The organism is Candidatus Eisenbacteria bacterium (assembly GCA_035712145.1).
GTDB lineage: Bacteria > Eisenbacteria > RBG-16-71-46 > RBG-16-71-46 > RBG-16-71-46 > DASTBI01.
This window is the reverse complement of record DASTBI010000252.1, coordinates 1-57,671: the sequence shown is the minus strand read 5'-3', so window position 1 is coordinate 57,671 and position 57,671 is coordinate 1. Positions and strand designations below refer to the sequence as shown.

The window sequence follows — 57,671 nt, the reverse complement described above, 5'->3', positions numbered from 1 at the left end:
AAGGACGTCGAGAGCGCCAGCATTCAAGGCGAAGGCGACGTCATTCACGAGATCCACGTCCTCACTCGCTCGAATCGGCCGCCCAAGCAGATCGTTCGCGACGTGCAGGCGGTTCTCCACAATCGTTTCAAGCGATCGATCGATTACCGCGTGGTCTCCGTCGCCTACCTGTCGAGCGATGCGACCAAGCCCGATCATACCGCCGGCAACGGAACCGCTTCTGCCCCGGCCGCCGAGCCTGCGAAGCCGGCTCCCGTCGAGGCCCAGCGTCCGGCGGTGGCGAAAGTGGTCGAAGCGGCGCCGGCGCCCGCCTCGCGTCCCGCGCCTCTCGAGGAACGCATCCGCTTCGGCGGCGTCAACCTGTACGTCTCCGGGCCGCGCACGCAGGCTCAGGTCGAGCTCTTGTGGCGGAACTTGCCGCGGATGGGAACGGCGGCAGGCTGGAGCACGCGCTCCGGTGCGCACCGGCTGGTGGCCCAGGCGACGCTGTCCGCGGTCCAGGAGTTCCTGGCCGATGAGCTCGCGCTGGGCTTGATGGACGTGGAATTCTTGAGGCTTGGCAAGAAGCGGGCGGTGGTGGTATCGCTCTCGATGTTGGTGGAGCGCCAGGAGAAGATCCTGGTCGGCACATGCGTCATCGAGCCGGATCTCCACCAGGCGGTGGTGTTCGCAACACTCGCGGCGCTGAATCGGCTGGTCGGCGGTCTGCGGCCGAAGGAACCCACCGAATACGTTTTGAGACCGACATCGGTGAAGTAGGAGGTAGCGGAGCGAAGTCCTGAAGCGTAGCGACCCACCGTTGTTCTCCTGAAACGGAATCAAACCTCTGAAGGAGGTGGGTCAAGTGGACTTCGAATTCATCCTCGACCTGATCGAGTTCTTCGGTAAGGCTGGTTGGTAACTCGATAGGCTGCACGTTGAGATGAAGTGAGAGTAGTCTCCGAAACACCGATGTCGGTCTTGTCTTCTCACCTGCCGCCCCGCCCGGAGTCGCTCTGCACGGACGCATGACTCGCGAAGGCGCCGCCGTCCCGCGCGGATCCCTTCTTCTTCTGCTCCTGTCGGTGAGCGCCGCGGTCGTGCTGTGGCGAAGCGCTCCCGAGCTCTCGCAGGTCTCGCTGGGCTGGGGGCTCGCGGCGCTCGTGCTCATTTCATTCGGCGAGCTCGGCGCCGTTCAGCTTCCCGGCGGTGGCTATGCGTCGGCCGTGGCAGCCGTCGACATCGCCTCCGTGTTCCTGCTCGGCCCCGCCGCGACCGCCTGGATCCACGTGGCCGCCACGCTCGGCGTCCAGGGGCTCTTGCGCCGGCGCCCGATTCGTCGGCTGATCCACGACGTGTCGGCCAGCGCGCTGGCCACCTGGCTCGCGGGCGCCGCGTTCGTCGCCGCCGGCGGAAGGGTCGGCGCGCTCGAGCTGCCGTCCGGACTGACGCCGATGGTCATCGCGTGTGTCGTCTACTTCGTTCTCGACTCGCTGCGCGTCACCAGCGCGCTGGCGCCTTCCTGGACCGCGGGATGGCGCTCGTGGCAGCAGGTGTACGGGCACTCCCTGCTGCACCACGCTTCGTTCCTGGCGCTGGGGTGCTGCATCGCGGTCGTCGCCCTGCGCGTCGGCCCGTGGGCGCTCCCGCTCCTGCTGCTTCCGGTGCTGGTGGCGCGCCACGCCTTCGCGCATTACGTCGGGATTCGCGGCGACCTCAAGGACTTCGTGCGCGCCCTGTCGGAGGTGCTGGACGAAGTCGACCCGTACACGCGGCAGCATTCGATGCGGGTGGCCCAGTACGCCGTGCGCCTGGCGCGCGAGCTGGGCGCGAGCGAGGCGGAGGTGGAGGACATCGAATACGCCGCGCTGGTTCACGACCTTGGAAAGATCGGACCCCAGCATCAGAAAATTCTTCAGAAGCCCGGAGCCCTCACGCACGAAGACCAGCGCACGCTGCGCGGACATCCCGCCACCGGGGCCGGCATCATCGGCAAGGTCGGCGCCCTGCGGCGATCCGCCGAGATCGTCCGGTTGCACCACGAGCGTCCGGACGGACGCGGGTACCCGCTCGGGCTGCGAGGCGATCAGGTGCCGCTCGGGGCGCGGATCCTCAACGTCGCCGATGCGTTCGACGCGATGACCTCGGACCGCTCTTACCGGCGCGCGCTCGATCTCGAAGATGCGCTCGCCGAGCTCACGCGCGGCGCGGGGACGCAGTTCGATCCCGCCGTCGTGCGCTGTCTGCTCGCGCTCCACGAGGCAGGACGGTTTCCGAAGCTGTCCAGCCCGAGCAGCGAGGAGCTTCAGTCGCTGCGCTGGCGGTCGGCCCAGGCGAGGACGTGATGCGCTACCGCGACGCGGGAGTGGACATCGCGCGCTCTGACCAGGTGAAGGACGCGATGGCGAAGTCGGTGCGCGCCACCTGGACCGACGCGGTGCGTCCGCTGCCCGGCGGCTTCGCCGGCGTCATCGACTGGCCGGGAGGGCCGCCGCTCCTGGCGGCGACCATGGATGGCGTGGGCACCAAGCTGCACCTGGCGCTCGAATGCGGGCGAGTGGGCGACGCTGCGGCCGACCTCGTCTATCACGGAGCCGACGACCTGCTGGTCCACGGCGCCCGTCCGCTGGCATTCCTCGATTACATCGCGCAGTCCCGGCTCGACGCCGCGGTGGTGCTGGACGTGGTGCAGGGACTTTCGCGAGCGTGCAGCGAGGTCGGCGCGGTGCTGCTCGGCGGCGAGACCGCACAGATGCCCGACACGTATCTGCCCGGCGTCGTCGACGTGGCGGGATGCATGCTCGGCGCCGTGATGCCTGGGAAGCTGCTCGGTGTCGACGCGGCCCGGCCCGGCGACCGGCTCCTCGGCCTCGGGTCGTCGGGCCTCCACACCAATGGGTATTCACTGGCGCGCAGGATCCTGGACTCCTCGGGCCTCGACCGGCGCTCGCCGCTGCCCGGAGGGAACGGAGAATCGCTGGAAGACGCGCTGCTGGCGCCGCACCGCTGGTACGGGCCCACGCTGCTCCCGCTGATCGAGGCGTCCCGCGTGCGCGCGCTCGCGCACGTGACGGGAGGCGGCATCGCGGGGAACCTGAAGCGCGTGCTGCCCGAAGGCTCCCGCGCGCAGGTCGACACGGCGGCATGGCCGCGTCCAGCGCTGTTTCGGTGGCTTCAGGCCCTGGGCCGCGTGCCCGAAGAGGACGCGCGCGAGGCCTTCAATCTCGGGATCGGCATGATCGTGGTGTGCGCTCCGGAAGAGGCGTCGGCCGTGGCCGCCGATCTCGAGCGCGCGGGCGAACACGTGTGGCCCCTGGGTGACGTGGTGGAGGGCGAGCGCGAAGTGGTCTGGACGTAGAGAGACCGCACCGCGCGGAGGGGAGGAGGGGATGGAGCGCATGCCACTGGCGCCGGCCTACGGGCTCGGCGATGCGGGCTTCGTGCTCGAGCAGCTGCAGGGAGAGTCGCCGGCGTGGCGGGAAGCGAAGCGCCTGCTCCCGCCGGTCGCGGAGAGCGATCTCCCGGTCCTGCTGCTCGGCGAGACCGGAACCGGGAAGGAGCTGATGGCGCGCGCGGTCCACGCGCTCAGCGCGCGCAAGCGGCGCGCCTTCGTGGCGATGAACTGCGGCGCCACGCCCGACAGCCTGATCGAGAGCGAGCTGTTCGGTCACGCACGCGGCGCCTTCACCGGCGCCGTGGGCGAGCGCCCGGGATTGTTCGAGGCCGCGGATCAAGGCACGCTGTTCCTCGACGAGATCGGCGACGCCAGCGCCCTCCTGCAGATGAAGCTCCTGCGCGTGCTGCAGGAAGGCGAAGTGCGGCGGGTGGGGGACACGGTCGTGCGCAAGGTGGACGTCCGCATCGTGGCCGCCACCCACCGCGAGCTCGACGAGGCGGCCGGCGCCGGAAGCTTCCGCGCCGATCTCCTCTACCGGCTGAACGCCGTGTGCGTGCGGTTGCCGCCGCTGCGCGAGCGAGGCACGGACGTCCTGATGCTGGCGCGACTGTTCCTGGCTCGCGCCGCTCGCGCGATCGGCGCCGGGCCTCTCGAGGTGACGCCGGCGCTCGCCGGCCGCCTGATGCGTCACCGCTGGCCGGGCAACGTGCGCGAGCTCGCCAACGGGTGTGCGTACTCGGTGCGCGTCGCCGGTGCGCGCGGCGTGGTCGGCATCGAGCACTGGCCCACGTCGCTCGAATCGGCTTCACCTGCGAGGCATGGCCTCCATGCGGAGACGCGGGCGCTCGAGGAGCGGCGGCTTCGCGAGACCCTGGAGCGCACGCGCTGGAACAAATCGCGCGCCGCCCGGTCGCTCGGTCTCTCTCGCCAGGGACTGCTCAAGAAGCTCCGTCGCTATGGCCTGGCTGCCGAGCACGCGCCGCTCGAGGACGGCGATCACGAGGCGTGCGTCGTCGACCTTGACGGTGCTGGAGGCGCTACCTAGAGTGCAGCCCTCATTCGACTCTGGAGGGACGCATTGGCCAGGAAGACCTTGCGCATCGCGCTGGTCGGTGTCGGCGGCGCCGCCCAGATCAATCACATCCCCGCGCTCAAGAAGATCGAGGACGTGGAGCTGGTCGCGATCTGCGATCGCGATCGCGAGAAAGTCGGCCGGGTCGCGCAGAAGTTCGGCATCCCCGAGGCGACGAATCGCTTCGACGATCTGCTCGAGGACGAGACGATCGACGCCATCGACATCTGCACGCCCAACTTCCTCCACGCCCCCATGGCCACCGCCGCGCTGGAGGCGGGCAAGCACGTGCTGTGCGAGCGCCCGCTGGCGCGCAGCGCCGACGAGGCGCGGCAGATGGCCAAGGCCGCCCGCAAGTCCGACCGCGTGCTGATGTGCGCCGTCCAGCACCGGTTCCGCGCCGACGCGCAGCTGTTGCGGACCTTCGTGGACAAGGGCGACCTCGGCCAGATCTTCTATGCCAAGGCCGGCTGGCTGAGGCTGCGGACCGAATGGGACTCGGACGAGTGGCGCCGCCAGAAGCGGGAGTCGGGCGGCGGCGTCGTCCTCGATCTCGGCTTCCAGATGATCGACCTGTCTCTCTGGGTGCTCGGAAGCCCCAAGGTGGCATCGGTCACCGCCAGCGTGCATCGACAGAAGAAAGGCGAGGTGGAAGACAGCGCCACCGCGTTCTTCCGTCTCGAGACGGGCGCCACGCTCACGCTCGAGCTCACCTGGGGACTCCTGATGGAGAAGGACTTCGCCTACCTCAATCTGTTCGGCTCCGGCGGCGCGGCGCTGCTCAATCCTTTCCGGCTCCACAAGGGCATGCACGGCGCGCTCGTCAACGTCACGCCGACCCTCGACACGCTGCGCCACCAGTACAAGCAGTCGGTGGAATCGCAGATGGCGCACTTCGCGGAAGCGCTGCGCAAGGGGCAGCGGCCGATGGGGGATGCCGAGGAGATCCTTCCCGTCATGGAGCTGATGGACGCGATCTACCGCTCCGCGGACCAGGGCAAAGAGGTGAAGCTCGCCTAATCGTCGCCGGGTCGCGGCTATCCTTTCGGGCGTCCTTCTCGGCGCCGCGTTCCTCGATCCGCGCCTCGGCATCCTCGCCTGGGTGGCTTTCGTGCCGCTCCTCATGGCGCTCGACGAGGTGACGCGCGGCGACCGGCCGAATCGCGCCGCATGGGACACCGGATACCTCTTCGGCTTCGCCTTCTTCCTGGTCTCCGTGCACTGGATCGCGCGCCTCTCGGACGTCGCCATCACGGTGCCGTGGCTCAAGTACCCGGCCTGGGTCGTGGGGGCCGCCTACCTCGCCCTCTTCCCGGCCCTGGCTTCGACGCTCACGGTGTTCCTCGCGCGGCGCGCCGGCATGACGATCGCCGTGACCTTCGTTCCGGCCTGGCTGGCGATCGAAGCCGCGCGCGCTTCGGGCGAGCTCGGGTTTCCGTGGTTCCAGCCCGGCTACACGCAGAGCGCGATGGTTCCGGTCATCCAGCTCGCGAGCCTCGGGAGTGTCACCCTGGTGACCGCTTGGGTGCTGTTCCTCAACGTGCTGCTCTGGCGCACGATGGTGCCGCGGCGGGACGGCGAGGCGGGAGTGGGACGTGGAATCCTGGCGCTCGCCACCGTGCTCACCGTGGCGCTGCCCTGGCTATGGGGCTCCAGGGTGCTGGCCACGACCCCGAAGCCGCAGGGACCGCGCCCGACGATCGCGCTCGTCCAGGGCAACATCGCGGGGGAGATCAAGTGGAGCGGACGTCATCAGCGCGAGATCCTCGATCGTTTCCTGAGCCTTTCTCGGGAGGCGATGGGCCGCACGCCGCGGCCCGCGCTGGTCGTGTGGCCCGAGACCGCGACCGGAAGCTACCTGCGCCGGCAGCTCGATCAGGCCATCGAGGTGGCGCGTCTGGCCTACGACCATCGCGTCGGTGTTTTCTCCGGCTTCGCCGATTACCGGATCGACTCGATCGGGGTCACGCGCTACTTCAACTCCGCCGGCATCTTCTATCCCACCGGAGAGCCGGGTGAGATCTACGCCAAGCGCCACCTGGTTCCCTTCGGCGAGCGCATGCCGTTCCAGTGGCTGTTTCCGCAGCTTGGCAGGATCGAGCTCGGGCAGGCCGAGTGGACGCCGGGCCGGGGCTCGGTGCTCTTCCCCGGATCCTCGGGCCGCATGTTCGAGCGCGGGCTGGGGGGAAAGTTCGCGTGCCTGATCTGCTTCGAGTCGATCTTTCCCGACCTCTCGCGCGACGACGTGAGGCTCGGCGCGCGCTGGCTGCTCAACGTGACCAACGACGAATGGTTCGGCCGAAGCGCGGCGATCGGACAGCACGCCGCCATGTCCATCTTTCGCGCGGTGGAGAACCACGTGCCGCTGGCGCGCTGCGCCAACACCGGTCTCACCATGATGGTGGACGCTCACGGTCGTGTGGTGGGACGGCTTCCGCTGATGCAGCCCGCCGTGCTCTCCCGCGAGCTTCCTCCTCCGGGTCCGCCCACGTTGTACAACCGGATCGGCGACTGGCCCGCGTGGATGGCCTGGGCGATGGTGGGTGCGCTGCTGTTCCCGCGGCGGCGACGCCCCTGAGCGCCGGGCGCGTTGACAGGCCGGCGCGCGCCCGCCTACGATGCGCCTTCACAAAAACCTCCACATCCCTTCGAGGAGCGACGCCAACGTTGTCCCGCGTGAGGCGCCTGCCGTGAGCCATTCGGTGGCCATTCTGGGGGCCACGGGCCTGGTCGGGAGGACCGCGCTCACCGTCCTGGAAGAGCGCCGCTTCCCGGTGCGCACGCTCAAGCTCCTGGCCAGCGATCGGGAGGATCGCGGCGAGCGATCGCTGCCCTTCCGTGGTGAAGCCGTGCGCGTCGAGCCGGTGAGTCCCGAAGCCTTCGCGCAGGTGGACCTGGCACTTTTCACCTGCGCCAACGAGATCAGCCAGGCATGGGCCGAGGTCGCCCGCTCCGCGGGCGCGCGCGTGGTCGACAACAGCAGCGCCTTTCGCTACTTCGAGGACGTGCCGCTGATCGTGCCCGAGGTGAACGCCGATCGTCTGAGCGCGAGCTCGACTCTGGTGGCCAATCCCAACTGCTCGACGATCGCCATCGTCATGGCGCTCGCGCCGCTGGCCCGTGACGTCGGGATCGAGCGTGTGCATGTCGCCACGTACCAGTCGGCGTCGGGCGGAGGCAGCGATACGCTGGAGGCGATGGAGCAGGGCATCCGCGCGGGACTGGACGGCGATCCGCCGCGCCGCGCCGACGGGACGCCGGCGCTCGCGTTCAACGTGGTCCCGCGCATCGATCGGTTCGAGGACAACGGCTACACCCGCGAAGAGATGAAGGTGGTGTGGGAGAGCCGCAAGATCCTCGGCATTCCGGATCTCGCGATTTCCGCCACGGCGGTGCGGGTGCCGGTACGGGTGGGTCACGGCGCCGCGGTGTCGGTGCTGCTGCACAGCGCGATCACACCCGACGCCGCCCGCGCGCTGTGGAAGGCGTGCCCCGGCATCGAGCTGATGGACGATCCCGGCGCGGACCGCTATCCCACTCCGCTCGACGTGGCCGGCCGCGATACCGTGCTGATCGGCCGGGTGCGGCGCGACCTCACGAATGCCCGCGGTCTGCTCTTCTTCGTGGTCTCGGACAACCTGCGCAAGGGCGCCGCCACCAATGCCGTGCAGATCGCGGAGCGTCTGGCCGAGCTTTTGGAAGCGTCGACGGCGGGGCGGCGATGAGCGACGCGCGCGCCTCGCGGGCCGCCGTGGCGCCGCTCCTGATCGGGACCCTGATCGGCTCGCTGGTGGCGGGACGGCTCGAGACCGGCGCGCTCTGCCTGGCGCTCGCCGCGGGCGCCGCGATCGCGATGCGCGCGCCGTGGCCGAACCGGCGGTGGCGCGTGACGCTGCTGATCAGCGTGGTGCTCGGCATCGTGGTCAACCTCTACCTCATTCCTGGCCGGCCACTGGCCGCCGGGCCGTCGATCGCGGGACACGCACCCACCCGCGAAGGCCTCGAGCTCGGCGCGCTGCTGATGATGCGGCTCCTGGGCGCCATGGCTTCACTCCAGGGACTGCGTGCGGCATGGCCGGGGGAGCGCTCCGCGGATCAGCTGGCGAGCTGGCTGGTTCCGCTCGAGCGACTCCGAGTCCCGGTGCGCGAGCTCAGGACCGTGGTCGGCTTGGCGCTCCGCTTCGCGCCGCTGATGGGCGGCGAGGCGCGGCGCATCGCGCGCGTCCAGGATCTGCGCGCGGGACGTGCGCCGCGCGGGGCGGGCGAGTGGTGGCAGCGCCGGCGGGCGGCCGCGGTTCCGATCCTGGTGAGCTCGCTGGAACGGGCCGAGCGCGTGGCGCTCGCGCTCGAGGCCCGGGGGTACCGGACGCGGCCGTTGGACCTGACCCCGGGCCTCGGGCATCCCACTGCCTGGGGCGTGGCCGGCATCGCCGTGGCGGGGGCGGCGTTGTTATGGCGAGGTTGAGCCGATGCGAACGCTGCGCCTGGACGTGGCCTACGACGGCACGGAGTTCCACGGCTGGCAGCTCCAGCCGAAGCTGCGGACGGTGCAGGGCGTTCTGGAGGATGCGTTGAGCGAGGTGCTGAAAGAGCGAGTGCGGCTGACCGGCGCCGGTCGAACCGACGCCGGCTGTCACGCGCGCGGCCAGGTGGCCAGCTTCTCCTCGTCGACCCGTCTTCCGGCGCGCGCGCTGGCGCCGCTGCTGCGCCGCCACCTTCCCGTCGACCTGCACGTGCTCGCCGCTCGCGACGTCGGCCCGGCTTTCGACGCGCGGCGCTCGGCCGGCGCCCGGCGCTATGCCTACCGCCTGCTCGAGCGGCGCGACGTCCTGCTGCAGAGAATCGCCTGGCACCCCGGGCGCGCGTTGAACCCGGTGTCGCTGGAAACCGCGGTTCGGCCGTTGGAAGGCGAGCACGATTGCGCGGCGTTCGCCGCGAGCGGCGGCTCGACGACGACCACTCTCTGCCACGTGCACCACGCCTCGTGGCGGCGCTGGGAGGGAGGACTCCAGCTCGATCTGGTGGCCGACCACTTCCTCTATCACATGGTGCGCAACGTGGTCGGCACCGCGCTGGCGCTCATGAATCGCAAGGACTCCGCCGCGGCGATGCGCGCGATCCTCGAGTCGCGCTCGCGCGCCCAGGCGGGGCCTACGGCTCCGCCCGAGGGGCTCTGCCTGGAGCAGGTGTTCTACCCCGCGGAGGTCGCATGAGCCGCCCGCGCTGGCCGGGCTTCGCACTCGGCGTCCTGGCGGGCGCGCTGGGGGTGTGGCTGGCTCTGCGTCCCGAGCTGACGACGCGGCCGCCGGCGGCGCAGGCCGCCGACCTGCCGACCTCGCGGCGCAACGCCATCGTCACCGCCTCGCAGAAAGTCAGTCCCGCGGTGGTCTCGGTCAGCGTGGTGGCCACCCGCACCGTGCGCGCGGACCCCTTCGCCGGCATGCTGCGGGACGATTTCTTCGACCGGTTCTTCCCGCCCATGGAGTACGAGCAGAAGATTCCGGGCCTCGGATCGGGCGTGATCATCGATCCTTCGGGCATCGTGCTCACCAACGGTCACGTGGTGAGGAACGCGCAGGAAGTGAAGGTGACTTTGGCTGACGGGCGCCAGCTGCCGGCGAAGATCCTCGGCACCACCGACCTCTACGATCTCGCGGTGCTGAAGGTCGAAGGCCGGAATCTGCCGGCCGCACCGATGGGGAACAGCGACGAGCTCGTGGTGGGCGAATGGGCGATCGCCATCGGCAGTCCCTTCGGCTACCTGCTCAACGACACGCAGCCGACGGTGACCGCGGGGGTAGTGAGCGCGACGCGCAGAGACATCAAGTCGGAGGTCACCGAGTCGGGGATGTACAAGAACATGATCCAGACCGACGCCGCCATCAATCCCGGCAACAGCGGAGGCCCTCTGGTGAACGCCGAGGGCGAGGTGATCGGGATCAACACCTTCATCTTCACTCAGGGCGGCGGCTCCATCGGGCTCGGGTTCGCGATCCCGATCAATCTCGCCCGCCGCATCCTGCAGGAGATCAAGACCTACGGACGGGTCCGCACGGCCTGGCCGGGCATGACGCTCCAGCAGGTCACCCCCTACATCGCGCAACGGCTCGGCTTCAAGGATCTCGGCGGCATGGTGGTCTCGCGCGTGGAGCCCGGCGGCCCGGCTGCGCGCGCGGGCGTGCAGGTCGGAGACCGCATCCGCAAGGTCAACGGCCGTGACGTGGACTCGGTGGACGATGCGCAGCGAAGCATCTATGGCGCGGCGGTCGGCGACCAGCTCAAGCTGGTCGTGGAGCGCGAGGGGAGGACGCAGAACGTGAGTCTCACGCTGGCCGAAGCTCCGCGTGGAGGACGCGAGCCATGATCGATCGCTACTCCCGGCCGGAGATGGCGAGGATCTGGAGTGACGAGCACCGCTTAGCACTCTGGCTCGACGTCGAGCTGGCGGTGACCTCGGCCCGCGAATCGCTGGGGCGGGCGGCGCCGGGGACGGCCGAAGGCGTGCGCCGCACGGCGCGAGTCGACGCCGCCCGCATGGCGGAGATCGAGGCCGAGGTGCGGCACGACGTCATCGCGTTCCTCAGCATGGTGGCCGAGAGTGCCCACGAGGGCGCGCGCGAGCTCCACGTGGGGATGACCTCCTCCGACCTGGTGGACACCGCACTCGCCTGTCAGATGGTCGAGGCCGGCCGGCATCTCCTGAGCGGCGTGAGGTCGCTTCGGCGCGTCACGTGGGATCTGGCGCAGAAGCACCGACTCACTCCGATGGTGGGCCGCACCCACGGTGTCCACGCCGAGCCCATCACCTTCGGACTCAAGCTGCTGCTGTGGAGCGAGGAGCTCGGGCGCCAGCTGGATCGTCTCGAGAATGCGCTCGAGGACGTGGCGGTCGGGAAGATCTCGGGGGCGGTGGGGACGCTCGCGCATCTCGGGCCCGACGTCGAGCGCCTGGCGCTCGAGAAGCTCGGCTTGCGCGCCGAGCCGGTCGCCAATCAGGTGGTGCAGCGCGACCGCCATGCGCATCTCGTCTGCGCGCTCGCGGTGCTGGGCGGAACCCTGGACAAGATCGCGCTCGAGGTGCGGCACTTGCAGCGCACGGAGGTGCGTGAAGCCGAGGAGCCCTTCCGCGAGGGGCAGAAGGGCTCGTCGGCCATGCCGCACAAGAGAAACCCCGTCCAATGCGAGCGCATCTGCGGGCTGGCGCGTCTGCTGCGAGGCTATGCGCAGGCGGCGCTCGAGAACCAGGCGCTGTGGCACGAGCGCGACATCAGCCATTCTTCGGTCGAGCGCGTGATCCTGCCGGACGCTTTTCTGGTCGCCGATTTCATGACCCACGAGCTGTCCGCGGTGCTCGCGGACCTGCGCGTCTATCCGGAGAACATGCGACGCAACCTGGACGCGGGAGGGGGCCTGATTCACTCTCAGCGCGTGCTGCTCGCGCTCACCTCCGCCGGCATGGCGCGCGACGAAGCCTACCGGGTGGTGCAGAAGAGCGCGCTCGAAGCACTCGATTCCGGGGGCTCGTTCCGCGCGCTGCTCGAAGCCGATCCGCGCGTGCGCGAGGTGCTCGGCCAGGAGCGGCTGGCGGCCTGCTTCGAGCTCGATCCCGCGTTCCGCCACGTCAACGACCTGTTCGACCGAGCCGAGGAGCCCGTGCGATGACGGTGACGACTCCGATGGTTCCCGCGTACACCCAGGAAGAGGCGCGCGATCCGGCCGCGGTGTCGCGACGCCTGGCCGCTGCCGGCGTGTCGCTCGAGCCCGACGAGGTGACGCTCCTGCTCGAGCTGCTGGGCCGGCCGCCGCGCTGGGCCGAAGCCGTGCTGTTCGGGATCTTGTGGAGCGAGCATTGCTCCTACAAATCCACGCGGCATCTTCTCAAGCGGCTGCCGACCGAGGCCCCCCAGGTGCTGATCGGGCCGGGCGAGGACGCGGGCGCCGTCGCGCTGCCGGCGCCCTGCCAGGACCTCGCGCTGGTGATGGCGCACGAGAGTCACAACCACCCGAGCCAGCTCCTGCCGGTGGAAGGCGCGGCCACCGGCGTGGGCGGCATCGTCCGCGACGTCGGCTGCATGGGCGCCGAAGTGGTGGCGGTGCTGGACGGGCTGCGCTTCGGTCATCCGGTGCAAGGAGGCGTGCCGGCGCGCGACATCGCGCGCGGCGTGGTGCACGGCATCGCGAGTTACGGCAACGCGCTCGGGGTTCCGAACCTGGGCGGCGACCTCTATTTCGACGAGGCGTTCAACGAGAACTGCCTGGTCAACGTGATGGCGCTCGGGATCGCCCCCAAGGACGGACTGCTGCGGAGCCGCGTGCCCGAAGGTCCAGGACCATGGGTGTTCGTGCTGGTGGGCAAGCCCACCGACGAGAGCGGATTCGGCGGCGCGGCGTTCGCATCGGGCGAGCTCGGCGATGGCGACCAGCGCGGCGCGGTGCAGCTTCCCGATCCGTTCCTCAAGCGCGTGCTCCACGTCGCCAACGCGGAGCTCTTCCGCCGCATTCGCGAGCGCGGGATCCCCGCCGGCTTCAAGGACCTCGGCGCGGGGGGCGTGGCGTGCGCGACCAGCGAGCTGGCCGCGGCGGGCGGACGAGGCGCCGAGATCCAGCTCGAGACGCTCCACCGGGTGGCCAGGAGCGTGCCGCCGGAGGTGCTGCTCTGCGCCGAGACGCAGGAGCGTTACTGCTGGGTGCTGCCCGAATCGTTCGCCGCGGAGGCGTGCGACCTCTATAACCGGGAGTTCGCGCTGGGCCGTGTCTACGGCGGCGCCGCGGCGCGCGTGATCGGACACGCCACCACCGACGCGCAGTACCGCGTGACGTGGAAGGAAGAAGTGCTGGTGGACTGTCCCGTCGAGGCGATCACCACCGGAAGACGGGTGCACCGTCCCGCGCGACGCCGTCCGCCGGCGGCGCCGCTCAAGGTGCCGCGCAAGCATCGGCCGGGCCGCGACGCGCTGCTGACGCTGCTTTCGAGCTACAACGGCTGCTCCCGCGAGTACCTGTTCCGTCACTACGATCCCGAGGTGCAGGGCCGCACCTGGCTCCGGCCGGGTGAAGGCGACGCCGCGGTGTTCCGCGCTCACCCGGATCGCGAGCTCGGGATCGCGGTGGCGCTTGGCGGCAATCCTTACTGGTGCTCGGCCGATCCCGAGCTCGGGGCCCGTCACGCGGTGGCCGAAGCCTGCCGCAACGTGGCGTGCGTCGGCGGACGGCCATGGGCGCTCACCGACTGCCTCAACTTCGGTCATCCCGAAGACCCCGCCGTGATGGGGGATCTGGCGGCCACGCTCGAAGGTCTGGCGGTGGCGGCGGAGTCGCTGGGATCGCTGGCGAGCCGCGGCGCGGCGTTGCCGTTCGTCAGCGGCAACGTGAGCCTCTACAACCAGACCGGCGAGCGCGCGGTGCCGCCCTCGCCGATCGTGATGGCGGCCGGCATGGTTCGCGACGTGTCCACGGTGGTGTCGCAAGCGCTTTCGCGCTCCGGAAACTTCGTGGTGCTGGTGGGAGAGCCGCGCGACCAGCTCACCGGGTCCGCCTACGCGCGCGAGCTGCTCGGCGAGCAGGGCACGGCGCCTCCCGAGCTCAACCTCGAGCGCGAAGGCCGTCTCGAGGCGCTGGCGGTGCTCGCTGCCGAAGGCCGCTGGGTACGCGCGGCGCACGACGTCTCCGATGGAGGGCTGGCGGTGGCGCTGGTCGAGATGCTGCTCGCGAGCCCGGTCGAGCACGGGCTCGGGGTCGACATCGACCTCGGCGTCCTCGAAGCCGACAGCGCGGTGGCGCTGTTCAGCGAGCGCCCCGGCATCGTCTTCGAAGTGAGTCCCGAGCGCGCCGCGCGGCTCTTCCAGGCGGCACGCGAGCGCGGGCTCCTGGCCTGGCCGATCGGGACGGTGGCGGCTTCGCAGCGATTGCGCGTTCTCGAGCCTTCGGGAGAACGATGGGAGTGCGTGGCCGGCGAGCTTCGCGAGGCGGCCGCGCGCCCGCTCGAAGCGTTGTGGAACGAGACGGTCGAGTCATGAGCGCGCCGCGCGTGGCGGTGGTGCAGTTCCCGGGGGTCAACTGCGAGTCGGAGAGCGTGCGCGCCTTGGCGCGCGTGGGTCTCGATGCGGAAGTCTTCCGCTGGACGCGCGCCCCCAGCGACCTGCGGGCATACGACGCCTTCCTGCTTCCCGGTGGCTGGTCGTACCAGGACCGCGTGCGTGCGGGCGCTCTGGCCGCCAAGGATCCGCTGGTCGACGTGCTCGCCGAGGAAGCCGATCGAGGCAAGCCGGTGATCGGCATCTGCAACGGCGCCCAGGTGCTGGTCGAGGCCGGGCTCGTGCCCGATCACGGTCAGGTCGAGCTGGCGCTGGCGCGCAATCGCATGACCGATCGCGGCGGCTACTACGCGCGCTGGATCTATGCGCGGGTGGAGAAGTCGCCGTGCGTGTTCACCCGCCACCTGGAGCCGGGCACGGTGCTGCCGCTCCCGATCGCCCACGGGGAAGGCCGCTTCACCAGCGATGATCCTGAGCGCATGCCGTCGCTCCTGCGCGCGGGACAGGTCCCGCTGCGGTACGCGCATCCGGACGGGTCCGAGGCCGACGGGTTTCCCGCCAATCCGAACGGCGCCGAGGTGGCGGCCGCGGCGGTCTGCAACAACCGGGGCAACGTGCTGGCGATGATGCCTCATCCCGAACGCGCGCAGGACCTGGGCGCGCTGGCGCGCAGCGTCGGCGGTCCGTGGTCGGAGCGGCGCGAGCAAGCGATGAACCAAGGACACGCGGATGCCGAAGGTCCGGGGCTCGCGTTGTTCCACGGCTTGAAGCGGCATCTCGAGGGATGACGATGGCACGCAAGGAGACGCGAAGAGTGGCGCAGGCCTGGATCGAGCTGAAGGCGGACGACCTGGAGGCGGCTTCGGCGCTGGACGTGGCGAAGAGCCAGCTCGCCGCGGGACAGCATCTGCAACGGCTCCGCCGCATCCGGCTGGTCGAGCTCGAAGGCCGGTTGCCGGCGCGCGAGCGGCTGGAGGAGCTGCTCCACGGCTCCACGCAGTTCTACAACCCGCACAAGGAGCGTTGCGTCGTGCGGCTGTCTTCCGATGACCCCGCACCGCTCGTGCCGGGTGAGCGCGCGGTATTGGTGACCGAGAAGGACGGCGCGCGCCGCCCCGCCGCCGAGCGCTGGTGGGAGCACGAGACCGGCGACACGGTCAGCGTTCGCGAAGGCATCGCGTGGGCTTTGTCGTTCGAGCCGGGCGTCGACGACGCTCGAGCCGGCGACCTCGCGCTGGTGCGGAGTCGGCGGCACGGGTTACTCTGCAATCCCCACTCGCAGGAGTGCCGGTGGGCCGAGGGCTCGGTGCCCGTGCCGTGGATCGAGACTGGATCCGGCGCGGCTTCCGGCCGCACTCCGGCGCGGCGCAAGGCGACTTCGACGAAAGGCAGGCGATGACCGGCTGGACCCCGGACAAGGCTTGGAACGACGAGTGCGGCGTGTTCGCCGCCGTGGGAGTGCCGCGCGCGGCCGAAGTCGTGCGCCTCGGCCTTCACGCGCTCCAGCATCGGGGCCAGGAATCCTCCGGCATCGTGAGCTCGGACAACGACGGAGAGTTCCACACCGTGAAAGGGCTCGGCCTGGTGTCGGACGTCTACACCGACCAGGCGATCGCCCAGCTTCCTGGCCAGCTCGCGATCGGCCACAACCGCTATTCGACGAGCGGCAGCATCACGCTCGACAACACGCAGCCGCTGCGCGTGGTCTATCGATCGGGTCCTCTTGCGCTCGCCCACAACGGCAACCTGACCAATGCCCGCGAGCTGCGGCAGGGCCTCGAAGGATCGGGTTCGATCTTCCAGACCACGCTCGACACCGAGATCTTCCTGCACCTCATGGCGCTCTCGAACAGCGAGAGCCCCGAGGAGGCGCTGATCGAGGCGATGCGCCAGGTCCAGGGCGCCTACGCGTTGATCCTGCTGACCCGCGATCATGTCTATGCGGTGCGCGACGCCCATGGGCTGCGCCCGCTGTGCCTGGGGCGCCTCGGCGACGGCTACGTGGTGGCCTCCGAGACCTGCGCGCTCGATCTGGTGGGCGCCGACTTCCTGCGCGACGTCGAGCCCGGCGAGCTGGTGAGCCTGGATCCGCGCGGGATGCGCTGCCGCCAGGCGATTCCCGCGGCGACGAAGATTCAGCAGTGCATCTTCGAGCACATCTACTTCTCTCGCCCCGACAGCCGCGTGTTCGGCGAGAGCGTCGACCGCGTGCGCCGGCGCATCGGACACCGGCTGGCTCAGGAGCATCCCGCGCCGGGCGACGTGGTCATCGCGGTGCCCGACTCCAGCAACTCGATCGCGCTCGGTTACGCAGAAGAATCCGGGATTCCCTTCGAGCTCGGACTCATCCGCAACCACTATGTCGGACGCACCTTCATCCAGCCCAAGCAGGACGAGCGCGACAGCGGCGTGCGGATCAAGTTCAACCCGGTCCGCGAGGTGCTCGACGGGAAGCGCGTGGTGCTGGTCGACGACTCGATCGTGCGCGGCACCACCAGCCGCAAGCTGGTCCGGGTGCTGCGGCGCGCCGGCGCCCTCGAAGTCCACTTCCGGGTAGGCTCGCCGCCGGTGACGCATCCATGCTTCTACGGCATCGACACGCCGAGCCGCCGCGAGCTGATCGGCGCGCTCAAGACGGTGGAGGAGATCCGCGACTACCTGGGCGTGGACTCGCTCGGATACATCTCGCTGGACGGATTGCTTCTGTGCGAGAAGGACGGGAAGCGGTTCTGTCACGCCTGCTTCTCCGGCCAGTATCCGGTGCCGATCGACCCCGAGGCGTCGAAGCTCGCGATCGAGACCATGCACCGCGCAGCGGGCGCGGGCGCCGGCTGATCCTCGCGGTCGCATGTCCCTTCAGGAGCTGATGCGCCAGCGACGCGAGAAGCTCGCGCAATGGCGAGCGCTCGGCGTCGAGCCCTACGCGTACCGCTACCAGCCCACGCACCATGCGGCCGAGCTGCTCGCGCTCGGCGATCAGGTGACCGCCGAGCCCGGGGACAAGGTGTCCGTGGCGGGCCGGGTCGTGTCGCTGCGGGGCCACGGCAAGGCCGGCTTCGCTCACCTGCTGGATGCGAGCGGCAGGATCCAGGCGTACTTCCGCGCGGACCAGATGGGGGAGCAGTTCCGCCGCTACGAGCTCCTGGACGTGGGCGACTGGGCGGGCGTGGAAGGGCCCTTGTTTCGCACCCGCTCCGGGGAGATCACGGTGCGCGCCGACCGCGTCGATCTGCTGGCCAAGGCGCTCCGACCGTTGCCCGAGAAGTGGCACGGCCTGCGCGATCCCGAAACGCGTTTCCGCCAGCGCTACGCCGACCTCTTCATGAATCTCGAGGTGCGCGAGGTCTTTCGCAGACGGGCGCGAATCATCTCGGCCTTCCGTGAGGGATTGGAGCGCGCGGGATTCCTCGAGGTCGAGACGCCGGTGCTGCAGCCGCTCTACGGCGGCGCCTTCGCGCGGCCCTTCGTCACCGAGCACAAAGCACTCGACATGGATCTGTACCTGCGCATCTCGAACGAGCTCTATCTCAAGCGCCTGATCGTGGGAGGGCTCGAGCGCGTCTACGAGTTTTCGCGCGACTTCCGGAACGAGGGCATGGATCGCACGCACAATCCCGAGTTCACGATGCTCGAGTTCTACCAGGCGTTCGCCGACGTGAACGACATGATGGATCTCACCGAAGCGCTCGTCGTCTCGGCGGCGGAGCATGCCGGCGGCTCCCGCACCGTGAACTACCAGGGGCAGACGCTCGACTTCACGCCGCCGTTCGCGCGGCTGTCGATGCTCGACGCCGTCGGTCAAAAGGCCGGAGAGTCGGTGGACGCGCTCGATCGCGCGCAGCTCCAGCGGCTCGCCACACGGCACGGCATCGAGACCCGCCCCGGTCTCGGTGCGGGCGGCCTGCTCGACGCCCTGTTCAGCGAGCTGGTCCAGCCCTCGCTGACGCAGCCGACGTTCGTGACCGACTATCCCGTCGAGACCTCGCCGCTGGCGCGCGCGAGCCGCCGCAACCAGGCGGTGGTCGAGCGCTTCGAGCTGTTCGCCTGCGGCATGGAGCTGGCGAATGCGTTCTCCGAGCAGAACGATCCCGACGCGCAACACCGGGCCTTCGAGGCTCAGGCGGCGCTGCGGGCGGGAGGGGACGAAGAAGCCCAGCCGATGGACCTCGACTACGTGCGGGCGCTCGAGTACGGCATGCCGCCGACCGGGGGCTGCGGCATCGGCATCGACCGGATGGCCATGCTCCTCACCGACTCGCGCTCCATCCGCGACGTGATCCTGTTCCCGCAGCTCCGGCCCGAAGAAGGGCGTGAGGATCCCGACGCCGAAGAGCCCGCAACGGCGGGGGCCGCGGAAGCGGCGGAAGGCGCCCCGCCCCGGTGAACCTGCCGCTCTGGATCGCGGCCCGCTACCTTCGAACCCGGCGCCGCAGCGCATTCATCACCCTGCTCACCGGAATCTCCGTGGCCGGCGTGGCCGTGGGCGTCACCGCGTTGCTCACGGTGCTGGCGGTGATGAACGGCTTCGAGAACGAGATCCAGACCCGGATCGCCGGCACCGACGCGCACGTGGTTCTGCTCGGCGATACGCAGGGGGCCATCCGCGGCGGCGACTCGCTGGCCGCGCGCGCCGCGCGGCAGCCCGGAGTGGTGGGCGCGGCGCCGTTCACCTACGCCAAGGCCATGGTGATCTACGGCGGCCGCGCCGAAGGCCTGGTGGTGAAGGGCATCGATCTCGGCCAGGAGCGCCGGGTCACGACCGTCGCGCACAACATCTCGCCGTCGCTCGACGCCATCCCCGCGGACCTCGCCATGCCGAGCGTCGTCCTCGGCACCGAGCTGGCGGCCCGCATCGGCGCGGCCGTGGGCGACACGGTCGTGCTCGCCTCACTGGCCGCGGATCGCAGCGCGATGGGCTACGCGCCCAAGCTGCGGCGCTTCCGCGTCGTGGGCCTCTTTTCTTCCGGCCTCTATACGTACGACTCGAGCTTCGGATTCGTCGCCATCCCCGCGGCCCAGGACTTCTTCGACCTCGGGGCCGCGGTCACGGGCATCGAGGTACGGCTGGTCGACATGTTCGACGCGCCGCGCGCGGCGTCACGACTGCTGCGCGCGATCGGCGATCCGCGGCTACACGCCAACAATTGGATCGAGCTCAACCGCAATTTGTTCACGTGGATGAAGCTCGAGAAGACGGTGATGTTCGTGATCCTGGCGCTGATCATCCTGGTCGCGGCCTTCAACGTCGTGAGCACGCTGTTCATGGTGGTGCTGGAGAAGCGCCGGGACATCGGCGTGCTCAAGGCGCTCGGCGCGTCGAGGAGCGTGGTGCTCCGCGTCTTCCTCTGGGAAGGACTCCTGATCGGCGGCCTGGGAACGATGCTGGGCACGGCTCTGGGCTGGGGACTGATCTCGCTGCTCCGGACGTATCCCTTCGTCCAGCTGCCGGGCGATGTCTATTTCATCGAGCGCCTTCCGGTTCGTCCCGAGCTGGGTGACTTCGTGTCGGTCGTCGCCGCCGCCCTCGCGCTGTGTCTCGCCGCGGCCCTCTATCCGGCCTGGCGCGCCTCGATGCTGGATCCCGTCGAAGCCATCCGGCGCCAGGGATGAGGGGGACTTGATGAAAACCGGACAAGATCCTGGGACCGAGGGGTTTGAATCGAATCAAGTCGTTCTGACCGCGTCCGGCATCGAAAAGGCGTATCCCGCTCCATCCGGAAGGCTCGAAGTCCTCCGTGGGATTGAACTTAGCGTCCAACGGGGGTCGGTCGTCGCGATCGTCGGCGTTTCGGGCGTCGGAAAGAGCACGCTGTTGAACATTCTTGGAACGATCGATCGGCCCGATCGGGGTTCGGTGGAGATTCGGGGCCGAAAGGTCGAAGAGTTAGGAGAAGGAGAGCTGGCTCGGTTCCGGGCTCGACACCTGGGATTCGTGTTCCAGTTCCATCATCTGCTCCCCGAGTTCAACGCCGAAGAGAACGTGATGATGCCACTGCTGATTGCGGGTGAGAATCGGACGGCCGCGCAGGCTCGTGCGCGTCGCGCGCTCGAGTCGGTGGGTCTTCCCGAGCGCTGGGAGCACACACCCGCGCAGCTCTCGGGAGGGGAGGCGCAGCGCGTGGCCGTAGCGCGCGCGCTCGTTGCCGGGCCCGAGCTCGTGATGGCCGACGAGCCATCCGGCAACCTCGATCAGGCCGGAGCAGAGACCTTGCACGAGCTCATGGTCACTCTGGCGCACCGTGACCGGCAGGCGTTTGTGATCGTGACCCACAATGATAGGCTCGCCGCGATTGCGGACCGGGTCCTGAGGCTCGAGGCCGGTCGGCTCGCGCCCGTCCGCTGAGGGGGCTCGCCATGCTCTGCCAGATCTGCGGCAAGAATCCCGCGGTCCTCCACTTCACCCAGATCGTCGAGAACAAGATGTCCGAATACCATCTCTGCGAAGTGTGCGCGGAGGAGAAGGGCTTCACCGAGCCCGTCAAGCCGCTGAAGGAGAAATTCGACGTTGCCGCTGCCTTCGCCGGAATGATCAACAGCATGGCGTCCAACGAGGAAGAGCGCGTCGGATCGGTTCAATGCCCGCGCTGCGGGCTGCTCTATTCGGCCTTCAAGGAAACCGGACGTCTGGGCTGCGCGGAGTGTTACAACGCGTTCCAGTTCCAGCTTCGGCCGCTGCTGCGGCGCATTCACGGCGACACCCGCCACAAGGGCAAGGCCCCGGCCAGCGACGGCCAGCTGGTATCCCGCGCCCGCCAGGTGCAGCGGCTCTACGATGAGCTGCAGCGCGCGGTGGCACGCGAGGAGTTCGAGCGCGCGGCCGAGGTGCGCGACGAGATCAAGCGGCTCGAAGCCGCGCAATCCGAGTCCGGCACATGAGCGATTCGGCGGCTCGCTTCGAGCAGCTGGTCTCCCGCCCCAGCCCGTGGCTGTCGGGGGATGGCCCGCACTCGGAGCTCGTGGTCTCGACCCGCATGCGGCTGGCCCGCAACTTGGCCACCGTGCCGTTCACGCATCGCGCCCGCGAGGAACAGCTGCAGGGCGTCGTCGCCAGCGTCGCGAGCGCGGCGTCGGCGACCACGTCCTTCACCGGAGCCATGCTGCTCCGCATGAACGAGATCACCGGCATCGACCGCCAGATCCTGGTCGAGCGTCATCTCGTGAGCCACGAGCTCGGCGACGGCGGACGTCCGCGCGGGATCCTGGTCGGTCCGGAAGAGCGGCTGTCGCTGATGATCAACGAAGAGGACCACCTCCGGCTCCAGTCGATGGCGTCGGGCTTCCAGCTCGCCGAGGCCTGGGGCGCCGCGGACAAGGCCGACGACGAATTGAGCCAGGCGCTCGACTTCGCGTTCTCCGAGGAGATCGGCTACCTGACGTCGTGTCCCACCAACACCGGCACCGGCCTTCGCGCCTCGGTGCTCATCCACCTTCCGGCGCTCGTCCTGCTCAAGGAGATCGACCGCGTCCTGAAGAGCGTGATGCAGGTGGGCCTCAACGTGCGCGGCCTGTACGGAGAGCACAGCAACGTCATGGGAAATCTCTTCCAGGTTTCGAACCAGACCACGCTGGGGCAGAGCGAGCGCGAATCGATCGAGAGCCTCGACCGCGTTTCTCGGCAGATCATGGAGACCGAGACGAGGGCGCGCGAGCGTCTGGTGCGAGACGCGCGCCTTCAGATCGAAGACAAGGTGTGGCGGGCCTACGGGCTGCTGCGCTACTGTCGGTCCGTTTCGGCCCAGGAAGTCATCAACTTGTGCTCGGCGGTGCGGCTCGGGGTGTCGATGGGGCTCCCCGGGTTGTGCCCGCTGCGCGTGATCAACGAGCTGCTGGTGCTGACGCAACCGGCGCACCTGCAGCGCGAATATGGCGGTGAGCTGACGCCCGAGGAGCGAAACGTCTACCGGGCGCAGCTCGTGCGGCAGCGCTTGGCTGCCGCCGAGCGAGACGCCGGTGCCTGAGCTCGTCTGAAAGGGGCATCCATTGCACGACAAATTCACGGAGCGAGTGCGCAAGGTCATCTACCTGGCGCGAGAAGAAGCGGCCCGCCTCCAGCACGACTACATCGGCACGGAGCATCTGCTGCTGGGCGTGATCCGGGAGGGCGAGGGAATCGCCGCGACGGTGCTCAACAATCTGGGTCTCGACCTCGACCGCATCCGCCAGGAGGTCGAGAACATGGTGAGCGCCTCGGGCGGCACCATGACCATCGGTGAGATCCCCTTCACGCCGCGCGCCAAGCGCGTGCTCGAGCTGGCGGTCGAGGAGGCGCGCTCGCTGGGACACAACTACGTCGGCACCGAGCACCTGCTGCTCGGTCTCATCCGTGAAGGTGAAGGCGTGGCGGCCAAAGTGCTCCTCGAGCTCGGCGTGGACCGCAAGCGGGTCCGTGAGGAGACGCTGAAGCTCCTGGGCGGCCAGCCGGCGCCCAGCGGCCAGGAGCGCGAGGAGCGCCCCGAGACGCCGGCGCTCAACCAGTTCGGGCGCGATCTGACGCAGCTCGCGCGCGAGAGCAAGCTGGACCCGGTGATCGGACGCGAAAAAGAGATCGAGCGCGTCATCCAGGTGCTGTCGCGGCGCAAGAAGAACAACCCGGTGCTGATCGGCGAGCCCGGCGTCGGCAAGACCGCGATCGCCGAAGGTCTCGCGCAGCGCATCGTCTCCGGCCAGGTGCCGGAGAGCCTGCGCAACAAGCGCATCGTCACGCTCGACCTGGCGGCGGTGGTGGCCGGCACCAAATACCGCGGCCAGTTCGAGGAGCGCCTCAAGACCGTGATGAACGAGATTCGCGAGTCCAAGGACACGGTGATCTTCATCGACGAGCTGCACACCATCGTGGGTGCGGGCGGCGCCGAGGGCGCGATCGACGCCTCGAACATGCTCAAGCCGGCGCTGGCGCGGGGCGAGCTGCAGTGCATCGGGGCCACCACGCTCGACGAATACCGCAAGTACATCGAGAAGGACGGCGCGCTCGAGCGCCGCTTCCAGCCGATCATGGTGGATCAGCCGAGCGTCGAGGACACGATCGAGATCCTCAAGGGGCTGAAGGACAAGTACGAGGCGCATCATGGCGTGACCATCACGCCCGAGGCGCTGATCCAGGCGGTCAAGCTGGCGGACCGCTACATGAACGACCGCTACTTCCCGGACAAGGCGATCGACGTGATCGACGAGGCCTGTGCGCGGGCGCGTCTCTCGGTCAGCACGGTGCCGGGCGAGATCCAGGAAGTCGAGAAGCGTCTCGAGGAAGTGGTCAAGGAGAAGGAGGCCGCGATCCGCGGCCAGGAGTACGAAAAGGCTGCCCGTCTGCGCGACAAGGAGAAGGAGCTGCGGGCTCGCCGCAACGAGCTCAAGAAGTCCTGGGCCGAGTCGAAGCGCGACAAGGACGTCAAGGTCGATGAGGACCTGATCGCCGCGGTGCTCTCGGTGATGACCGGCATTCCGGTGGTGAAGCTCGCCGAGGAAGAGACGCAGAAGCTGCTGCGCATGGAGGACGAGCTCCGCAAGGGCGTCGTGGGCCAGGACGAGGCGGTCGGGGCGGTGGCTCGCGCCGTGCGGCGCAACCGGGTCGGCCTGCGCGACCCGAAGCGCCCGATCGGCTCCTTCATCTTCCTGGGGCCGACCGGCGTCGGCAAGACGGAGCTGGCGCGCAAGCTCGCCGCGTTCCTGTTCGACGACGAGGACGCTTTGATAAGGATTGACATGTCGGAGTACATGGAGAAGTTCTCCGTGTCACGCCTCGTGGGAGCGCCCCCGGGGTATGTGGGGTATGAGGAAGGCGGCCAGCTGACCGAGAAGGTTCGCCGCAAGCCCTACTCGGTGGTGCTGCTCGACGAGATTGAAAAAGCGCATCCGGACGTGTTCAATGTCCTGCTTCAGGTCCTGGATGACGGCGTCCTGACCGACAGCTCGCGCCGCCGTGTGGATTTCAAGAACACCGTCGTCATCATGACGTCGAACCTGGGCGGACGGCAGATCGCCGCGGGAGGGAAGCACCTCGGTTTCAAGCAGGTCGAGGGTGGTGCGGCGCAGTTCCAGGCCATCAAGAGCACAGTTCAGGACGAACTGAAGCGAGCCTTCAATCCGGAGTTCCTCAATCGAATCGATGACGTCATCGTGTTCCACGCGCTCACCCGGGATGACATGCGCAAGATCGTGGAAATCCTGCTCGGGCAAGTCAGGGAGCGACTGCGTGCCCAGGACATCCATCTCGACATCACCACGGATGCCGTCGAGCTCCTCATCGAGCGCGGGTTCGATCCCTCGCTCGGCGCTCGGCCGCTCAAGCGGGCGATCCAGCGTTTGCTCGAAGACCCGCTCTCCGAGTTCATCCTGCGCGGACAGCTCCCAGCCGGCATCAAGGTCATGGTCACTCGTAAAGAGGATGGTCTCTCTTTCGCTCCGGCCCGGGAGCCGGTTCCCGCTCCTGCGCCGGTCACGCCTGGCGCCTAAGCTCGTCGTCTCCCTGGTCCTGGTGGCCTTCATGGCCGCCTCGGCCGGGGCTCAGGGTCCCGATGCTCCGGCCCTCTCGCCGTCCGACTCGACCGGTGCGCAGGGCGCCGTCGAGCAGGCGGTGACGCCATCCGCCGCACCCGACACCGCGGCGGCTCCCGGCACGTTCCAGGATGCTCCTGCGCCCACGCCCGCGCCGGCGCCGAGCCGGGACACCACCCGCGTGGCGCCATCGTTCGTCGGGCACATCTCGGTCCAGGGCAACGTCGCCACCGACACCGCACGGATCATCCGCTCCTTCGAAGTCATTCCTGGGTCCCGCTTCAGCCTCGAAGCCGTGCAACGGGGCATCCACAAGCTGTTCGCGCTCGGCCTCTTCGCCGACGCGTGGGTGGAGCGTCTGCCGCGCGGGAACGAGGTCGATCTGGTGATCCATGTCGTCGAGCGCGCGCGGATCGGCGCCATCGAGTTCACCGGAAACAAGAGGCGGGAGACCGACGAGCTGGAAAAGAAGCTCTTCCTCCGGGTCGGGGAGCCCTACACGCCGACGCTCGTGCAGACCCAGGTGGACACGCTGCTCAAGTACTACCGCGAGGAAGGATTCGGGCGCGCCACCATCGATGCCAAGGTGGACTCGACCGCGGGCAATCGGGTCAAGGTGACCTTTGCCGTGCGCGAAGGCGAGCGGGTCCGCGTCACCAAGGTCGAGTTCGTCGGCATGAAGGCGTTCGACCCGGCCAAGCTCAAGAAGACGATCGCCACCAAGACCAAGGGCTTCTTCGGAGGCGGAGAGATCAAGGACGAGTCGTTCGCCGAGGACCTGGAGAAGCTCAGGGAGTATTACTGGAACCACGGCTATCGGGACGTGCGTCTGGTCTCGCACGAGCTCAAGCCCGGCAAGGGGCCGCGCGACCTCACTCTGGTCTTCACCATCGAAGAAGGCCGCCGCTACGTCTTCGGCACCGGCATGTGGACCGGCAACCAGGTGCTGCGGCCGGCGACGCTGGCCCGCTTCTGGACCGCGCAGCCGGGCGATGTGTACGACCGCTCGAAGGTCCAGAAAGCCGTGCAGGACGCCTACGCGGCGTACGCCGAGGAGGGCTATCTCTACCTCGGGATCGAGCCGCGCGAAAACGTCCGTGACTCGGCCGTCGACGTGGCGTTCCTGGTCCAGGAAGGATCGCCGTCCAACGTCCGCTACATCCACATCACCGGCAACCACGGGACCCGGGAGAAGGTGGTCCGGCGCGAGATCGACATCCACGAAGGCGACCGCTTCAAGCGCTCGTCGCTCGTCCGCTCGCAGGGCGACGTGTTCCGCCTCGGATTCTTCGAGGACGTCCAGATCGACTTCGTCCCGGCCGAGAGCACCGATGTGGACATCACGCTCAAGGTGAAGGAGAAGCAGGTCGGCACGGCCTCGGCCGGCGCGGGATACACCGCGCAGAGCGGCGTGACCGGATTCCTGGAGCTGGGCCACAACAACGTGCTCGGCAACGGCCAGAACCTTTCGCTCCATCTGGAGCGCGGGGCCAAGCGGAGCGACTACTTCATCAGCTTCACCGAGCCCTGGTTCCGCGACACACCGACGCTGCTCGGGTTCTCGGCGTTCCGCACCAACCGCGAGCTGGACCTCTACGAAGAGAAGCGCGACGGCGGGTCGGTGCGGATCGGCCGGCCACTGGCCTGGCCGGACTATGCGCGCGGATCGCTCACGTACCAGCTCGAGAACGTCACGATCCACATCGACAAGGTCAATCTCTCGCCGCAGGACTCGATCGTGCTTCGCGGGCTCGAGAACGGCAAAGCCACCCTGAGCAGCAGCATGAGCGCCTTCTTCGTCCGCAACAGCAGGAACAACCCGTTCTACCCGACGGGCGGGACGCAGCTCTCGATCGAGACCGAGGCCGCCGGCGGTCCCTTCGGAGGCGCGATCAACTTCCACAAGGAGCGGCTCGAAGGGCGCGCGTATTTCCGCTCGATCATCCCGACCTGGACGACCATGGTGCGGGCGCGAGTCGGCTTCGTCGGCAAGTACGCGGACCAGAACTTCCCGGTGCCGCAGTACGAGCGCTTCCGGCTGGGAGGGGGAACGACCATCGATCCCTTGCGCGGCTACGAGGACTACATGGTCGTTCCGGAGAAGTTCATTCGGGATGTCGACAACATCACCACCCGGGTGATAAACGACTCGACCGTTTTCGACACGGTCACGACCGTGTCCCGCTATCCGGGCGGCCAGTTCATGACCTCGTACTCCATCGAGCAGCAGTTTGCAATTGCGCACCCCCTGCATGCTGTGTTGTTCTTCGACGCGGGGAATACCTGGGACCTGATGCGGGAAGCCCGGCCTTTCGACCTCAAGATGGGCGCAGGTGTAGGTATTCGTCTCGAAATCCCCCTGCTCGGCAACATCGGCTTCGATTTCGGCTACGGATTCAACCGCGGGGACCTCCGAGACCGCCCGAAGTGGGTGGGTCACTTCCTGCTCGGACAGACGTCCTTCTAGAACCCCTGAGGCCGATCGACCGAATGGCTCGCGTCCGAGGACAGGTGGCACGGTGGACGGCGGTGCTGGCGCTGCTGCTGGCATCGTCATGGTCCCCGTCCAGAGCCGCCGACACCCGTATCGGATTCATCGACTCCGCGAAGATCTTCCAGGAGTACAAGCTCGCCCAGGAAGCGCAGCAGCAATTCGACCGCCAGGTGCAGAACTGGCGCAGCGAGGCCGCGGAGAAGCAGAAGGTCGTCGACCAGCTGCGAGCCGAGATGAGGGACCAGGGGCCGATCCTCTCCAGCGTGAAGCGCCAGGAGAAGGAGGAAGCGCTGCAGAAGGCCATCCAGGGATACGAAGCCTTCGTTCAGGAGATCTGGGGACCGACTGGACGCGCTTCGCAGGAGAACGAGCGGACGACGAGGGAGATCGTCGAGCAGATTCGCACGGTGGTCGAGAAGCTGGCGGGAGAGAAAGGTCTCGACATCGTGTTCGACGCGGCGGGCGGCGCGATCGTCTATGCGGATCGCAGCCTGGACTTGAGCGCCGAGGTGGTTCGCGAGCTCAATACCCGCGTCGGACAGGGCACCCGTTGAGGAGGGTCCTGGCATGGTGACGCGCACCCTGAAGGATCTGGCCGCCGAGCTGAACGGGCAGCTGCTCGGCGACGGTTCGATCGAGATCCGTGACGTGGCGGGCATTCGTGAAGCGCTGCCCGGGGATCTCACGTTCATCGCCAATTCCCGGTACGACGCCTATCTCGACGAGACCCGGGCGTCCGCCGTCATCTGCGCTCGCGACACACGGCAATGCAGCGTGCCGCTCATCCTCGTGGACAACCCCTACCTCGCGTTCCAGCAGGCGGTGCGCATCTTCCGTCCCGATCGCGATCGCCAGCCGCCCGGCATCCATCCGACGGCGGTGGTGGCGAGCGACGCGCAGCTCGGCGAAGGCGTCTCGATCGGTCCCTGGTGCGTGATCGAGCCGGGCGCCCGCCTGGGCGACGGCTCGGTGGTGATGGCGTACGGCTACATCGGGCCGCGCGCCGTGATCGGCGAGAGGACCTGTCTGTATCCGCGCGTCACGATCCGGGAGGACTGTGTGCTGGGCGCACGCTGCATCCTCCATCCCGGAGTCGTGGTCGGCAGCGACGGCTTCGGCTTCGCCTTCGACCAGGGGCGCTATCACAAGGTGCCGCAGGTGGGGAACGTGGAGATCGGCGACGACGTCGAGATCGGCGCCAACACCACCATCGACCGCGCCACCACGCACAGCACCAGGATCGGTGACGGCACCAAGATCGACAACCTGGTGCAGATCGGCCACAACGTGATGATCGGCAAGCATTGCATCGTGGTCGCTCAGGTGGGCATCTCCGGCAGCACCGAGCTGGCGGACTACGTGACGATCGGCGGCCAGGCGGGGCTGGTCGGGCACATCACGGTCGGAGAGGGCGCCATGGTCGGCGCGCAGAGCGGAGTGACCAAGTCGGTCGCGGCCCATACGGTGGTCACCGGCTACCCGGCGATGCAGCACGGATTGTGGAAGCGGCTCCAGGCCACGCTGCAGAAGCTGCCCACCATGTTCCAGCGCCTGCGCGAGGTCGAGGATCGCGTGCAGAAGCTCGAGCGGCAGGAGGCAGAGGAGAAAGTGCGGTGACCCTCAAGCCGCAGCGCACCATCGGCCGCGCGGTGTCGTTCGAGGGAGTCGGACTCCATACCGGGCAGCGCTGCAAAGTGACCTTCCGGGCGGGTGAGCCCAACAGCGGGGTGCGCTTCGTGCGCGCCGATCTTCCCGGGCGTCCCGAAGTCCTCGTGCGGCCCGAGAACGCGCACTTCGATCCGCAGGCCGGCCGCCGCACCATCCTCCAGCAGGGCGACGTCCAGATCCACACCATGGAGCACATCCTGGCCGCCGTGGCCGGCCTCGGGATCGACAACCTCGTGATCGAGACCACGGCCATGGAGACCCCCGAGCCCGACGACGGCAGCGCCGCGCCGATCGCCGCGCTGCTGACGCAGGCCGGCGTGGTCGAGCAGGAGCGGCCGAAGCGTCACATCAAGGTGACCAAGCCCGTGAGCTGGTCCGAGAACGGCATCGAGCTCGAGGCCACGCCCTACGACGGGTTCAAGATCAGCTTCCTGATCGACTACGACAATCGGGTGGTCGGTCGCCAGGCGTTCTCGCTCGACATCACCCCGGAGTCGTTCGTCGAGCAGATCGCGCCCGCGCGCACCTTCGTGCTGGAGCGCGACGTCGAGGCGCTGCGCCGAGCGGGCTGGATCCGCGGCGGGCGTCTCGAGAATGCCGTCGTGGTGGGCGAAGAGCGGGTGCTGAACGAAGAGCCTCTGCGCTTCCCCGACGAGTTCGTGCGCCACAAAGTGCTCGATCTGGTGGGCGACCTCTTCCTGCTCGGTGGACCCTTGCTCGGACACGTCACCGCAAAGCGCTCGGGACATCAGAGCCACGTCGCCTTCGTCAAGCACCTCAAGGAGACCCTGCCGCTGCCGGGCCGCCGCGCCGGCCGTCCCGCCGAGGAGTGGGACATCACGGCGATCATGGACATCATGCCCCACCGCTATCCCTTCCTCCTCGTCGACCGCATCACCCGCATCGAGGAAGGGCGGAGCATCGAAGGCGTCAAGAACGTCACCATCAACGAGCCGTTCTTCCAGGGGCACTTCCCTGGCCACCCCATCATGCCCGCGGTGCTGATCATCGAGGCGATGGCCCAGGTCGGGGGACTGCTGCTGCTCAACTCGGTGGACGACCCGATGAGCAAGCTGATGTACTTCATGGGCATCGACGGCGCCAAGTTCCGCCGCCCGGTGGTGCCCGGCGATCAGCTCCGCTTCGTCCTCACCCTGCTCAAGCTCCGCAAGGGAACGAGCAAGATGCGCGGCGAGGCCTTCGTCGACGACCAGCTCGTGGCCGAGGCGGAGCTGCTGGCGACCGTCGTGGACCGGCGCTCATCATGAGCACCGCCATCCATCCGGCCGCGTTCGTGGACGACAAGGCCCAGATCGGGACGGGTGTGGTCATCGGACCGGGGGCGATCATCGGCCCCCACGTGACGATCGGCGACGGGACCAGCATCGGGGGTCACGCGCTCGTGACCGGCTGGACGAGGATCGGCAAGGGCTGCAAGCTCCATCATGGCGCGGTGGTCGGAAGCCCGCCGCAGGACCTCAAATACAGCGGCGAGCCGTCGTACATGGAAGTCGGCGATCACACCGAGATCCGCGAGTACGTGACCGCCAACCTCGCCACGGAGCCCGGCGCCACCACCCGGATTGGCAGCCGCTGCCTGCTCATGGCTTACTCGCACGTGGCGCACAACTGCGCCGTCGGCGATCACGTGATCATCGCCAACGCGGTGCAGATGGCCGGATACGTCACCATCGAGGACTGGGCGATCGTGGGCGGAGGCACGGTGATCCACCAGTTCGTGCGCGTCGGCCGCCACGCGATGGCCGGCGGAGGCTCGCGCATCACGCAGGACGTGGCCCCGTTCGTGAAGCTGGCGGGAAGCCCTCCGCGGCTGGCCGGCATCAATTCGATCGGGCTCCAGCGCCGCGGCTTCTCGAAGAGCGTGTGCGACGCGCTCGAGCGCGCCTACAGGATCCTCTTCCGTGACGGCGCAACGGTTCCCGAGGCGGTGGCGCGGATGCGGGCCGAATTCCCGGACGTGGCCGAGGTCGAGATGCTCGCGCGCTTCGCCGAGACCTCCTCCCGCGGTTTGTCACGATGAGCGCGGCACTGCGCGTCGGCGTCTGGGGCGTGGGAGCGTGGGGAGAGAAGCACGCGCGCGTCTGGCACGAGCTGTCCGCCGCGGACGACACGATCCGGCTGGTCGGCCTCTACGACACGGCGGTGGACCGCGCCCGGAAGGTGGCCGAAGCGCACGGGTGCCGCGGTTTCGAGACGCCGGAGGCGATGCTCGCCGAGGTCGACGCGGTGTCGATCACCACGCCGACCATCGCCCATCGCGCGGCCGCGGAGACCGCGTTCGCGGCGGGCGTCCACGCGCTGGTGGAGAAGCCGCTGGCCGTCACGACCGCCGAGGCGGATTCGATCCTGGGCGCGGCGGAGCGCGCCGGTCGCACGCTTCGGGTCGGGCACGTCGAGCGCTTCAACCCGGCGATGGCCGTGGCGCGCGAGCGCGTGCGCGAGCCCAAGTTCGTGGAGGCCCATCGCCTCGCGATGTTCCAGCCGCGCTCCCTCGACATCGACGTGGTGTTCGATCTCATGATCCACGACATCGACCTGGTGCTCGAAGCCACCGGCCAGGTGCCCGAATCGATTTCGGCGGTCGGCGTTGCGGTGCTGTCGGACAACGAGGACATCGCCAACGCGCGGCTCGAATTCCCGGACGGCTGTGTCGCCAACCTCACGGCCAGCCGCGTGTCCCAGGAGCGGCTGCGGCGTATTCGCTTCTTCCAGTCGGATTCGTACCTGTCGGTGGATCTGTTCGGGCGCAGCGCGGAGTATCTGCGGGTCGAGCCGCGCGCACGGGCGGCGCTCGCCCCGGGCGGCGCCGGGCTCATGGCCGCGCTGGCCGGCATCCAGCGCCAGAAGATCGACGTGCCGGAGGGAGAGCCGCTGCGGCTCGAGCTGGCGGCTTTCGCCCGCGACATCGCGGGCGAGCCATCCCGCGTGGCCACCGGCTGGGCGGGGCGCGAAGCCCTGCGGGTGGCTGAATCGGTGCGTGATGCGATGCGGCGCCGCATGGTGCAGTGGACCACGAGCTAGAGCGCCGGTTCCTGGTCGTCACGGGTGAAGCTTCCGGCGATCTGCACGCCGCGCATCTGGTCGAGGCCTTGCGAGCGCTCGGGCCGTGTCGCGTGCGCGGCGTCGCGGGGCCCGCGATGCGGGACGCCGGCGTCGAATGCGTGGTCCGCAGCGAGTCGCTGGCCGTCCTGGGGTTCGCCGAGATCCTCCAGCGCCTGCCGCTCCTCTTCGACACGCGCCGCCGTTTGCTGGCGGAATACGACCGCTTCCGGCCGCATGCCGTCGTACTGGTCGACTATCCAGGTTTCAATCTGCGGCTCGGCCCCATGCTCAAGCGCCGCGGCGCGCGCACCTTCTATTACATCGCGCCGCAGGTCTGGGCCTGGCATCCGGAGCGGGCGAGGACGATGGCGCGGTGGGTGGATCACCTCGCGGTCGTCTTTCCCTTCGAGGAGCCGCTGTTCCGCGCCGCCGGGGTGCCGGTCACCTTCGTCGGCCATCCTCTGCTCGATGACTTCGGCCCCGAGACGGACGCCCCGAGCTTCCATGCGGCGCTCGGGATCGACCCGAGCCGCCCGCTGCTGGGACTGCTTCCCGGAAGCCGGACGCAGGAGACCGCCCGACATGCCGGCATCATGATCGAGGGCGCGCGCCGTCTGGCGGCGACGCGGCCGGGACTCCAGGCGGTCATGGCGCTGGCGCCGGGGATGGAGGTTCCCGACGGCCTCGACCTCGGCCCCGTTCGCCTCGCGCGCGGCCTCACTCGCGCGACCCAGGCGTTCTCGACCGCGTGCGCCGTGGCGTCCGGAACCGCGACGCTGGAGACCGCGCTCTTCGGCACGCCGCTGGTCGTCGTCTACAGGACCGGCGCGCTCAACTATGCGATCGCGCGGCGGCTGGTCCAGATTCAGCGCATCGGTCTGCCGAACATCGTCGCGGAATCGATGGTGGCGCCCGAGCTGATCCAGGGCGACCTCACGCCCGATGCGCTGGTGCGCGAGCTGGCGCCATGGCTCGACGATCCTCTGGCCCGCGAGGCTCAGCATCGAGCCTTGGGCGTCGTGCGCGAGCGGCTTGGCGCTCCCGGTGCTTCCGCACGCGCCGCCGCGCGCCTGTGGGAGCTGGCGGCTTGAGCGGCCGGTCGTATCCGTGGTGGTTCGGACTCGCGTCGGTGCTGGGCGCCGGCCTCCTGGTTCTGCTCGCCAAGACCTGGCGTCTGGAGTGGATCGGGACGTCAGAGCGAGAAGCGGGGAGGCAAGCCGGCGAGCGGTGGATCTTCGCGCTCTGGCATGCGCGCCTGCTGCCGCTGACCATCGCTCACCGTCATCGTGACGTCGGCGTGCTCATCAGCCAGCACCGGGATGGCGAGCTGATCGCCCGCATCGTCGAACGGCTCGGTTACGCCACCGGCCGCGGGTCGAGCACGCGCGGCGGAGAAGAAGGTGCGCGCGACATGCTCCGGCTGGCGGAAGAAGGACGCATTCTCGCGATCACGCCCGATGGCCCGCGGGGACCCGCGGAACAGGTGAAGCCCGGCCTGGTCTACCTGGCCAGCCGCACCGGCCTTCCGATCGTTCCCGTCGCCGCCTCCGCGCGGAACGAGTGGCGGATGAGGTCCTGGGACGGATTCCGCATCCCGAAGCCTTTCAGCCGAGTGATGATCGGCTACGGCCCACCGCTCGCGGTGCCGAACCGGCTCGACGACCGTGAGGAGGAAGCCTGGCGCGTGCGGCTCCAGGCAGCGATCGAGGACATCACTCGCGATCTGGATCGGCGCATGGGGCAGGCATGAGCGTGGCGTGGACCGCGTATCGCTCGCTCGCGCCGCTGCTCGGCGCCGCCGCTCCCCTGGGCCGCTGGATCGCGCCGGCGCCGGAGCGGAGCGCGTGGAGCGAGCGGCTCGGAGAGGTCCACGATGCGGAGCCGGCGGACGCGTGGATCCACGCCGCCTCGATGGGGGAGGCGGTGGCGGTCTCGGGACTGCTCGCGGAGCTGCGGCGCGACGCGCCGTCCTCACGGCTGCGGCTCACCGCGACCACGCGCACCGGGCGGCAGCGGCTCATCGACCTGGGCGAGCACGCCACGCTGGCGCCGCTCGACACGCCGCAGGCCGCTGCGAGATTCTTCGACCACGTTCGTCCGAAGTGCCTCGTGCTGCTCGAAACCGAGCTCTGGCCGCAATGGCTGATCGCGGCGCGGCGCGCACAGGCGCCGGTCCTGGTGCTGAACGCGCGGCTTTCGGCCCGCTCGCTCGAGCGTTATCGCTGGCTCGGCGCTGCATTCACCGAGCTGATCGCGGGCCTTCAGGCCGTGCTCTGTCAGAGCGACACGGATCGTGATCGCTGGCTGGCGCTCGGAGCTTCCCCGGTGCGAACCTCGACCGTGGGCAATCTGAAGAACGACGGCCTGCCTTCGCCGGCGGCGGACCGTGGCACGGCACGCGCGGCCTTGGGACTGGATCCCGCGCGACCTCTGTGGGTGCTGGGAAGCGTGCGTCCCGGCGAGGCGCGGCACCTTGCCGAGGCCTGGACCGCGATGCCGGGCGAAGCCCGCGACCGCTGGCAGGTGGTGGCGGTGCCGCGCCACGCGAACGCCACGGCCGGGCTGAGGCGCGAAGCGCAGGAGGCCGGCGTTGCCGAAGCGACCGGGGTTCCGGAGCACGGCGCCTGGCGCTGGGACGATCGGCCCGGCGTCCTCGCCGGCTACTACGCGGCCGCGGAGCTGGCGTACGTGGGCGGTACGCTGGAGCCCTACGGAGGCCACAATCCCCTGGAGCCGGCGGCCTGCGCCGCGGCCGTGCTGACCGGCCCCCATCTCGAGGCTCAGGGTCCAGCCGCGCAGACGCTCCAGGCGCAGGGCGCCATCGAGATCGCGGCGCCAGGCGCTGCGCTGGCCTCGGCCCTCCGCGCATTGCTCACCGATCCCTCGCTGTTGAAGCACCGCGCCGATGCTTCACTCGCGGCGGCCAACCGCGCCCGGGGCGCGACGCGGCGGGCGGTGGACCGGTTACGGGAGTGGACGCTGTGGCCGCGCTGAATCCGGCATCGCGCGCCGCGGCGGCTCTCTATGGCGCGGCGTGGGAAGTGCGTCGAAGGTCGTACGCGCTTGGCTTCCGGCGCGCGCAGCATGTGCCGGCGCGCGTGGTGAGCGTCGGCAATCTGACCCTGGGCGGCACGGGCAAGACCACGCTCACCCTGCACCTGGCTCGAGTCGCGATGGAGATGGGCCGCAAGGTCGCCGTGGTCTGCCGCGATTACCGGCCGGGGCCCGGCGGCCAGGGGGACGAGACGTTGCTCTATCGCAGAGCACTCGGGGAAACGCGAGTGTTCTCCGGCCGGCGGAAGGTCGATCTGGCCGCAGCGGCCGCGGCGTCGGGTCACGATCCCATCCTGGTCGACGACGGCTTCTCCCACTGGCCTCTGGCGCGCGACCTCGATCTGGTGCTGCTCGATGCGGCGAGCCCCTGGGGTGGCGGAGGACTCCTTCCGGCGGGACGGCTGCGAGAGCCGCGACGTGCGCTGCAACGCGCCGACTGGCTGATCCTCACACGCGTGATCCCGCCGCTCGATCGCGACCACGTGGCGTCGATTCGCCGTTACGCTCCAGCGGCGCGCTTCGCGGCGGGACGGCATCGCGTCACGGGCGTGCGCCACCTCGACGGCTCACCGGCCGCGGCGCCCGGCAGGGTCCGGGTGGTGACGGCGACGGGCCATCCCGAGGCGGTGGCGGCGAGCGCGCGCGAGGCCGGGCTCGAGGTCACGGAGCTCTCGGCTTATCGAGACCACCATTGGTTCCGCCGGGAGGAGGCCGAACGCGAGCGGGCCGCGGCGCGCCGCGCCGGCGCCGCGCTGCTGATGACCGCCAAGGACGCGGTGCGCTGGCCGCATCCCGGCGATGCCGAGGTGCGCGTGCTCGAGGTCGAGTGGGAGTGGGTGGAAGGGGGCGCGGCGCTCATCCAGGACGCGCTGCCCGGCAAGAGCGAGGGGTGAGCGACATGGCGCTCGAGTGCGACGTCCTGGTGATCGGCAGCGGGCTCGCGGGTCTCTCCTTGGCGCTCAAGGCGGCGCGGCATGGGCGCGTGCTGGTGGTGACCAAGAAGGGCGAAGCCGAATCGAACACGCAGTACGCGCAGGGGGGGATCGCGGCGGTGTTCGACGGCACGGACAGCTTCGCGTCGCACCGCCGGGACACCCTGCGGTGCGGCGCCGGGCTCTGCGACCCGGACGTGGTGAAGGCGGTGGTCGAGGAAGGTCCCGAGCGCGTCAGGGAGCTGGCGTCGTGGGGCGTGCCGTTCAGTCGCACGGCGCGCGGTTTCGCCCTGGGCCGGGAGGGAGGCCACAGCCGGCGCCGCATCGTCCACGCCGCCGATGCCACCGGCCGCGCGGTCGAGACCGCGCTGCTCCACCGCGTGCGCAACGATCCGCGCATCCAGGTGGTGGAGGACCGGCTGGCGGTCGACCTGCTGCTGGAGTCACGGCTCACACCGCGGCGCGGCGGCAGCCAGGCGGACGCGTGCTGGGGCGCCTACGTGCTGCAGCGCAGCACGGGGAGGATCGAGCCGATCACCGCCAAGGTCACGGTGCTGGCGACCGGTGGATGCGGCAAGGTCTACCTGTACACCACCAATCCGGACGTCGCGACCGGCGACGGACTGGCCATGGCCTGGCGCGCCGGCGCGGTGCTCACCAATCTCGAGTTCGTCCAGTTCCACCCGACGTGCCTGTATCATCCCAAAGCCAAATCGTTCCTGCTCAGCGAGGCGCTTCGAGGCGAAGGCGCGGTGCTGCGCACGCTCGACGGCACCCGCTTCATGCCGCGCGTCCACAAGCTCGCCGAGCTGGCGCCTCGCGACGTGGTGGCGCGCGCAATCGACCGCGAGCTCAAGCGACGCGGCGAGCCCTACGTCACGCTCGACATCAGCCACCGTCCGGCGCGCTGGGTCCTCTCGCGCTTCCCGCACATCGCGGCCACGCTGCGCACCTACGGCTTCGATCTGACGCGCGAGCCGATCCCGGTCGTGCCGGCGGCGCACTACATGTGCGGAGGTGTTGCGGCCGACCTGTCGGGACGCACCAGCCTCCGCGGTTTGCTGGCGATCGGGGAGACCGCGTGCACCGGGCTTCATGGCGCCAACCGGCTGGCGAGCAATTCGCTGCTGGAAGCCCTGGTGAGCGCGCACCACGCCGCCGCCGAGGCGGCGCGCAGGGTCAAGGCCGTCTCCAAGCCGCCGCGGCCCGCGCCGTGGAGCGCCCGCGGCACCCGGCCGCCGCTCGAGACCGTGGTCTTCGACCACAACTGGGACGCGGTGCGCCGCGCGATGTGGGACCTGGTCGGCATCGTGCGCACCGACCAGCGCCTGGTGCAGGCGGCACGACATCTCGATCTGCTGCTCGATGAGTCGGAGCACGCGTTCGACACGCTGCGCCTCTCGCCGGATCTGGTCGAGCTGCGAAACGTCGCCCTGGTCGGAAGCCTCATCGTCCAGAGCGCGCGCGCGCGACGCGAGAGCCGCGGACTCCACTTCAACCTCGACCATCCCCGCCCGGTGCGGAGCTTTCAGCGTCCGACCCGTCTGCGCGCACATGCGAGGAGCCCGCGCAGGCGACGCACTTGAGCGCCCGCGCCGGCGCCCCCTATAGTCCGTACACTTCGTCCGGCACGGCGAGGCCATCCACATGACCCACGATCTCTGGGATCTTGTCGACCACATTCGCTCCGCCGATCCGCGGTACCGGCGGGAAGCGTATGGATTCGTCAGCGCGGCGCTCGTGAATGCCGCGCAGGCCTTGCCTCCCGAGCGCCGGGTCGACCCCATCCGCCGGCATCTCAGCGGAGCGGAGCTGCTCGAGAGCGTGATCGCTCTGGCGCGGGCCGAATTTGGACCGATGGCTCCGGCGGTGTTCCACGAATGGGGGCTCCGGACGGCCGCCGACGTGGGCGAGCTGGTGTTCCAGCTGGTCGAATCGGGACACTTGAGCGCACTCCCCGAGGACCGGCGCGAGGACTTCCACGGTCCCGACCTCATGCGACGGCTGGCCGTGGATCCGACTTCGGACGTCTCGGGCTGACTCTTCCGTGAGCATCTATCGGCGGCTGCTCGGGTACCTCGCTCCGTATCGTCTGCGGCTCCTGGCCGCGATCCTCTGCATGGTGGTCTACGCCATGACCACCACGGTCTCCCTCAGCCTGGTCTCGCCGTTCATGCAGGTGTTGTTCGAGCGCCCCGGCCAGGGGCAGGTGCAGGGGCTTCCGGGAGCCGCGCCGTCGGATCCGGCACGGACGCTGGCTCGCGCCCAGGAGCCGATGCGGCTCGACAACCTCGCGCATTGGCCGGCCATCCTGCGCGCTCGAATCGAGCGCTCCATCCTCCACGTCCGGCCGCTGGTCGCGCTCGAGCGCATTTGCCTCTTCATCCTGGTGGTGCTGTTCCTCAAGAACCTCGCCGATTACTTCCAGAGCTACCTCGTGCTGCTCGTGGAGCAGGCCGCCATCCGTGACCTTCGAAACGACCTTCAGCGCCAGCTCCAACGTCTTTCGCTCTCCTTCTTCCACGCGCGCCGCACCGGAAGTCTGATCTCACGGGTGACCAACGACGTCGAGTACCTGCGCAACGCGCTCGCATCGGGAGTGAGCACGATGGGGAAGGACCTGCTCACGCTGATCGGGGCGCTCGGGCTCGCCTTCTACGCCTCGTGGCGCATGACCCTGCTGGCGCTGCTGGTGATTCCCGCCGCCGGCCTGCTGCTCGGCCGGATCGGCCGCACCATGCGGCGTCGCTCGACCCGCACGCAGGAGCGGATGGGAGACCTGACCGCGATCCTGCAGGAGAGCATCACGGGGGCGCGCGTGGTGCGCGCCTTCGGAACCGAGGCCTTCGAAGTCGAGAAGTTCCAGCGCGCGAACCAGGCCTTCTATCAGTCGTTCGTGCGCATGCGCCGGATCGCGCTCGCGGCGCGTCCCTTCAGCGAGTTCGCGCTGGTGCTGGTGGCCGTGGCGATGCTGTGGTACGGGGGCCGCGAGATCTTCGTGAATCACTCGCTGGCACCGCACCAATTCGTCCTGTTCGTCACCGCGCTCCTCACCACCATCTCGCCGACCAAGAGCCTGGCCGAGGTCAGCGCCAACGTTCAGCAAGGCATCGCCGCAGCCGCGCGGCTGTTCGAGCTCATGGACACGAAGCCGGACGTCGAGGACCGGCCCGGCGCGCGTTCGCTGCCGGCGCTGCGCGACCGCATCCGTTACGAAGGCGTCTCCTTCGCCTATTCCGAAGGGCCCAGGGTGCTGCACGACCTGTCGTTCGAGATCCGCCGCGGCGAAGTGGTCGCGCTCGTCGGCTCGAGCGGCTCGGGCAAGAGCACGGCGATGGACCTCCTGCCGCGCTTCTACGATCCCGCCGCGGGCCGGATCACCCTCGACGGCGTCGACCTCCGCGAGGTGACGCTGGCTTCCCTCCGCGCCCAGCTCGGGATCGTCACCCAGGAAACGATCCTGTTCCACGACACGGTGCGCAACAACATCGCCTATGGACTCGTCGAAGCCGGCGACGACGCGATCCGCGCGGCTGCCACGGCCGCGCACGCGCACGCTTTCGTCACCGCGCTGCCTCAGGGCTACGACACGGTGATCGGCGAGCGCGGCGTGAAGCTGTCCGGCGGCGAGCGCCAGCGTCTGGCGATCGCCCGGGCGCTGCTCAAGAATCCGCCGCTCCTGCTGCTCGACGAGGCCACCTCGGCGCTCGATCTCGAGAGCGAGCGCCTGGTGCAGGAGGCGCTCGAGCGGCTGATGCGCGACCGCACCGTGCTGGTGATCGCCCACCGTCTCTCCACCGTGCAGCATGCCGACCGCATCGTCGTGCTCGAGAAGGGGCGCGTGGTGGCGACCGGAACCCATGACGAGCTGCTGGACCAGCAGGGCCTTTATCGCCGGCTCTACGACCTGCAGTTCGTCGCCTGATGGTCGCGCGACCGCGACTCCTCAACGTCCCGCTCGGAGGATTTCAGCGGATCGCGGTGCTGCGGCTCTCCTCGCTCGGGGACGTGGTGCTCACGCTGCCGGTCGTGCACGCACTGGCGCGCGCGTTTCCCGCCGCACGGCTGACGTACTGGGTGAAGGAGGAGTTCGCCGACGTCGTCCAGTTCGACCCCGCGGTGACTCATGTCCGCCGGCTGGAACGCGACGCGCGCCGCCTCGAGGACCTGGTCTCGATGAGCGCCGAGCTCGAGGATTGCGACCTGATCGTCGATCTCCACGGCAATACGCGGACGCGCGTGCTCACGTTCCGGCAGAAGGCGCCAGTGCTGCGCGCGAGGTCGGAACGCTGGGCCCGTGCCGCGCTGGTGCACGCGCGCGCGCTGCGCCGCCCGCTCCCGTCCCATGCGCTCGACCGCTACGACGCCGCGCTTCGTCCTCTGGAGATCTCCGCCTCTGGCCCGCCGAAGATGACCGCCGGGCCAGAGGCGGAGCGGCGTGCCGAGCTGTGGATGTCGCGCTTCAGTCCCGCGTCGAAGCCGGTCGCGATGCTCCCCGGAGCGCGTCACTTCACCAAGCGCTGGCCCGAGGAGCGTTGGATCGAGCTCCACGACCGGCTCACCGCATCCGGCCGCACGCTGCTGTATGCCTCGCTGGAATCCGAGCGCCAGGCGATGGCCACCCTCGCCGCACGCGTCGCGGCGACGCCCACCGCACGCTGGTGCACCGAGCCGCTCGCCATCATGGCCGCCGTCCTGTCCCGCGCCGCGGGGGCGGTGTCGAGCGACAGCGGCCTGATGCACGTCGCGGCGGCTCGTGGCCTGAGCGTGGTGGCGATGTTCGGGAGCACGGCGCCCGAGCTCGGTTTCGCGCCGGCGGGCGATGGGCATGTCGTCCTGTGCCGGCACGAGCGCTGCCAGCCATGCACCCTGCACGGACGCGAGCGCTGCCCGCGGGGACACTTCCGCTGCATGGTCGGCATCAGCGCCGAACAGGTCGCGTCCGCGCTCGCTTCACGCCGGTGAGCCGCACGCGCTTGTGAGGGTCGGAAGCCCCGCCTATAATCCTGCGCCCATTCTCATGGAGAGGTGCAATTGAGCGACGTCCTGGACAAGAAGACGTTCGTCGAAGAGCTGACGGACCAGAGCGACGACTTCGCGCGCTGGTACACCGAGGTGGTCCGCAAGGCGCAGCTCGCCGACTACACCCCGGTGCGCGGCTGCATGGCGATCCGTCCCTACGGCTATGCCTTGTGGGAGCACATGCAGCGGCTGCTCGACCAGCGCATCAAGGCGACCGGACACCAGAACGCCTACTTCCCGATGCTGATCCCGGAGTCGTTGCTGCAGCTCGAGGCCGATCACGTCGAAGGCTTCGCGCCGGAGTGCGCCTGGGTCACCCACGGAGGCAGCGAGAAGCTGGAGGAGCGGCTCGCCATCCGTCCGACGAGCGAAGCGATCATCGGCCGCATGTACTCCCGCTGGATCGAGTCCTATCGCGACCTCCCGGTGCTCATCAACCAGTGGTGCAACGTCATGCGCTGGGAGAAGGTCACCCGGCTCTTCCTGCGCACCACCGAGTTCCTGTGGCAGGAGGGGCATACCGCCCACGCCACCGCCGAGGAATGCCAGGAAGAGGTCCTTCGGATGCTCGACGTCTACCGGGATTTCGTCGAGACCGAGCTGGCGATTCCGGTGCACGCCGGACCCAAGAGCGCGGCCGAGAAGTTCGCCGGCGCCGAGATGACCTACTGCATCGAGGCCCTGATGCGGGATGGCAAGGCGCTCCAGGCGGGAACGTCGCACAACCTCGGCCAGCACTTCGCCAAGGTGTTCGACATCACGTTCCAGGACGAAGGGGGCAAGCGCCAGTTCGTGCACCAGACGTCGTGGGGAATGACGACGCGCCTGATCGGAGCGCTGATCATGACTCATGGCGACGATCAGGGGCTGAAGCTGCCGCCGCGTGTGGCGCCGGTGCAGGCGGTCATCGTCCCGATCTGGCGCAAGCCGGAGGAGAAGGCGGCCGTCTCCGAGCACGTCGCGCGCGTGCGCCAAGCGCTCGCCGGCGAGGTGCGCGTCCTGGTCGACGATCGCGAGCAGTACACGCCGGGCTGGAAGTACAACGAGCACGAGCTGCGCGGCGTGCCGGTGCGGCTGGAGATCGGGCCCAAGGATGTGGCCAACGGCGCGGTGATGAGCGTGCGCCGCGACAACCGCGCCAAGGAATCCATTCCGCTCGACCGCCTGCCCGATCGCCTGCCGGCGCTGCTGGACGAGATCCAGAAAGCACTCTTCGCCGCGGCGGCCGCGTTCCGGGCGGAAAATACGGCGACGGCGAGGACGCTGGCCGAGATCGAGGCCCACTTCGCCGGCAAGCGCGGCTTCCTCGCCGTTCCGTGGAGCGGAGACGCGAAGCTCGAGGCGGAGATCAAGGAGCGCACCGGCGCCACGCTTCGCTGCGTGCCGATCGACCAGACGCCGTGGGCCGGATTCGCTCCGGCGGGTCAGCCGGTGGCGCTCTTCGCCAAGGCATACTGAGAGGATCGGTCCGAGCTCTCGGACACGTCTTCCGCGCGTGAGACGCCTCCTCGTCCGGCTGCCGAACTGGCTCGGCGATCTCCTGATGTCGCGCCCGCTGCTCCATTCGTTGCGCGCGTCCTTCACCGAGGCCGAGGTGTGGGCGATCGGAACGCCGGCGGCGCCGCTGCTCGAAGAGGAAGGGCTTTGGGACCGCTTCCTCACTCGAGACGTGCTGGTGAGCGGGCGTGACGCCGCGAGTCCATTCCAGGGACAGCGCTTCGACGCCGCCGTGATCCTGCCGCCGTCGTTCTCGAGCGCGTGGACCCTGTGGCGGCTTGCGGTGAAGCGGCGCGTCGGCTTCGCCGCGGAGCTGCGCTCCTGGCTCCTCACCGACGCGATCCGACGCACGGCCCGGGGAGAGCGTCATCTGAGCGAGGAGTACCTGGATCTCGGCGAGCGCCTGGGCGCCCGCCGCTCGCGGCTGCCCATCCTGCGCCCCAGCGAGCAGGGTCTGGCGCTGGCCACCGCGCGACTGAGGCGCCTCGGCGCGGGCGGCGAAGCGCCCGTGATCCTCGGTCCCGGCGCCGCGTACGGACCGGCGAAGCGCTGGCCCGCGGAGCGCTTCGTGGCGCTCGGCCAGCGCCTGCGCGCACGAGGCCATGCGGTCCTGGTGGCGGGCTCGGCCGAGGATCGCGAGACGGCGGAGCCGGTCGCGGCGGCGATCGGAACCGGCGCTCACGCGATCGCGGGGGAGACTTCGCTCTCCGAGCAGCTCGCGCTCTGCTCGCTGTCCCGCGTCACGGTCACCAACGATTCCGGTCTGGGTCACCTCGCCGCCGCTTCGGGAGCGCCGACGGTGGTGGTCTTCGGCTCGACGAGCAGCGCCTGGACTGCGCCGCTCGGTCCCAGGACCGCCGTCGTCCAGAGGGCGCCGGTGTGCTCGCCGTGCTTCCAGCGCACCTGCCAGATCGGCTACCGCTGCCTGCAGGCCGTCGACGTGGCCGCGGTGGAACGCGCCTGCGAGGTCGTGGCCGCGTGAGGATCCTGGTCGTCGCCGATGGCGGGAACCCTTCGAGCCGCCTTCTCACGGCTGCGGCCGGGCTGGCCCTGCGCGGGCATCAGGTCCTGTGGCGCGGGCCCTGGGCGCCGGCCAGCGCGCTCGATGATCTGCGGCCGGTGGAGAGCGACCGCGACCTCTGGACGTGGAAGGCCGACGTCGTGGTGAGCGATGCCGGAAGCCCGCTGCGCCCCGCCTTGCTCGGGTGGCAGGCGCGCGCGTTCTGTCAGGTGCTGGCCCTCGAGCACGCTCGCGTCGCGTCGTGGAGCTGGCTCGAGCGGTTCATGTGGTCGAGCCTGCACCCTCAAGGCCTGGTCGAGCCGGGGGAGGCGCCGAGCTTTCAGGAGCGGCCTTCGGGACTCTCCTTCGAGCACCTGGCGCTGTGGTCCGACGAGCTCCCGGCCGAGACACCGGACGCCGCCCACGGAGACACCGAGATCCTCGAGCGCGCCTGCGAGCGCGCTCTGGCTCGCCAGCGCAGCCGGGCGTCACGCTCGGCGGCCTTTCTCGACCGCGACGGGACCCTGGTGCGCGAGGTGGGCTATCTGTCCGATCCCGCGGACCTCGAGATCCTTCCCGGTGTGCCTCAGGCGCTGCGCCATCTGCAGGCCGCGGGTCTCGCGCTGGTCGTGATCTCGAATCAGTCCGGCGTGGGCCGGGGTCTGTTCTCGATCTCCCGCGTCTACGACGCCATGGCGCGGCTGAGGCGGCGGCTCCGCGCCGAAGGGGTGGAGATCGACGGCATCTACTTCTGCCCTCATCGCCCCGAAGCCGGCTGCGCCTGCCGCAAGCCGGGGAGCCTGCTGCTCGAGCGCGCGGCGGAGGATCTCGGCCTCACCCTGCGGGACTCCTACATGATCGGCGACAAGCGGCTCGACGTGGAGACCGGCCACCGAGTCGGCGCCCGAGGGCTCCTGGTTCGCACCGGCTACGGGCGAGATGAGGAGCAGCGGGAGGGGACGCCGATCGAAGCGCCGGACGCGGTGTGCGACGACCTGTCGGCGGCGGCGGACTGGATCCTGGCGCACGCCGCCGCGCCGTAACGGCGAACCAGGGACACCTGAGGCGAGACTAGCGATCGGGATCCAGCGTGATGCGGTAGCTGTCTCCGCCGCGCTCGAGCTGGTAGCCGAGCTTGTAGCCGCGGACGCGAGTCTGCTCGTCGCCGACCCAGTCGTCGTCCACCAGGGCACCGAGCGACTTCGGGTAGCGGCCGTTCTCGCGCCGGTAGAGGTCGAGTGCGGAACGGAGCTGCTCCACCTGCACCGCCGCGAATACATCGTTGGCCGGCTCGGGATCCTGACGCTGTTCCTGCAGCACGCGCGCGCCGAAATGGAGTCCCACCGCAACCGCCAGCACCAGGCCCGCGACCATCACCTCGCGCGGCACCGAGGTGTGAGCCGGGGGAGGCGCCAGGATGCGGCGAGCGGCGTCGCCGGCCCCGGGCTCCCGCCGGCCGACGACCTCGATCCAGTTGGCGTCGAGCATGCGGTCGAGGGCCTCGTAGGCCTCGTACTCGGCGAGCGGCGCGGCCTCGACCACCTCGGCCACGGTGTGCTGGCCGTCGATGATGCCGAACAGCTCCTTCTCCTCCTCGGTCAGCGGCTCGTCGGGATCGGGTAGATCGCGGACTCCGAGGAGGTCGTATGGGTTCTTGAACTTGCCGATGAACCGCTTCTGCTCGTCGACGCGTCGCGCAGCCTCGATCAGCGCGCCTTCCATGCTGAGCCGCACCAGCGGCGGCGTGGGCCAGGTTTCCTTGGGCTCGAAGCGGTAGCTGCCGCTCTCCCAGCGCACGATCCGCATCAGGTCGTTCAGGATCTGGCGCTCGATGAATGCCTTGAGCTCGTCCGACTCGAGGTAGCGTCCGTTGACCAGCAAGTCCTCGAGGTCGCGGTTCGACTCCTTGTGAATGCTGAGCAGGCCGCGGCGCTGCTCGTCGGAGAGCCGGTGCACCTTGAGCAGGAAGTGAAGCAGTGGATCCTCGGACTTCATCCCCGGGGAGCGCGTTCCGGTGATGCGGCCGTCGGTGACATGGATCTGGGCCCGCTCGGTGTTCCACTCGAGCTTGAGACAGCCGCTCTTCTTCTGGCTCCCGAGAAGCTGCAGGATCTCGGTCACCGAGAAGTCGCGAAGGTTGCCTTGCAGAGCCATGGGATCCTCAGGCCGCCCGCGATGCCGGACGCTCGGTGATCGGGCCCTGGCGAGCGGCACTGACACGCAGCGTGGGAGCGTCGGGATCCGGGCTCGTCAGGTAGCCGATGACCGAGAGGGTGTAGACGACCACCGCGCCCGCCGCCAGTCCCCAGCTCGGCCCGACGCCTCGCGCGAGCTGGATGCCGAGAGCATACGGCGCCTGGAGGTCGAGCCAGCGGCTCACGAGATCCGCGCTCGCCGCCAGCAGCACCAGTGCGCTGAAGACGCGCCGGCGCGCCAGCAGTCCAAGGCCCGGGATCAGGCCGGCCCCCAGCGTGCGCACGATCGAGCGGCGGCGCTCGATCTTGCGGCGGCGCCCGAGGAGCAGGACGCGGCCGAACTCTCCACTCTCCGCCCGCGCCGCGATGGCCGAGCAATCGCGACACAGCGCAACTTCACGCAGACGCTGCGCGCAGCGGCGACAGACCGGCCTGGCGCAGTTCGAGCAGCTGCGCAGCGGCATCTTCGACTGCCACCACAGACCGAGCCCCAGGGACAAGAGCGTGAGGAACAAGGCGGCCATGGCGAACGGCCACCCCGAGGTCTCGATCATTCCGCGCCACGCCACCGGCAGGGCGGGAACGACTGCGCTCGAGGGCGTGTCGAGCAGCGTCTTCCAGAACGCCGGCGGGTCGATCCACTGGTCGACCAGCGGAAGGTCGCCGCTCTCGCCGGAGCGCGCCTGATACGTCTTGACCATCTCGAAGTCGAGCGCCGAGGCCCGGGCGACCGCATCGCTCGCCGCGCGATAGTCGAACAGCCGCGTGTGCACCTGCGAGGCGTTGAAGAACGCGGCGGCATTTCGCGGATCGGCCTCGGTCGCCTTCTGGAAGCTGGCGAGCGCGTCGTCGAAGCGTCCCTGCATCGCCAGCAGGTTTCCGAGGTTGTTGAGCGCCTCGTCGCTGGCGGGCCAGATCTCGAGTGCGCGCCGGTAGGCCTTTTCGGCGCCGTCCAGGTCGCCGGCGCGCCGCGCCAGCCATCCGTGCGCGAACTGGAGATAGGGGCTGTCCTCGTGCTCCGTCGCGAGACGCGCGACCCGCTCGTGCTCCTCGGACGAATAGTCGCGTTGACCCAGAGCCGCGACCCCGTAGAACGGCGCGCCACTTTCGCGCAGCGGGAGAGCCAGACGGCCGAGCAGCGTTGGCGCGAGCGGCGCCGCTCCGACCATGAGCGCCAGTGCCACGAACACCATGCGCTCGCGCACCTTCAGCATCGGCCAGATCATGGCGAGCATCACGAGCGCGGGCAGTGCCGCGCCCAGGCCGAGCACGAACGGCATCGCCAGGAACACCCAGGACCAGATGGCCGCGCTGCGCGGAGCCAGCGCAAGGCCCAGCCGCTCGCTCCACAGGTGCCGAAGCTCGTGCTGGTGCAGACCTACCAGGATCATGGCCGCGATCAGGAGACCGAAGAACAGCGCATGCAACGCGAAGAAGATCGCGTTGGCGCTGAGCTCGAGCTGGAGCGTGAAGTCTTCCTTGAGTCGATGGAGAAGCGATGCCCACGACAGCAGGGTCTGGCTCGGCTCACGCGTGAGGAACCACCATCCGAGCGTCAGGTGGGGGGCGACGAACGAGGGATCGAGGTTCGCGGCGCCGCGCATGAGACTGACTGCCTGCGCCTCCTGGTGAGACTTCCAGGCCATGAGCCCGCGGCGATAGGCAAGCCGCGCCTCGCTCGGCATGGCCACTTGCTGGGACTGAGCCTTTTGAGCGAGCCACTGGTCCAGGTCGCGCAAGTCGGGCAGGGGGCGCTCGGTTTTCGCCGGTGGCGAAGCCCCGCCGCCCATCGCCTCGGCCTGGTCGTCGGCGTGTGCCGGCGAGAGGCCCCGCGGTGCGGCCCAGAGCGCCAGGGCCACGATCAACACTGCGACCGTCCCCAGCACGCGCAACTTCCTGTTGGTCGTCGAGGTCACGTCTCTTGACAGGGTATGGAAGCCATCCGTAACTTGCCGGCGCTCAGGGCGGTTATCGGCGTGGGAATGCCTCGCCTTTACTGCGACTTCGCCCGATCGGGCCGGCCATTACCCCACGGAATCCGCATGGAACCCTCGCTCGAAGGCTCCGCCGCCCCGCCCGAACCTTCCGCTTCGTCTCGTCCATGGATCCGGATTGCCGACGCGAGCCGTTACGTCGGCCAGCGGGTCGAGGTGCGCGGGTGGGTGGCGCACCGGCGCTCCAGCGGCAAGATCCAATTCGTCGTCGTGCGTGACGGCAGCGGCGTCATGCAGTGCGTCGCCTCTGCCAAGGACGTCTCCGAGCAGGACTGGCGAACCGGGGAGCAGCTGACCCAGGAGTCATCGGTCATCGTCGTCGGGGACTTGCGAGCGGATGCGCGCGCGCCCGGCGGGGTCGAGATGGGGCTCGCCGGGATCGAGCTCGTCGGGCTGGCCGAGCCGTATCCCATCACGCCCAAGGAGCACGGCACCGATTTCCTGATGGATCATCGCCATCTCTGGCTTCGTGCGCCACGCCAGCAGGCGCTGTTGCGGCTGCGCGCGGAGATCGTTCAGGCCTTTCGCGACTTCATGAGCCAGGAAGGCTTCCTGCTCGTCGACTCGCCGATCTTCACGCCCAACGCCTGCGAAGGCACGACCACTCTGTTCGAGACTCAGTACTTCGACCAGAAGGCTTACCTGACGCAGAGCGGCCAGCTCTATGCCGAAGCCGCGGCGATGGCGCTCGGCAAGGTGTATTGCTTCGGCCCCGCCTTCCGCGCGGAGAAGAGCAAGACGCGCCGACACCTCATCGAGTTCTGGATGATGGAGCCCGAGTGGGCCTTCGCCACGCTCGAGGACGTGATGAGGCTGATGGAGCGTCTGCTGGTGTACACCGTGGGGCGAATGCTCGATGTGCGCCGTGAGGATCTGAAGCTGGTGGAGCGCGACACGGCTCCGCTCGAGAAGGTGCAATCGCCCTTCCCGCGCATGCATTACAACGACGCCGCGCGGCGCCTGACGGACAAAGGCCACCCTTTCGAGTGGGGGAGCGACTTCGGCGGGACGGACGAGACGGTGCTTTCGAGCGAGCACGACCGGCCGCTGCTCGTCACCCACTATCCCGCCGCGGTGAAGGCGTTCTACATGGAGCCCGACCCCGGCGATCCCCGGCTCTGTCTGTCGTGCGACTGTCTGGCGCCGGAGGGCTACGGCGAGATCATCGGCGGTGGCCAGCGCATGGCGTCGCTCGAGCTGCTCACCCGGCGCATCGAAGAGCATGGCCTGCCGCAGGAAGCCTTCGAGTGGTACAAGGACCTGCGCCGCTACGGCACGGTCCCGCACTCGGGTTTCGGGATCGGCGTGGAGCGAACGCTCGCGTGGATCGCGGGGCTCGAGCACGTGCGCGAGACGATTCCATTCCCGCGCATGCTCTACCGGCTGAAGCCCTGACCGCGCCGCGTCAGCGGCGCCGGCTCATCACCAGGAGCATGTTGGCGCCGGCAACCGTGTCTGCCACGGCTTCGGTCGTGTAAGCGCCGAACACCGCCGCCCGCTCCTCCGCACTCCGGAATGGTGCGCCCGCGCCGGCGAACGCCTGGCCCCCGGTCACGACTCCGCGCCGCACCACCAGCCAGTCCGGACGCTCCCGGCTCACGACGTCGGCATACCAGCCGGGACCCTGCATGCGGCGCGCGGCCACCTGCGGCGATACGAGCCCGACCTCGTCGACGATCTGGACCGGGGCATTGAAGCCCACCATCCCGATCGGTTCGAGAAAGACCTTCGCCCCCGGTTGCGCACGCTCCCGGAGGAAGTTGGCGACTCTTCCGAAGCCGAGGTACTCGGACTGCGCACGGCCCAGATAGAGATTGGGCACCACGGTCCACAGTCCGGCGACGAGGAGCCCCGTGCTGATCTCCAGCGCGCGCCCATGAGACACGCGCGGGAACCCGACCGCCGCCAGCGCTCCGAGCGCCGCCAGGGGCACGGCCAGGTACCACCAGAAGTACGCGACTCCGAGCAGCGAGTATCCGAGCCACACCGCGAGCCCCGCGGCGATGAAGCTCGCCAACGGCTGCGATCGCTCCGTCCACAGCGCCCGGGCGCCGATCCATGCCGAGGGCGCCGCGACGACGGCCAGCAGGAAGAGATGGCCGGTGTCGCTGATCTGGGGGAATCGGAACAACGTGAACGGGGACATCCATTCCCACCAGTGCCGTCCGGCCCACGGTCCCGGGGTTCCGTAGATCTGGGACTTGGCGATGAGGCTCTGCGGGATCGGACTGCCGAAGTAGACCGCGAGCGCAATCACCGCCGCTCCGACCAGTCCGATGGCGATCCATCGATCGCGCCAGCGCGCCCAGCCGGCCACGATGGCGCTCGCCACCATCCCTTCGGGTCTCATGAGCGCGAGGGCGGCGAGTGCCAGGCCGGACAAGGGATTCTTCGCGCCGCACCACGCCGCAGCCAGCGCCATGAGGCCGATCATCGCCTGGTTCTCCATGCCCGACACCGATGCGGCCCCGAAGTACGGCCAGACCGCGAAGAAGAAGGCGAAGCACCACGCCGAGCGGTTGCCGAACGCGCGCCGCAGCATGGTGGTCACGACGACGAGGGCGACGACCTCCAATGCCAGCGTGGAGAGGCGAGCCCACGGCACCGGCGGAGCGCCGAGCTTGATGCCCACCGCGAGCCACAAAGTCCAGAGCGGCGAGGAGAAGCCGAACACGTGCTCGCCGGGATTGAAGACGAGCCCGAATCCGTTGGCGAAGTTCCGCGCGTAGCGGAAGGTGATGTAGGCGTCTTCCGCCGCGAACGGGATGTACAGCGCGAGACCGATGCGAGTGATCAGGAGCAGAGCGGCAGGGATCAGGTAAGGCGCGCGGGGGTCGAGCAGGTCGCCGAGCGTGGGCCATCGGAACGGCGCGGCGGTGGCATGAGAAGGCGCCGGCTCTTTTCGCGCGGGTTGAGGCGTTCGACGATTCGGGCTCGATCGCCTGGTCATGCGCGGCGGCCTCGAAAGGAGGGGAAAAGGGAGAACCCCGGCGCCACGAAAGCCGCGGACACCGGGGTTCCTATTACAGCCGTCGCGATGAGCGCGCGACGATCTGAAGCGCGGCCTTGTAATCAGGGGAGCCCAGATCTGCCCCAGCGAGAGGCGAACGGCAGCCCACGCACGAGCGAGATGACTGGCGACAAGGATGAGACGTGAGTTACCTCTGGACTCCCGAACAAACGAAAACCGGGAACCACCGACTCGGCCGGGCAGTCTATGCATCGCCGCGATGTGTGGCAAGCAAACTTCACCAGGCCAGAGGCCCCGCTGTTTCTTGACAGGTCTCGAGACGCCGCCTACCGTCCGGCCCTTTCCCGGGCTTCCTTCGAGGCGACGGATTGACATCGACCTCATGTCATTTCTAGACTTCGCGCACTTCGACTTCCCGGGCTCGGGTGGGCGCCGTCGTCTGCGTCTCCATTCCGTCTGGCTTTTGCTCATCGCCGCCTGGATCCAGGGCTGTTCCTCCAAGTCGAATCCGGCGCCGGTGGAAGATTCGCTGACCTCGGGGCGTATCTCGGTGGCCAGCGCGGCGGAAGCCAGGACGATCATCGATCGGGAGAAGAGCGCCTTCGAGAAGCTCTACCCGGAGGCCAGGATACAGGTGACGACGCGCCCATCGGGTGAGGCGATCCGGGCATTGTTCGCCGCGGAGAGCGACTTGGCGGTGATCTCCCGGGAGCTCGAGACCGAGGAGCGATCCGCGGCCGCTCGGGGCGGACTGGAGCTGGAAGGTTATCGATTTGCCAAAGACGCGGTGGTGGTGATCGTCCATGCGGCCAATCCGGTGGAGAACCTGGCCCTGGACGATCTCAAACGCATCTATTTGGGCAAGATCCACAACTGGTCCGATCTCGGTGGCCCGGATCGTGCGATCGAACCTGTGTTTCCGGACCCGAAGTCCGATCTAGCGGAGTTTTTCGTGCAACAGGTCATGAACGGAGAACCGGTGCAAACGCGGGTGGCGCTCGTGGATCACGATTCCCTGGCGGTCGCTGAGGTGCGCGCCCGGCCGGGTGGAGTCGGTTTCGTCTCGCTGGCCTGGGCCGAGCACGGCGCCAAGACTCTCCGCGTGTCGGCGCTCACCGGACTGCCCTACTGGAAGCCGGACCTGGAGGCGGTCTACGACGGCGACTATCCGCTGACGCGCGCGCTGAGCTTCTACGTGCGCAGCAACGGTCCACGTGTGGCGCACGGTCTGATCACGTACGTGACCAGCTCGGATGGCCAACGAATCGTCCACGAAGCGGGACTGCTGCCGACCTCGGTGCCGGTGCGCTTCGTTCGACGCTCCCCACTGAAGGGAGCGCACTGATATGAGAGGAGAAAGAACCCTGAACCGCACACTCTCCACGCATGGAACCCGGCGCGCACTCCTGCTGCTCGCGATGGGTGTGGGACTGGTCGCGGGACCCGGCGTCATCCGCGCCGACGATCTGAAGGACGGGCGCGCGGCGCTGCAGGCGGGTCGCTACGACGAGGCGTTGAAGTCCTTCGAGAAGGCTTCGTCGCAGGGCCTGGCGGCGGGGCGTGCCGGCGTCGGTCAAGTCTGGCTGCGACGCCGCCAGTACGACAAGGCGCTCGAGGCGTTCAAGACCGCTCAGAAGATGGATCCCACGCTCGCCCTGGCCTTCTGGGGCGAAGGCGAGGTGTACCACCGCCAGGACAAGTGCGCGGAAGCCATCCCGATGTTCGAGAAGGCCGTGAGTCTCGATCGCAAGTTTCCGGAAGCGCAGCTCGGCCTCGGGGACTGTTACGTCAAGACCAAGCAGTTCGCCAAAGCGACCACAGCGTTGAACGAAGGACTCAAGTGGGGGCCGAAGTGGCGTCCGCGCTTCCTCGTCGCGCTCGGCGGCGCCGCCGTGGCGCGCGACTCGCTCCGCGCCGCGGGCGTGTACTTCACGCGAGCGCGCGAAGAAGCGCCGACGGATCCCGAGGTGCGGCGCGCCCTCGGCGAGTTCTACATCCAACGTGGCACCTGGTCGCTCGCGGTGCTCGAGACGCAGGCGGCGGTCGACCTGGACAGCAGCGACGTCGAGCTTCGCTACTCGCTCGCCCAGGCGCTGGAGTACGACCAGCGTTATGACCAGGCCCTCGACCAGTACCGGTGGATCGCGCGGCGCGATGCCGACTTCGCTCCGGCGCAGCTGTCGCTGGGAAGCCTGCTCTACCGCGCGGGCGCACACGACCCGTCACGCTATCCCGAGGCCAGGATTCCGCTGGAGCGCTACACCCAGCTGGCGCCTCAGGACCCCAAGGGATGGAGTCTCCTCGGCCGGACGCTCGCCAATCTCAAGATGAGGGACGAGGCGATCACCGCGATGCTCAAAGCCGAGCAGCTGGGGGACAAGAACAAGGAGCTCTACTCGATGCTCTTCCGGGTCATGGCCGAGAAGCGCGACTGGACCAGGGCCGTCCAGTACTACGAGCTGAGCGAGAAGCTGCCCAAGGACGAGCTGCTGGTGGCGCAGATGTATGCGATTCAAGGCAATGTGCCCCGCGCGGACTCGATCTACGCCAACATCCTGAGCCACGACTCGACCAGCTCCGCGGCCAAGGTCGCCATGAACGAGCGGGGGAAGCTCAGGTTCCGGCAGAAGGACTTCGAGGGCGCCCTGGCCCAGTTCCAGAAGCGAAACGCGCTTGACCCGCCAAGCTCCGAGGCTTACTTCTATACGGGCTTGTCCAACAATCAATTGAAGCGGTACCCCGAGGCGGTCGAGGCGCTGAAGAAGTCCACGGCCCTGGACACCACGAAGGCTGACCGCTACTTCTGGCTGGGCGTGGTGCTGGACCAGCAGAAGAACATTACGGACGCGCAGGTCGCCTTCCAGCGCTCGGTGGCGCTGGACGACACCAGCAAGTCGGCCAGCAAGGCACGGGCTCAGCTGGGCTATTATCGATTGTTGGAAAAGGACTGGCCGGGGGCGATCCAGCACCTCGAGCGGTCTGTCGCGCTCGACGCCCAGTACGTGCAGGCGTGGGTGTGGCTGGGGCAGGGCCATCAGAACTCGGGTAATCGCGAAAAGGCGATGGAAGCTTATCGAAAGGCGCTGGCGATAGATCCGAACCAGCCCGAAGCGACCAAGGGCGTCAAGGTTCTGAGCGGCGCGGTTGGGGCCAGCAGCAAGGGAGGTTGAGCATGCTGAAGCAGCGCCAAGTGGAGAGCATCGTGGTCCTCTACCCGAAGGGGTACCTCACCGGCGGGGACGAGACCGAGGAGCTCGACGCTGCGATCAAGCACCACATCGAGTCCGGCAACAAGCACCTGATCATCAACCTGAGCGAGACGCAGCACCTGAACTCGACGGCGCTGGGCGTGCTGATCTCGGCGCACGCCAACTACACGCGCCGCCAGGGGCAGATGAAGCTGTGCGGCGTGGACAAGCGCATCGAGAACATCTTCGTCATCACCAAGCTGTCGCTGGTCTTCGACGTGTTCCCGACCGAAGATCAGGCGATCGCGAGCTTCGCAGAAACCAAGTCGGTCTGACGACCGGTGGGGATCCAGAGGAAGCAGCTCAGGACGGTGACGGTGCTGGCCCTGAAGGGCAGCTTTTTCGGGGACCGCGAGACCGACGATCTTCAGAAGGCGATTCTCGACGAGGCGGCGAGCGGCAATACGCGTCTGGTGCTCAACCTGAAGGACTGCCAGGCCCTCAACTCGATCGCCATCGGCGTGTTGATGCGCGGCTACACGAATTACCGGGGACGCGGCGGCGAGATCAAGCTGTGCGGACTCGGGAAGCGGTTGAAGGATCTGTTCACCATGACGAAGCTGATCATGGTCTTCGATCATCACGACACCGAAGAGGCGGCGGTCGCGTCCTTCGCGGTGGAGTCTTAGAGCCTTCGTTCCGCGCGGATCGGAGGCGTTTTCGTTCCGGTACGAACTCGGCGGCCGGGCCGAGCCGAACCGAGCCCGGGGGGACACGAGTTGCCCCCTCGAGACTCGATGGCGCGGCGGCCCAGGCCCAGCGTCGAAACAAGGAGGAGAGTAGATGAATCGCTATATCGTCCCTGCCGGGTTCGCGCTCGCGGCCGTGGTCTCGTTCGGGATCTACTGGTACCTGCCGGTCCTGGGCGAGGTCGGGGAGCAGATGAAGCAGGGCGGCTATCTGGTCGCTGCGCTCATCATGCTCATCATCCTCCAGACGGCGTTCATCATCGAGCGGCTCTGGAGCCTCAAGAAGGCTCAAGGCCGCGGGCCGCTTCCCGACTTCCTCAACAACGTGCGCAAGCGTCTGCATCACGGAGACGTGGATGGCGCCATCAAGCTGTGCGCCGAGCAGCGCGGTTCTGCCGCCAACGTGATCCGCGCCGGCCTCGAGCGCTATCAGCAGCTCAGGGCCGAGGGCGCGGACAAGGAGAAGATCATCGCCGAGACCCAGGCCGCCATCCAGGAAGCCAACGGCCTCGAAGTGCCGCTCCTCGAGCGCAACCTGATCGCCCTTTCGACCATCGCTTCGATCGCGACGATGATCGGCCTGCTGGGCACGGTGCTGGGAATGATTCGCTCGTTCGCGGCGCTCGGGCACACCGGCGCCGTCGACGCCGGCAAGCTGGCGATCGGGATCTCCGAGGCGCTGATCAACACCGCCGGCGGCCTGTTCGCGGCGATCGCGGGCATCGTGGCCTACAACGTGTTCGTGACCAAGGTGGACGGCTTCAACTACATGATGGACGAGGCCTCGTACGAGACCGTGCAGCTGCTCACGGCGACGGCGGGCACCGAGAAGCGGTAGGAGAGAGACGCAATGCTCAAAAAGATGCGTCGTATCGGCATCGCCATCGATATGACTCCGATGGTCGACGTCGCGTTTCTCCTGCTGATCTTTTTCATGCTGACCACCCAGTTCAAGCCGCCTGAGAAGGACAAGATCACGCTTCCCGAGTCGAACTCCGAGGCCAAGTCACCGGAGTCGGACATCATCACGCTCGCGGTGACGGCTCCCAAGCCGGAGAACGGCATGGCGTCCGCGGTCCGCGTGATCTATCGCGCCGGGGGCCAGGAGGTGTCGCAAACGCTTCCCCCGGAAGCCGTGAAGAGCGATCTCCCTGGGGTGCTGACCCGGGCGCGCACCGCGAATCCCGCGGCCCGCATGATCGTCAAGATGGACAAGGACGCAACTTACGGGATCATGGCCGACATGATGTCGGCGCTGCAGGCCGCCAACGCCCCGCGTTTCAACGTCCAGACCGAGCTCGAAGGCGGCGCCGGATTGTTCGGCGGCCAGCAGACGACGGGCCATTGAGGGAGGTGAGCGTCGATGGGTGCAGTAGACGTCCCGCAAAGAGAACATAAGAAGAAAGGCAAGGGTGGTTTCCGCCGTCCCAAGCGACGCGTCGGCATTCGCATCGACATGACGCCCATGGTGGACGTGGCGTTCCTCCTGCTCATCTTCTTCATGGTCACCACGGTCTTCCGGACTCCGCAGGCGCTCGAGATCAACCTGCCGCCCAAGGAGGACGTGAAAGTCGACATCGGAATCTCGAAGGTGCTCGAGGTGCGTATCCTGCAGGACGGACGCGCCTACTGGCGCAACGCCGAGGATCCCTGGGCCCGCTCGGAGATCAAGGACCTGGTGAGCGTCTTCAAGCCCTGGAAGGCGAGCAAGGACAAAGTGGTCATCATTCGCATCGACCGCCAGGCCAAGTTCAGCAACATGGTCGACGTCATCGACGAGCTCGATCTGGCCAGCCTGACGCGGTTCTCGCTGCAGACCCTCGAGGACCAGCAGCGCCAGGAGGTCGAAACGCTGTGAAACCCGCGGAGGCACTTTTCCAGTTCATGCCCTACGGGGCGCCCGAGCTCAAGGAAGTCGCGCGGAAGTACATGTTCCGCGGGGTCCTCATCGGGAGCGCGGCCTGGCTGCTCCTCTTCCTGCTCTCGTTCGGGACCACGACGTTCATGCGCATGCGGCCTCACGAGACCAAGGTGGTGGTGGTCCCGTACCGCGAGCTCGCCGCTCCGCCTCCGCTCACCGACAAGCCGCCGCCGCCGCAAGTGGCGATCACGCAGCCGGTGGCGCCGCCTTCGGTCGCCATCCCGGTGCCCGTTCCCGATGCCGAAGCGCCTCCCGAGCAGGTGATCGCCTCGCAGGAGGAGCTGGCGCAGAGCGCTCCTGGTCCGGCGACGGAAGGCGAGCAGCTCGTGGTCGCACCGCCCGACGACGATGCGCTGCCGAAGTTCGGCGACTACGTCTACGTCGAGGAGCTGCCCGAGGTGATCACTCGCGTCCCTCCGGTCTACCCTGAGCTGGCCCGCTCAGCCGGCATCGGCGGCGTCGTCCAGCTCCAGGCTCTGGTCGGCAAGGACGGCAAGGTCAAGGACGTGAAGGTCATGAAGAGCGACGGCCAAATGCTGAACGACGCCGCGGTCAATGCGGTCAAGCAGTGGGTCTTCAAGCCCGCCCTCTCGAACAACAAGCCCGTGGCCGTCTGGGTGGCCGTCCCGGTCCGCTTCTCGCTGAACTAGCAGGTCCTCGCCTCAGCCCGCGGCAACCCGAAGAGAGCCGCGCCGATCGGCGCTTTTTCCGCGCCCGTCCGCGCGCGTTGAGCCCTTGGACGCACGCGCGTATAGTCCGTCGGCTTCAAGGCCTTCGTTCGTTCCCCCTCCCCAGGAGGTCGTCATGGAGGTCACCCAGTCTCCTTCGACCGCCGAGGCCGTGCCGGCCGCGGATGCCAGGATGTCTCCATTCGCCCGCGCCATCGCCGTCTTCACCAACCCCGGTGGGGCATGGGCGGGGCTCAAGGTTCAGAAGCAATGGTGGTTCCC

General features: G+C 68.8%; 50 protein-coding genes (1 of these 50 running past the window's edge). 47 read left to right on the top strand and 3 right to left on the bottom strand.

Annotated features, from left to right (window positions below; genetic code table 11):
• From VFQ05_17625 to VFQ05_17440, 38 genes are all read left to right on the top strand, one after another.
• Positions 1 to 759, top strand: partial view of a hypothetical protein gene (locus VFQ05_17625; protein ID HET9328591.1) — the 3' portion only. 63 nt of this gene lie to the left of the window's left edge; 759 of the gene's 822 nt are visible here — the last part of the coding sequence; the start codon falls outside the window, past its left edge; it ends in the stop codon at positions 757 to 759.
• A gap of 248 nt (positions 760 to 1,007) precedes the next feature.
• Entirely contained in the window at positions 1,008 to 2,324 is a 1,317-nt protein-coding gene (locus VFQ05_17620) for an HD-GYP domain-containing protein (GenBank protein ID HET9328590.1), read from the top strand.
• Positions 2,324 to 3,337 carry a phosphoribosylformylglycinamidine cyclo-ligase gene (gene purM, locus VFQ05_17615; protein HET9328589.1) on the top strand — a complete coding sequence of 338 codons (1,014 nt, stop codon included), beginning with the start codon at positions 2,324 to 2,326 and terminating at the stop codon, positions 3,335 to 3,337. Before VFQ05_17620 ends, purM begins: the two co-directional genes overlap by 1 nt.
• Before the next feature lie 31 nt (positions 3,338 to 3,368).
• Positions 3,369 to 4,421, top strand: coding sequence for a sigma 54-interacting transcriptional regulator (locus tag VFQ05_17610; protein HET9328588.1), 1,053 nt, complete (start codon positions 3,369 to 3,371; stop codon positions 4,419 to 4,421).
• Positions 4,422 to 4,454: 33 nt separating this feature from the next.
• Positions 4,455 to 5,468 carry a Gfo/Idh/MocA family oxidoreductase gene (locus VFQ05_17605; GenBank protein HET9328587.1) on the top strand — a complete coding sequence of 338 codons (1,014 nt, stop codon included), beginning with the start codon at positions 4,455 to 4,457 and terminating at the stop codon, positions 5,466 to 5,468.
• A gap of 19 nt (positions 5,469 to 5,487) precedes the next feature.
• Positions 5,488 to 7,026 carry an apolipoprotein N-acyltransferase gene (gene lnt / locus VFQ05_17600; protein HET9328586.1) on the top strand — a complete coding sequence of 513 codons (1,539 nt, stop codon included), beginning with the start codon at positions 5,488 to 5,490 and terminating at the stop codon, positions 7,024 to 7,026.
• Between the two features lie 112 nt (positions 7,027 to 7,138).
• Complete coding sequence (locus tag VFQ05_17595; GenBank protein ID HET9328585.1) at positions 7,139 to 8,173, top strand: aspartate-semialdehyde dehydrogenase; 1,035 nt, start codon at positions 7,139 to 7,141, stop codon at positions 8,171 to 8,173.
• Complete coding sequence (locus VFQ05_17590) at positions 8,170 to 8,913, top strand: energy-coupling factor transporter transmembrane component T (protein HET9328584.1); 744 nt, start codon at positions 8,170 to 8,172, stop codon at positions 8,911 to 8,913. The genes VFQ05_17595 and VFQ05_17590 overlap by 4 nt, the downstream gene beginning before the upstream one ends.
• Before the next feature lie 4 nt (positions 8,914 to 8,917).
• A complete protein-coding gene (truA, locus tag VFQ05_17585) occupies positions 8,918 to 9,661 on the top strand; it encodes a tRNA pseudouridine(38-40) synthase TruA (GenBank protein ID HET9328583.1) in 744 nt (247 codons plus the stop codon).
• A complete protein-coding gene (locus VFQ05_17580; protein HET9328582.1) occupies positions 9,658 to 10,812 on the top strand; it encodes a trypsin-like peptidase domain-containing protein in 1,155 nt (384 codons plus the stop codon). Before truA ends, VFQ05_17580 begins: the two co-directional genes overlap by 4 nt.
• A complete protein-coding gene (gene purB, locus VFQ05_17575) occupies positions 10,809 to 12,110 on the top strand; it encodes an adenylosuccinate lyase (GenBank protein HET9328581.1) in 1,302 nt (433 codons plus the stop codon). The genes VFQ05_17580 and purB overlap by 4 nt, the downstream gene beginning before the upstream one ends.
• Positions 12,107 to 14,464: a phosphoribosylformylglycinamidine synthase subunit PurL gene (gene purL, locus VFQ05_17570; protein ID HET9328580.1), complete on the top strand. Its 2,358-nt coding sequence runs from the start codon at positions 12,107 to 12,109 to the stop codon at positions 14,462 to 14,464. Before purB ends, purL begins: the two co-directional genes overlap by 4 nt.
• Positions 14,461 to 15,270, top strand: a complete 810-nt coding sequence (gene purQ / locus VFQ05_17565) for a phosphoribosylformylglycinamidine synthase I (GenBank protein ID HET9328579.1) — start codon at positions 14,461 to 14,463, stop codon at positions 15,268 to 15,270. The genes purL and purQ overlap by 4 nt, the downstream gene beginning before the upstream one ends.
• A gap of 2 nt (positions 15,271 to 15,272) precedes the next feature.
• Positions 15,273 to 15,881, top strand: a complete 609-nt coding sequence (locus VFQ05_17560; protein HET9328578.1) for a hypothetical protein — start codon at positions 15,273 to 15,275, stop codon at positions 15,879 to 15,881.
• Complete coding sequence (gene purF / locus VFQ05_17555; GenBank protein HET9328577.1) at positions 15,878 to 17,317, top strand: amidophosphoribosyltransferase; 1,440 nt, start codon at positions 15,878 to 15,880, stop codon at positions 17,315 to 17,317. The genes VFQ05_17560 and purF overlap by 4 nt, the downstream gene beginning before the upstream one ends.
• Before the next feature lie 31 nt (positions 17,318 to 17,348).
• Positions 17,349 to 18,866 carry a lysine--tRNA ligase gene (lysS, locus tag VFQ05_17550; protein ID HET9328576.1) on the top strand — a complete coding sequence of 506 codons (1,518 nt, stop codon included), beginning with the start codon at positions 17,349 to 17,351 and terminating at the stop codon, positions 18,864 to 18,866.
• Complete coding sequence (locus VFQ05_17545; GenBank protein HET9328575.1) at positions 18,863 to 20,092, top strand: ABC transporter permease; 1,230 nt, start codon at positions 18,863 to 18,865, stop codon at positions 20,090 to 20,092. The genes lysS and VFQ05_17545 overlap by 4 nt, the downstream gene beginning before the upstream one ends.
• A gap of 10 nt (positions 20,093 to 20,102) precedes the next feature.
• Positions 20,103 to 20,825, top strand: coding sequence for an ABC transporter ATP-binding protein (locus VFQ05_17540; GenBank protein ID HET9328574.1), 723 nt, complete (start codon positions 20,103 to 20,105; stop codon positions 20,823 to 20,825).
• An 11-nt stretch (positions 20,826 to 20,836) separates the two neighbouring features.
• Positions 20,837 to 21,358, top strand: a complete 522-nt coding sequence (locus VFQ05_17535) for a UvrB/UvrC motif-containing protein (protein ID HET9328573.1) — start codon at positions 20,837 to 20,839, stop codon at positions 21,356 to 21,358.
• Positions 21,355 to 22,440, top strand: a complete 1,086-nt coding sequence (locus VFQ05_17530) for a protein arginine kinase (GenBank protein ID HET9328572.1) — start codon at positions 21,355 to 21,357, stop codon at positions 22,438 to 22,440. Before VFQ05_17535 ends, VFQ05_17530 begins: the two co-directional genes overlap by 4 nt.
• 22 nt (positions 22,441 to 22,462) lie before the next feature.
• Complete coding sequence (locus VFQ05_17525) at positions 22,463 to 24,931, top strand: ATP-dependent Clp protease ATP-binding subunit (protein ID HET9328571.1); 2,469 nt, start codon at positions 22,463 to 22,465, stop codon at positions 24,929 to 24,931.
• A 31-nt stretch (positions 24,932 to 24,962) separates the two neighbouring features.
• Entirely contained in the window at positions 24,963 to 27,440 is a 2,478-nt protein-coding gene (bamA, locus tag VFQ05_17520) for an outer membrane protein assembly factor BamA (protein ID HET9328570.1), read from the top strand.
• Between the two features lie 44 nt (positions 27,441 to 27,484).
• A complete protein-coding gene (locus VFQ05_17515) occupies positions 27,485 to 28,021 on the top strand; it encodes an OmpH family outer membrane protein (GenBank protein ID HET9328569.1) in 537 nt (178 codons plus the stop codon).
• A gap of 13 nt (positions 28,022 to 28,034) precedes the next feature.
• Entirely contained in the window at positions 28,035 to 29,084 is a 1,050-nt protein-coding gene (lpxD, locus tag VFQ05_17510) for a UDP-3-O-(3-hydroxymyristoyl)glucosamine N-acyltransferase (GenBank protein HET9328568.1), read from the top strand.
• Entirely contained in the window at positions 29,081 to 30,403 is a 1,323-nt protein-coding gene (locus VFQ05_17505; GenBank protein ID HET9328567.1) for a bifunctional UDP-3-O-[3-hydroxymyristoyl] N-acetylglucosamine deacetylase/3-hydroxyacyl-ACP dehydratase, read from the top strand. Before lpxD ends, VFQ05_17505 begins: the two co-directional genes overlap by 4 nt.
• Positions 30,400 to 31,176, top strand: coding sequence for an acyl-ACP--UDP-N-acetylglucosamine O-acyltransferase (gene lpxA, locus VFQ05_17500; protein HET9328566.1), 777 nt, complete (start codon positions 30,400 to 30,402; stop codon positions 31,174 to 31,176). Before VFQ05_17505 ends, lpxA begins: the two co-directional genes overlap by 4 nt.
• Complete coding sequence (locus VFQ05_17495) at positions 31,173 to 32,177, top strand: Gfo/Idh/MocA family oxidoreductase (protein HET9328565.1); 1,005 nt, start codon at positions 31,173 to 31,175, stop codon at positions 32,175 to 32,177. Before lpxA ends, VFQ05_17495 begins: the two co-directional genes overlap by 4 nt.
• Positions 32,162 to 33,289: a lipid-A-disaccharide synthase gene (lpxB, locus tag VFQ05_17490; protein HET9328564.1), complete on the top strand. Its 1,128-nt coding sequence runs from the start codon at positions 32,162 to 32,164 to the stop codon at positions 33,287 to 33,289. Before VFQ05_17495 ends, lpxB begins: the two co-directional genes overlap by 16 nt.
• Complete coding sequence (locus VFQ05_17485) at positions 33,286 to 33,948, top strand: lysophospholipid acyltransferase family protein (protein ID HET9328563.1); 663 nt, start codon at positions 33,286 to 33,288, stop codon at positions 33,946 to 33,948. The genes lpxB and VFQ05_17485 overlap by 4 nt, the downstream gene beginning before the upstream one ends.
• Complete coding sequence (locus VFQ05_17480; GenBank protein ID HET9328562.1) at positions 33,945 to 35,192, top strand: glycosyltransferase N-terminal domain-containing protein; 1,248 nt, start codon at positions 33,945 to 33,947, stop codon at positions 35,190 to 35,192. The genes VFQ05_17485 and VFQ05_17480 overlap by 4 nt, the downstream gene beginning before the upstream one ends.
• Entirely contained in the window at positions 35,180 to 36,145 is a 966-nt protein-coding gene (lpxK, locus tag VFQ05_17475; GenBank protein HET9328561.1) for a tetraacyldisaccharide 4'-kinase, read from the top strand. Before VFQ05_17480 ends, lpxK begins: the two co-directional genes overlap by 13 nt.
• A gap of 5 nt (positions 36,146 to 36,150) precedes the next feature.
• Entirely contained in the window at positions 36,151 to 37,770 is a 1,620-nt protein-coding gene (gene nadB / locus VFQ05_17470) for an L-aspartate oxidase (GenBank protein HET9328560.1), read from the top strand.
• Between the two features lie 61 nt (positions 37,771 to 37,831).
• A complete protein-coding gene (locus VFQ05_17465) occupies positions 37,832 to 38,224 on the top strand; it encodes a Minf_1886 family protein (protein HET9328559.1) in 393 nt (130 codons plus the stop codon).
• Between the two features lie 7 nt (positions 38,225 to 38,231).
• On the top strand, positions 38,232 to 40,109 hold the full coding sequence (locus VFQ05_17460) for an ABC transporter ATP-binding protein (protein ID HET9328558.1): 1,878 nt from the start codon (positions 38,232 to 38,234) through the stop codon (positions 40,107 to 40,109).
• Positions 40,109 to 41,149, top strand: a complete 1,041-nt coding sequence (locus tag VFQ05_17455; GenBank protein ID HET9328557.1) for a glycosyltransferase family 9 protein — start codon at positions 40,109 to 40,111, stop codon at positions 41,147 to 41,149. The genes VFQ05_17460 and VFQ05_17455 overlap by 1 nt, the downstream gene beginning before the upstream one ends.
• 69 nt (positions 41,150 to 41,218) lie before the next feature.
• Positions 41,219 to 42,664, top strand: coding sequence for a proline--tRNA ligase (proS, locus tag VFQ05_17450; GenBank protein ID HET9328556.1), 1,446 nt, complete (start codon positions 41,219 to 41,221; stop codon positions 42,662 to 42,664).
• Between the two features lie 37 nt (positions 42,665 to 42,701).
• Complete coding sequence (waaF, locus tag VFQ05_17445) at positions 42,702 to 43,685, top strand: lipopolysaccharide heptosyltransferase II (GenBank protein HET9328555.1); 984 nt, start codon at positions 42,702 to 42,704, stop codon at positions 43,683 to 43,685.
• The gene (locus VFQ05_17440; protein ID HET9328554.1) at positions 43,682 to 44,746 is read left to right on the top strand and encodes an HAD family hydrolase; all 1,065 of its coding nucleotides are present in this window, start codon (positions 43,682 to 43,684) and stop codon (positions 44,744 to 44,746) included. Before waaF ends, VFQ05_17440 begins: the two co-directional genes overlap by 4 nt.
• Positions 44,747 to 44,774: 28 nt before the next feature.
• On the opposite strand, the gene VFQ05_17435 is transcribed toward VFQ05_17440, so the two are convergent.
• On the bottom strand, positions 44,775 to 45,857 hold the full coding sequence (locus tag VFQ05_17435) for a DUF4388 domain-containing protein (GenBank protein ID HET9328553.1): 1,083 nt from the start codon (positions 45,855 to 45,857) through the stop codon (positions 44,775 to 44,777).
• Positions 45,858 to 45,864: 7 nt separating this feature from the next.
• A complete protein-coding gene (locus tag VFQ05_17430) occupies positions 45,865 to 47,784 on the bottom strand; it encodes a tetratricopeptide repeat protein (GenBank protein ID HET9328552.1) in 1,920 nt (639 codons plus the stop codon).
• A 156-nt stretch (positions 47,785 to 47,940) separates the two neighbouring features.
• On the opposite strand from VFQ05_17430, the gene asnS reads away from it, so the two are divergent.
• The gene (gene asnS, locus VFQ05_17425; protein HET9328551.1) at positions 47,941 to 49,287 is read left to right on the top strand and encodes an asparagine--tRNA ligase; all 1,347 of its coding nucleotides are present in this window, start codon (positions 47,941 to 47,943) and stop codon (positions 49,285 to 49,287) included.
• Positions 49,288 to 49,297: 10 nt separating this feature from the next.
• On the opposite strand, the gene VFQ05_17420 is transcribed toward asnS, so the two are convergent.
• Positions 49,298 to 50,842 (bottom strand): hypothetical protein, encoded by a 1,545-nt coding sequence (locus VFQ05_17420; GenBank protein HET9328550.1) that lies wholly within the window; start codon positions 50,840 to 50,842, stop codon positions 49,298 to 49,300.
• A gap of 403 nt (positions 50,843 to 51,245) precedes the next feature.
• Here VFQ05_17420 and VFQ05_17415 point away from each other — a divergent pair, with 403 nt between their 5' ends.
• The 8 genes from VFQ05_17415 (at position 51,246) to VFQ05_17380 (ending at position 57,371) form a co-directional block, all read left to right on the top strand.
• Positions 51,246 to 52,208 (top strand): substrate-binding domain-containing protein, encoded by a 963-nt coding sequence (locus VFQ05_17415; GenBank protein ID HET9328549.1) that lies wholly within the window; start codon positions 51,246 to 51,248, stop codon positions 52,206 to 52,208.
• Between the two features lies 1 nt (position 52,209).
• Complete coding sequence (locus VFQ05_17410; protein ID HET9328548.1) at positions 52,210 to 54,033, top strand: tetratricopeptide repeat protein; 1,824 nt, start codon at positions 52,210 to 52,212, stop codon at positions 54,031 to 54,033.
• Positions 54,034 to 54,035: 2 nt separating this feature from the next.
• Entirely contained in the window at positions 54,036 to 54,386 is a 351-nt protein-coding gene (locus VFQ05_17405) for an STAS domain-containing protein (GenBank protein ID HET9328547.1), read from the top strand.
• Positions 54,387 to 54,392: 6 nt separating this feature from the next.
• A complete protein-coding gene (locus tag VFQ05_17400) occupies positions 54,393 to 54,740 on the top strand; it encodes an STAS domain-containing protein (GenBank protein HET9328546.1) in 348 nt (115 codons plus the stop codon).
• 154 nt (positions 54,741 to 54,894) lie between these two features.
• On the top strand, positions 54,895 to 55,638 hold the full coding sequence (locus VFQ05_17395) for a MotA/TolQ/ExbB proton channel family protein (GenBank protein ID HET9328545.1): 744 nt from the start codon (positions 54,895 to 54,897) through the stop codon (positions 55,636 to 55,638).
• A 12-nt stretch (positions 55,639 to 55,650) separates the two neighbouring features.
• Complete coding sequence (locus VFQ05_17390; protein HET9328544.1) at positions 55,651 to 56,148, top strand: biopolymer transporter ExbD; 498 nt, start codon at positions 55,651 to 55,653, stop codon at positions 56,146 to 56,148.
• 15 nt (positions 56,149 to 56,163) lie between these two features.
• Entirely contained in the window at positions 56,164 to 56,658 is a 495-nt protein-coding gene (locus tag VFQ05_17385) for a biopolymer transporter ExbD (GenBank protein HET9328543.1), read from the top strand.
• A gap of 26 nt (positions 56,659 to 56,684) precedes the next feature.
• A complete protein-coding gene (locus VFQ05_17380; protein ID HET9328542.1) occupies positions 56,685 to 57,371 on the top strand; it encodes a TonB family protein in 687 nt (228 codons plus the stop codon).
• Positions 57,372 to 57,671: the final 300 nt, after the last annotated feature.

Coding starts and splice junctions, on each gene's coding strand:
- purQ (HET9328579.1), top strand. CDS start 14,461: ATGAGCGCGCCGCGCGTGGCGGTGGTGCAGTTCCCGGGGGTCAACTGC.
- purF (HET9328577.1), top strand. CDS start 15,878: ATGACCGGCTGGACCCCGGACAAGGCTTGGAACGACGAGTGCGGCGTG.
- lpxA (HET9328566.1), top strand. CDS start 30,400: ATGAGCACCGCCATCCATCCGGCCGCGTTCGTGGACGACAAGGCCCAG.
- VFQ05_17395 (HET9328545.1), top strand. CDS start 54,895: ATGAATCGCTATATCGTCCCTGCCGGGTTCGCGCTCGCGGCCGTGGTC.
- bamA (HET9328570.1), top strand. CDS start 24,963: ATGGCCGCCTCGGCCGGGGCTCAGGGTCCCGATGCTCCGGCCCTCTCG.
- VFQ05_17415 (HET9328549.1), top strand. CDS start 51,246: ATGTCATTTCTAGACTTCGCGCACTTCGACTTCCCGGGCTCGGGTGGG.
- VFQ05_17580 (HET9328582.1), top strand. CDS start 9,658: ATGAGCCGCCCGCGCTGGCCGGGCTTCGCACTCGGCGTCCTGGCGGGC.
- purL (HET9328580.1), top strand. CDS start 12,107: ATGACGGTGACGACTCCGATGGTTCCCGCGTACACCCAGGAAGAGGCG.
- truA (HET9328583.1), top strand. CDS start 8,918: ATGCGAACGCTGCGCCTGGACGTGGCCTACGACGGCACGGAGTTCCAC.
- VFQ05_17590 (HET9328584.1), top strand. CDS start 8,170: ATGAGCGACGCGCGCGCCTCGCGGGCCGCCGTGGCGCCGCTCCTGATC.
- VFQ05_17380 (HET9328542.1), top strand. CDS start 56,685: ATGCCCTACGGGGCGCCCGAGCTCAAGGAAGTCGCGCGGAAGTACATG.
- VFQ05_17455 (HET9328557.1), top strand. CDS start 40,109: ATGGTCGCGCGACCGCGACTCCTCAACGTCCCGCTCGGAGGATTTCAG.
- VFQ05_17420 (HET9328550.1), bottom strand. CDS start 50,842: ATGACCAGGCGATCGAGCCCGAATCGTCGAACGCCTCAACCCGCGCGA.
- VFQ05_17385 (HET9328543.1), top strand. CDS start 56,164: ATGGGTGCAGTAGACGTCCCGCAAAGAGAACATAAGAAGAAAGGCAAG.
- VFQ05_17435 (HET9328553.1), bottom strand. CDS start 45,857: ATGGCTCTGCAAGGCAACCTTCGCGACTTCTCGGTGACCGAGATCCTG.
- nadB (HET9328560.1), top strand. CDS start 36,151: ATGGCGCTCGAGTGCGACGTCCTGGTGATCGGCAGCGGGCTCGCGGGT.
- VFQ05_17535 (HET9328573.1), top strand. CDS start 20,837: ATGCTCTGCCAGATCTGCGGCAAGAATCCCGCGGTCCTCCACTTCACC.
- VFQ05_17465 (HET9328559.1), top strand. CDS start 37,832: ATGACCCACGATCTCTGGGATCTTGTCGACCACATTCGCTCCGCCGAT.
- VFQ05_17560 (HET9328578.1), top strand. CDS start 15,273: ATGGCACGCAAGGAGACGCGAAGAGTGGCGCAGGCCTGGATCGAGCTG.
- VFQ05_17540 (HET9328574.1), top strand. CDS start 20,103: ATGAAAACCGGACAAGATCCTGGGACCGAGGGGTTTGAATCGAATCAA.
- VFQ05_17620 (HET9328590.1), top strand. CDS start 1,008: ATGACTCGCGAAGGCGCCGCCGTCCCGCGCGGATCCCTTCTTCTTCTG.
- VFQ05_17495 (HET9328565.1), top strand. CDS start 31,173: ATGAGCGCGGCACTGCGCGTCGGCGTCTGGGGCGTGGGAGCGTGGGGA.
- VFQ05_17480 (HET9328562.1), top strand. CDS start 33,945: ATGAGCGTGGCGTGGACCGCGTATCGCTCGCTCGCGCCGCTGCTCGGC.
- purB (HET9328581.1), top strand. CDS start 10,809: ATGATCGATCGCTACTCCCGGCCGGAGATGGCGAGGATCTGGAGTGAC.
- VFQ05_17405 (HET9328547.1), top strand. CDS start 54,036: ATGCTGAAGCAGCGCCAAGTGGAGAGCATCGTGGTCCTCTACCCGAAG.
- purM (HET9328589.1), top strand. CDS start 2,324: ATGCGCTACCGCGACGCGGGAGTGGACATCGCGCGCTCTGACCAGGTG.
- asnS (HET9328551.1), top strand. CDS start 47,941: ATGGAACCCTCGCTCGAAGGCTCCGCCGCCCCGCCCGAACCTTCCGCT.
- VFQ05_17530 (HET9328572.1), top strand. CDS start 21,355: ATGAGCGATTCGGCGGCTCGCTTCGAGCAGCTGGTCTCCCGCCCCAGC.
- VFQ05_17390 (HET9328544.1), top strand. CDS start 55,651: ATGCTCAAAAAGATGCGTCGTATCGGCATCGCCATCGATATGACTCCG.
- VFQ05_17410 (HET9328548.1), top strand. CDS start 52,210: ATGAGAGGAGAAAGAACCCTGAACCGCACACTCTCCACGCATGGAACC.
- VFQ05_17610 (HET9328588.1), top strand. CDS start 3,369: ATGGAGCGCATGCCACTGGCGCCGGCCTACGGGCTCGGCGATGCGGGC.
- lpxD (HET9328568.1), top strand. CDS start 28,035: ATGGTGACGCGCACCCTGAAGGATCTGGCCGCCGAGCTGAACGGGCAG.
- lysS (HET9328576.1), top strand. CDS start 17,349: ATGCGCCAGCGACGCGAGAAGCTCGCGCAATGGCGAGCGCTCGGCGTC.